This window comes from Rhabdothermincola sp., assembly GCF_036846205.1.
GTDB lineage: Bacteria > Actinomycetota > Acidimicrobiia > Acidimicrobiales > Acidimicrobilacustridaceae > Rhabdothermincola.
In genome coordinates, this window is the sequence record NZ_DAIUCK010000006.1 from 1 (window position 1) to 56,105 (window position 56,105).

Sequence of the window (56,105 nt, forward strand, 5' to 3'; positions counted from 1 at the left end):
CCCTCAACTATTCCGGCATGTCAAACGCGTGCCTGAGCACGCGTTTGACATGCCAGAACGCCCAGACCGGGGGCGATGAGGCCTGGAGTGAGCGGCAGATGAGACTGAAGTCACAGATGGCCGCTCTTGGCAATGAGACAAGATCAGCCTTATTGTCTTACTAGATGGTCGTCTTCAACGGGGGAGATGAGGGGGTGTCGGCGGTGACCAGTCCAGCCGAGCCCCGGTCAGACCGACTTGACGCGCGGATCGTGGCGGGAGCGCTTCGCTGCGTATCGCGCTCGGGTGTGCGGCGCACCACGCTCGACGACATCGCCCAGGAGGCAGGCTGCAGCCGGGCCACGATCTACCGGCTCTTCCCCGGCGGTCGCGACGTGCTGCTCCTGGCGGTGCTGGATGCGGAGGTCCAACGGCTGCTCCAGGTCATGCAGCGCAGGCTGGATCGGGCCGGGACCTTGGAGGAGGCGTTGGTGCTGGCGATCGGGGGCACCGCCGAGGTGCTGCGGGACCACGACGCGCTCCAGTACCTCCTGGCCAACGAGCCGGGGGTCGTGCTGCCCCATCTCAGCTTCGACGGCCTTGATCCGCTCCTCGAGCGAGCGGTCGCCTTCCTCGCCCCACATCTCCGCCGCTTCCTCCCCGAGGACCGCGCCCGCCGGGCCGCCGAGTGGGCGGCCCGCCTGGTGGTGGCGTACGCCGCCGACCCCGAAGCACCCATCGATCTCACCGATGAGGCCGACGTCCGTCGGCTGGTCTCGACCTTCGTCCTTCCCGGGCTCATCCCCGTTCACGAACAGGAGCAGACGCATGTCCAGCACTGAGGAGATCATCGGCCGGTCCGAGGTGAACGACCTCGAGGCGATCCTCGCCATCACCAACACCGACGTCGACGCGCTCGTCCATACGGTCAAGGACAACGCCGATGCCATCTTCACCTGGGACTACGAGAAGGGTGCGCGGCCCGCGCTCAACAAGCTCTACGAGAAGGCGAAGAACGCACAGTGGAACGGTGAGACCGACCTGCCCTGGGACACCGACGTGGACCAGGAGAAGGTGGTGCTCGCCAATGCGGCGGCCAACGGTCAGAGCGAGATGGACCTCAGCGGGACCTGCTTCGAGCACTGGGGCGACAAGGAATGGCTGCAGCTCGGCATCGAGTCACAGAACTGGACGCTCAGCCAGTTCATGCACGGTGAGCAGGGTGCGCTGATCTGCACCGCCAAGATCGTGGAGACCGTGCCCTGGATCGACGCCAAGTACTACGCCTCGACCCAGGTGATGGACGAGGCCCGCCACGTGGAGGTCTTCGCCAAGTACCTCGATGAGAAGCTGTCCGGGCATTACCCGATCAACGCCCACCTGCGGATGCTGCTCGACGACATCATCGAGGACAGCCGCTGGGACATGACCTACCTGGGCATGCAGATCATGGTGGAGGGCTTGGCACTCGCCGCGTTCGGCTTCATGCACAACCTCACCACCGAGCCGCTGCTCAAGCAGCTGCTGCGCTACGTGATGAGCGACGAGGCCCGCCACGTGGCCTTCGGGGTGCTGTCGCTCAAGGAGTTCTACGCCGAGCTGGATGCCAAGGAGATCCGCGAGCGCCAGGAGTTCGCGTTCGAGGCCGCGGTGCGGATGCGGGACCGGTTCCTCCAGCAGGAGGTGTGGGATCGCATGGGCGTGCCGGTCAAGGAAGCCGTGTCGCTGGTGATGGCCACGCCGGAGCAGCAGGTCTTCCAGGCGATGCTGTTCTCGAAGATCGTGCCGAACTGCAAGAAGCTGGGACTCCTCGATGCCGCGGACGGGTGGCTGCGCAAGAAGTTCACCGAGCTGGGCGTGATCATGTTCGAGGACTGGGCCGACACCGGCGAGGAGTACGACCAGTTCGCGCTCGGCCAGGAGGTCCCCGCCGTCTCCTGATCGGGTCGGCACCCCGAGCAGACGGGGGCGCCGTGATCGGGGTAGGGGAGCAGGGACGAGCCACGAGGCGCAATAGGATCCAGGGCTCGTGAGCGAGCCCCGGATCGCGTTCGTGACCGCCCCGGCGCTGCCCCACGAGGACGAGGACCGGCCACTGATCGACTCGGGTCTCGCTGATCGAGCCGTACGCGGTGAGTGGGTGGCATGGGACTCCGCCACCGTCGATTGGCGGGACTACGACCTGGTGGTGATCCGCTCCACGTGGGACTACCACCGCCGGCTCGACCACTTCCTCGAGTGGTGCACACGGGTCGAGTGTGACACCACGCTGTGCAACCCCGGCCCGGCCGTGCGGTGGAACGCCCACAAGCGCTACCTGCTGGATCTCGAGCGCTGCGGCGTGCCGGTGGTGCCGACCGTGCTGGTCGAGTCCGGGGAAGCCGATGGTCTCGGCATGATCCTCGACGCGCGGGGCTGGGACGACGTGGTGATCAAGCCCGCGGTGTCCGCCGGCTCGTTCGGCACCACCCGCCATCGCCTCGACGACCCGGATGGCGAGCGGGCCCTGGCCGCGCTGACCGCGCAGGGCGACGCGCTGGTTCAGCCCTTCCTGGACGGGGTGGAATCGCGGGGAGAGACCTCGCTGGTGATTGTCGCCGGCACGATCACCCACGCGGTGTCGAAGGTCCCCTCACCGGGTGAGTTCCGCGTCCAGCCGCAGTTCGGGGGCGGCGAGCGGCCGGTGGAGGCCACCACGGCGGAGCGCGAGCTCGCGACCCGAGCCCTCGAGGCGGCCAGCTCGATCGTCGGGCCGGTGCTGTACGCCCGGGTCGACTGCGTCACGGTCGACGGTGAGCCGCTGCTCATGGAGCTGGAGCTCATCGAGCCGGCGCTGTACCTGCCCCTGGGCCCACCCGCTGCCGCGGTCCGCTTCGTCGACGCGGTGGTCGAGCTCGCCACCCGGTGAACCGCACCCGCCCCGACGGCTGGGGTGAGGCGCGCTGGTAGGGTGCCGAGGATGCCCGCCGAGTCACCTGCCGACCTGCTCGTGCTGCTCGGGCTGCGGTTGAAGGGCTTCGCCGAGCCCGCCGCGCTGGCCGAGGCCGTGGGGCTCACGGTGGCCACGGTCGAGAAGCACCTCGAGGTGTTCGAGGCCGAGTCGCTGGTACGTCATCGCCAGGGCCGGGTGAGTGGTTGGACCTTGACCGCCGCCGGTCGGGCCGAGGGTGAGCGGCTCCTCGCCGCCGAGCTCGACGAGACCGGCACCCGCGAGCCCGTGGCCAGCGCCTATCGCTCGTTCCTCCGGCACAACCCCGCGCTCCTCGAGCTGTGCACCCGCTGGCAGGTGCGCGAGACCGGCGACGGCGCGGTGGTGAACGACCACACCGATCGCGGCTACGACCAGGCGCTGGTGGACGAGCTGGTGTCGCTCGACGCGGCCATCGGCCCGGTGTGCGATCGCCTGGCCGGCGCGCTCCAGCGCTTCTCCGGGTACCGTCCCCGGTTCACGATCGCGCTCGACCGGGTGCGCCGCGGTGAGCTCGACTGGTTCACCAAGCCGACGGTCGACTCGTACCACACCGTGTGGTTCGAGCTGCACGAGCACCTGCTGGCCACGCTCGGCATCGAGCGGGGCAGCGAGACCAGGGAGTGAGGGCACCAGAGACGATGGCTCGCTTCGGACGTGTGCTGACCGCAATGGTGACGCCGTTCGGCGCCGACGGCCGGGTCGACCTCGACGGCGCGGCTGCGCTGGCCCGATGGCTGGTCGAGCAGGGCAACGACGGGCTGGTGGTCACCGGCACGACCGGTGAGGCCAGCGTGCTCACCGACGATGAGCAGGTCGAGGTGTGGCGAGCGGTGCGGGCCGCGGTGGACGTCCCGCTGGTGGCCGGGAGCGGCACCAACGACACCAGGCACGCGGCGGAGCTGACCGCCAGGGCCGATGCCGCGGGCCTCGACGGCGTGCTGGTGGTGACGCCCTACTACAACCGGCCCTCGCAGGCGGGGATCGAAGCCCACTTCCGCCGGGTCGCGGCCGCCACCCGCCTGCCGGTCCTGCTCTACGACATCCCGGTGCGCACCGGGCGCAAGATCTCCCACGACGTGCTGGTCCGCCTGGCCCGGGAGGTTCCCAACATCGTGGGGGTGAAGGACGCGGCCGGCGACCCCGCCGCCTCGGCGCGCCTGCTGGCCGAGGCACCCGATGGCTTCGAGCTCTACAGCGGTGACGATTCCCTGACCCTGCCCCTGCTGGCCGTCGGGGCGGTCGGCGTCATCGGTGTGTGCACCCACTGGGCGGCGGCGCCGATGGGGGAGATGATCGCGGCATTCGAGCGCGGTGAGCTGGCCGAGGCCCGGCGGATCAACGCCCGGCTCCTCGAGAGCTACGACTTCGAGACCGGAGACGCCGCGCCCAACCCCATCCCTGCCAAGGCCATGCTCCGGGCGCTCGGCCAGCCGGCCGGCCAGTGCCGCCTCCCCATGGGCGACGCGCCGGCGGGCCTGGAGGACCGGGCGCTCGAGGTCTGGAAGAACCTGCATGGCTGAGCCGGTCCGGATCACCTTCCTCGGGGGCCTGGGGGAGATCGGCCGCAACTGCGCCTGTATCGAGGTCGAGGGCTCGATCATGCTGCTCGACTGCGGGCTGATGTTCCCGGATCTCGACATGTTGGGTGTCGACCTGGTCCTGCCCGACTTCACGTACCTGCGCGAGAACGCGGAGCGCATCGTGGGTGCCGTCGCCACGCACGGGCACGAGGACCACGTCGGTGGGTTCTCGTTCCTGCTGCGGGAGCTGTCCTTCCCGATCTACGGCTCCGCGCTCACGTTGGGGTTGGCGGGCAACCGCATCGAGGAGGCGGGGCTGCTCGACCGTACCGAGTTGATCGCGGTGCGCGACGGTGAGCGCCGCACCATCGGGCCCTTCGACGTGGAGTTCATCCCGGTCACGCACTCGGTGCCACACGGCTTCGCCACGGCGTTCCACACCCCACAGGGGGTCATCCTGCACTCGGGCGATTTCAAGCTCGACCTGAACCCGGTCGATGGCCGCCTCACGGACCTGGCTCGCATCGGTGCGATCGCCGACCATGAGGGGATACGCCTGCTGCTGTCCGATTCGACCAACGCGGACGAGCACGGCCACAGCTCGTCGGAGTCGAGCGTGGGCCAGGTGCTCTACGACCTGTTCCACCAGTACGAGGGGCGCCGCATCATCACCACGTGCTTCGCGTCGCACATCCACCGGGTGCAGCAGATCGCGGATGCGGCCCTCGCGTTCGGGCGCACGATCGCCACGATGGGCCTGTCGATGAAGCGCAACGTCAGCCTGGCACGGGCGATGGGGCTGCTGCGCATACCCGACCATGCGTTGCGAGACATCGAGGAGGTCGCCGATCTCGATCCCGCGCAGGTCTGCGTCATCAGCACCGGCTCCCAGGGTGAGCCGATGTCGGCGCTGGCGTTGCTGGCGGCCAGCGAGAACCGCTGGTTGCAACTCGGCCCCGGCGACGTTGTGATCATGAGCTCGCATCCGATCCCCGGCAACGAGGCCAACGTCAGCAAGGTGATCGACGGCCTGGTCCGGCTGGGCGCCGATGTCGTGCACTCGGGCATCGCCGACGTGCACGCCACGGGCCACGCCAAGCAGGAGGAGCTCAAGACCCTGCTGTCGATCACCCGGCCGGAGTGGTTCGTGCCGGTGCACGGCGAGTACCGCCATCTCGTGGCCCACGCCCGGCTCGCGACGGGCATGGGGTTCCGATCGGAGCAGGTCATGGTGTGCGAGGACGGGGACCGCCTGACGCTGCACGACGACGGCCTCGAGGTGCAGCGGGGCGCAGTGCCGGCCGGGTACCTCTACGTCGACGGCATCATCGGTGACGTGAGCGCGGGGGTGCTGCGCGATCGCCGGGTCCTGGCCGAAGAAGGCGTGGTGGTGGTCATCGTGGCGGTGGACGTCACCACCGGGGCGATCGTGACCGGTCCGGAGGTCATCACCCGGGGTTGGGTGCACGCTCCCGAGGCCGAGGACCTGCTCGACCAGTGCGCGCAGCAGGTGCGTGACGCGGTGAAAGACGCCTTCAACAAGGACGCCACCGACATCGAGAGCCTGCAGCGCCACGTGCGGCGGGCCGCGGGCCGTTTCGTGAACGAGCAGACTCGGCGCCGACCCATGATCGTCCCGGTGGTGATGGAGGTCTAGCCGGCGTTACCCTCGGCGGCCATGTCCTCCCGCACGCTCATCGCCGATGCCGAGGCCACACTGCTCGACCGCAAGGAGCAGCTCAGCCTGGAGGAGCTGGCGGCGCTGGCCGCGCTCCCGAGCTCGTCGGTGCCGTCGCTCGCCGCCCTGGCGCACGAGGTGCGCCTCGCCTGGTGCGGCCCCGAGGTCGAGGTCGAGGGCATCCTGTCGGCGAAGACCGGCGGCTGCCCCGAGGACTGCCATTTCTGCAGCCAGTCGGCCCGTTTCGAGACGCAGGTGCTCGCCACCCCGTTCCTCGATACCGACCAGGTGCTGCGGGCCGCCGAGGAGACCGCCCGGCTCGGTGCGTCGGAGTTCTGCATCGTGCTGGCGGTCCGTGGCCCGGACGAGCGCACGATGCAGCGGCTGCTGGAGCTGGTGCCGATGGTGCGCGACCGGGTGGGCATCAACGTGGCCGTGAGCGCCGGCATCCTCACCGACGAGCAGGCCCGCCGCCTGGCCGAGGGCGGGGTGCACCGCTACAACCACAACCTCGAGACCGCCCGGTCCTTCTTCCCGCAGGTGGTCACCACCCACAGCTGGGACGAGCGCTTCGAGACCTGCCGGCTGGTGCGCCGCCACGGTATGGAGCTGTGCTGCGGGGTGCTTCTGGGGATGGGGGAGTCGGTCGAGCAGCGCATCGAGCTGATCGGCCAGCTCCGGGAGGTGGCCCCGGACGAGGTGCCGATCAACTTCTTGAACCCCCGGCCGGGCACCCCGTTCGGGGATCGCCCGCTGGTGGAGCCGTTGGAGGCCATCCGGTGGATCGCGCTGTTCCGCCTGGGCCTGCCCGGTGCCATCCTGCGCTACGCGGGCGGCCGGGAGGTGACCCTGCGCGAACTGCAGGCCCTGGGCATGACCGCCGGCATCAACGCACTGATCGTGGGTAACTACTTGACCACCCTCGGGCGGTCCCCGGAGGAGGACCTGCAGATGCTCGACGACCTGCGCATGCCCATCGGGGTCCTGTCGAAGGTGCTCTAGGGCCGATGGACCCCTGGTGCCGGTGGTGCGGCGCCCGCGCCGGGGCCTGTGACCAGGTGGCCTGCCGGCGGGCGCTCGACCCCCCTCGCTACTGCCCGTCATGCGGTCGACGCCTGCGGGTGGTGGTCATCCCGACCGGCTTCGAGGCCACCTGCCGCGAGCACGGTTCGCTCCCACCCGCCTGAGCCTCACCCGCGAGGGCCCGATGCAGGTGGGCGCTGGGCGTCGCCCATGATCCGCCAGTGGCTGATGTTGCTGCTGTTAGCGTTGAGGCCACTGTGGCCACGAAGCAACGCAGCACGACGTCCTCGTCGCGCCCGAGGTCCACGCCCCCGGCACGCACCGGCCGAGGCGCGAAGGGCTCGACGTCCGGCAAGCCTCGCCAGAGGCGCCAGACGAAGGGCCGGTCCGGATCCGGCAGGTCCCGGTCGGGGAGGGGCGGCCTGGCGGCGGCGATCCGGGAAGCCTTCGCCGGCCACGGCCACGACGTCTGGGGGGTGGTGTGCATCGCCGCCGGCATCGTCGCCGCGCTCGGGGTCTTCGCCGATGCGGCGGGCCCGGTGGGCGAGGCGGTCGCCGGCATGCTCGGCTCCCTGGTCGGCCGCCTGGCGTGGCTGGTCCCGATCGCGCTGGTCGCCCTCGGCGCCACCCTCGTGCGGGGGCCCCGGGAGGGTGAGCGCACCCGGCTGCCGGTCCGGCCGATCATCGGCGCGGTGCTCCTCGCGGTCGCGGGCTCGGGGCTGCTCCATCTCGCCGGGGGCCGCCCGCCGCTCGACGCCCCCACCGCCGAGCTGGCTCGCGCCGGTGGCTACGCGGGCGCGCTCACCGGCGGTCCCCTGGGCGAGTTGCTCGGGGTGTGGGGGTCGGGATTCGTGCTCGGCGCCATCGCGGTGATCGGGCTGGTGCTGCTGACTGGCACACCGGTGCGCGCCGCGTGGGCGCGGGTCGCGGCGGTGTCGGCAGCGGTGGGCCGCGCCGTGCGGGACCGGTCGCGTCCCCTGTTCCACCTCGGCGACGGGGACCACACCATCGATCTGCGCGAGCAACGACCCGAAGGCGAACCGGACGAGGCTCGACCGGAGAACCGGCTCCCGGCAGTGGACGATGCCCCCACCGTGGTGGTGGCCGGGGAGGATCCACTGCCCGAGCCCGACGTCCCCGAGGAGGAGCCGGTGGAGCTCGAGCCCGCCGCCGAGCACCTCGTGCACGTTCCCGGGCCCGACGACGTGCCGGGTGAGGTCGAGCAGCTCGCCATCGACCTCGGTCCCGCTGCTCGGCCGCCGACCTGGAAGCTGCCACCGGCCAAGCTCCTCGACCGCTCCGAGGCCCAGGAAGTCGACCGGGCGTTCGTGGAGGAACAGGGCCGGACCCTCGAGAACGCCTTGGCCGAGCACGGGGTGCAGACCCGCCTGGTGGGCATGGTGGTCGGCCCGACGGTGACCCGCTACGAGCTCGAGCTCGCCCCGGGGGTCAAGGTCGCCAAGGTGACCAGCCTGCACCGTGACATCGCCTATGCCATGGCCTCGCCCGACGTGCGGATCCTCGCCCCCATCCCCGGGCGCCAGGCCATCGGGGTGGAGGTGCCCAACGCCAGGCGGCAGGTGGTGGCGCTGGGCGACATCCTCCAGTCGGAGGAAGCGAAGCGGGCCAAGCACCCCCTGGAGGTGGCGATCGGTCGTGACATCAACGGGCGGGCGATCCTGGCCAACCTGGCGACGATGCCCCACATCCTCATCGCCGGGGCCACCGGGGCGGGCAAGTCGTCGTGCATCAACTCCCTGATCACCTCGGTGCTGATGCGCTCGACACCCGACCAGGTGCGGATGATCCTCGTCGACCCCAAGCGGGTGGAGCTGGGCCAGTACAACCGCCTCCCGCACCTGCTGACGGGCGTGGTGACCAACCCGAAGAAGGCCGCCAACGCGCTGGCGTGGGCGGTGCGGGAGATGGAGCGGCGCTACGACCTGCTCTCGGAGGTCGGCTTCCGCGACATCAACGGGTACAACGCGGCCTACGACCGCGGCGACCTCGTCGACGACGCGCCCGGTGCCCCGCAGTACGAGCGCCTGCCGTACATCCTGGTGGTGGTCGACGAGCTCAACGACCTCATGATGGTGGCGGCCCGCGACGTGGAGGAGTCGATCTGCCGCATCGCCCAGATGGCCCGCGCGGTCGGTATCCACCTGGTCATCGCCACCCAGCGGCCGTCGGTCAACGTCATCACCGGGGTCATCAAGGCCAACATCCCGGCCCGCCTGGCGTTCGCGGTGTCCAGCCTGGCCGACAGTCGGGTGATCCTCGACCAGGGTGGGGCGGAACGGCTGGTCGGCAGGGGCGACATGCTGCTGCTCGGGCCGTCGTCGAGCGTTCCCCAGCGGATCCAGGGCGCGTGGGTGACGGAGAAGGAGGTCCGCAACGTCGTCGCCCACTGGCGGCGGCAGTCTCCCGAGGTGGTCTACGTCGAAGGGGTCGAAGGTCCCGACGACGCGGAGCCCGGCTCCGGTGGCGGGGGCGCCGGTGGTGACGACGACGACGATCTGCTGCTCCAGGCGATGGAGCTCGTGGTCCGCTCCCAGCTCGGGTCGACCTCGATGCTGCAGCGCAAGCTCCGGGTGGGATTCGCGCGTGCCGGACGCCTCATGGATCTGCTCGAGCAGCGTGGCGTCGTCGGCCCCTCGGAGGGCTCGAAGGCCCGTGCGGTGCTCATGACCCCCGAGGAGCTCGACGAGGTCCTGGCCGCCCAGGCCGGCTGACCGTCCGTGCTCCTCGCGGTCGCGTCCGTCCTCGCCGGTCTGGGGCTGCTCACGCAGGCCGCCGACCACTTCGTGCTGGGATCGGCTCGCCTGGCCCGCCTGCTGCAGCTCTCGCCGGTGATCGTGGGCGTGGTGGTGATGGGCTTCGGGACCAGCGCACCGGAGCTGTTCGTGTCGGGCCTGGCGGCTGTCGAGGGCAACGTCGACCTCGGGGTCGGCAACATCCTCGGCTCGAACGTCGCCAACCTCGCGCTCGTGCTCGGGTGCGCGGCACTCGTGCGCCGGGTCGGCGTCACCTCACGGGTCCTGCGCCTCGAGGTCCCGCTCAGCGCGGCCGCCACGGTCGGGTTCGCGGTGATGGTGATGGCCGGTCGCCTCTACCGGATCGAGGGCGCCGTGCTGCTCGTCGGCTTCGCGGGGGCGATGTGGCTGCTGGTTCGGGCCGCGCTGCGCAACCGGGAGGACGAGCGACGCCTCGTCGCCGAGGTGGAGGAGGAGACCGACCACGAGCGCGTCTCGCCCCGCCGGCGGCCGCGGGAGCTGCTGCGGGTGGTGCTGGGGCTCGCCGGCGTCCTGGTGGGGGCACAGCTCCTGGTGAGCGGGGCCACCGACGTGGCGGAGCGGCTCGGTATCTCCCAGGGGATCGTCGGCGTGACCCTGGTGGCGGTGGGAACCTCGTTGCCGGAGCTGGTGACCGCGATCGCCTCGTCACGCCACGGCCACGACGACCTGATCGTGGGGAATGTGCTCGGCTCCAACCTCGTCAACAGCCTCGCCGTGGGAGGTGTGGTGGCGCTGGCCGGCGCCGGCGCGCTCGCCGATCCCGGGGTCGCCCGGCGGGCGGCGGTGGCGTCGATCATCGTGGTCGCCGTGTCGTGGGTGGTGATGGGCCGGCGGCTGCTGGTGGACCGGGTCGAGGGAGGCGTGCTGGTCGGCCTCTACGCCGCCATGGTCCCACTGCTGGTGTTCTGACTCGTGAGCTGAGCGCTCGTGGTGAGCGGCGGCGGTTCCCGCGTGCTAGGAACCGGCCATGAGCGAGCTGGTGGAGTTGGCGTCGGGGCTGAGGTTCCCCGAGGGCCCGGTGGCCATGCCCGACGGCAGCGTGCTGCTGGTCGAGATCGCCCGGGGCACCCTGAGCCGGGTGCGTCCCGGCGGCACGATCGAGGTGGTGGCCGACTGTGGTGGGGGTCCGAACGGCGCGGCCATCGGGCCCGACGGGGCCGTGTACCTCTGCAATAACGGCGGCTTCTTCGACTGGAACGAGGTCGAGGGCATCGGGCTGGTCCCCTCCCCGGGCTCGGCCCACGCGGGCGGTTCGATCCAGCGGGTCGATCCCACCACCGGTGAGGTGCGGGTGGTCTACACCGCCTGCGGCGGCGACCCGCTCATCGCACCCAACGACCTCGTGTTCGACGTGCACGGCGGCTTCTGGTTCACCGACCACGGCGTCACCGGTGACTCGACCCAGGCCGCCGTGCTCTACGCCCACCCCGACGGCTCCCGCATCGAAGGGGTCGTGTACGGGCTCGAGAGCCCCAACGGCATCGGCCTGTCGCCCGACGGGTCGCGCCTGTACGTCGCCGAGACCCACCACGGCCGCCTCTGGGTCTGGGAGGTCACGGGCCCCGGTCGGGTGGCGATGTCGCCCTCGTCGCCGGGCAGGCACGGTGGCGAACTGCTCCACGACGCCCCGGAGGGCCAGCTGTTCGACTCGCTGGCCGTCGACGGCGACGGGTGGGTCTGCGTGGCGACCATCGTCAACGGCGGCATCACCTGCGTGTCGCCCGACGGCTCGACCGTCGAACACGTGCCCGTCCCCGACACGATCGTTACCAACATCTGCTTCGGAGGTGCCGGAGGCCGTACCGCGTTCGTCACCGCGTCGGGCACCGGCAGGCTGTTCGCCTGCGAGTGGCCCCGCCCGGGCCTGCCCCTCGCGTTCTGAACCGGCCGCCCCGATGCGCTGGACGGTCCACGGTAAACGCACCCTGTACCGCAGCGACTGGCTGCGCCTGACGCTGGTCGATGTCGAGGTGCCGGGCATCCGGCGCTTCGAGCACCACGTGGTGCGATCCACCGCACCGGCCGTCGGGGTCATCGTGCACGACCCCGACCGCGGGGTGCTGCTGCTCTGGCGGCACCGCTTCATCACCGACACCTGGGGCTGGGAGATCCCCGCCGGTCGTGTCGACCCCGGTGAGAGCCTGGAGCAGGCCGCGGCCCGCGAGGCGCTGGAGGAGACCGGTTGGCGGCCCGGCCCGCTCGAGCGGCTGGCCAGCTGGTTCCCGACCAACGGGTTGTCCGACCAGTCGTTCACCGCGTACCTGGCGAGCGGCGCGGTGTACGTCGGCGAGCCGACCGACCCCTCGGAGGCCGAGCGGGTGGAATGGGTCCCGGTGGATCGGGTGGTCGAGCTGCTGGCGCAGGGCGCGGTGACCGACGGCCTGTCGCTCACCGGGCTGGCCACCGCGCTCGCCCTCGGCCGGTTGCGCTGACACCGCTCCGGCGGCCGGCAGGTGGCGCTCCGGTACGATCGGGGGATGGCGCGGACCTTCTGGGTGGAGACCCTGGGCTGTCCCAAGAACCAGGTGGACTCCGACAAGCTGGCCGGCACGCTGCTGGCGGAAGGCATGGCCGCCGCGCCGGCACCGGAGGACGCCGACCTGGTGGTGGTCAACACCTGCGCCTTCGTGGAGGATGCCAGGGCCGAGTCGATCGAGACGATCCTCGCGCTGGGCGACGCCCGGCGGCCGGGCGCGCAGCTCGTGGTCACCGGCTGCCTGGCGGAGCGCTATGGCGAGGAGCTGGCGGCGGCGTTGCCGGAGGCCGATGCCGTGGTCGGCTTCGGGGTACCGGTCACCATCGGCGCGAAGCCGACCATCCCGTCGTTCGATCTGCTGAACCTCCCGCGCCCGGCGGTGTCGGCCCCGTGGGCGTACGTGAAGGTCGCCGAGGGCTGCGACCGCAAGTGCGGCTTCTGCGCGATCCCCAGCTTCCGCGGGCGGCAGCGGTCGCGGGCCCTCGACGACGTGCTGGCGGAGATCGACGGGCTCGAGGTCCGTGAGGTCGTGCTGGTCGCCCAGGACCTCGCCAGCTACGGGCGGGACCAGGGCCGGGGCGCCAGGCAGCTCGGGCTGCTGGTGCGTGAGGCGGCCCGGCGGGTCGACTGGGTGCGGTTGCTGTACCTCTATCCCTCCGAGCTGTCCGACGAGCTGATCGACACGATCGTGGCTACCGGTGTGCCCTACTTCGATCTCTCCCTGCAGCACGTGTCGGCGCCGTTGCTGCGGCGCATGCGCCGCTGGGGTGACGCCGGTCGGTTCCTCGAGCGCATCGATCGCATCCGCCGGTCGGAGCCCGGGGCCGTGCTGCGTACCAACTTCATCGTGGGCTATCCGGGGGAGACGGAGGCCGATCACGACGCGCTGCTCGCCTTCGTCGAGCAGGCACAGCTCGACTGGTGCGGGTTCTTCGCCTTCTCCCGCGAGGAGGGCACCTACGCGGCCGGGCTCGACGGCGAGGTCCCGGCGTCGCTGGTGGCCGAGCGGCTGGCCGAGCTGCGCGAGCTGCAGGACGCCATCACCGCGGCCAAGCGCGACGAGCTGCTCGGTAGCCGCGTCGAGGTCCTGGTGGAGGCGCCGGGGCAGGCCCGCAGCTACCGGGAGGCACCCGAGATCGACGGGGTCATCACGGTGCCCTCGCACCTCCCCGTCGGCGACTTCGCCGAGGTCGAGATCACCGGCGCGGCGGGTCCCGATCTGGTGGCGGTGCCGGTCGCCGGGGTGCCCGTCGGGGTCCCGGCAACGGCGCCGACTCCTGCCGGTGTGGCGGCCGGGCGGGCGGGGTCATGAGCGACGTGGAGCCGGGCGAGGGCCGGGCGAGCGCCCCGGCACGCCCAGACGCATCCGTCTACGGTCCCTCGGCGCTGGCCACGCCGGCGAACTTCGTCACCGTCGTGCGGCTGCTCGCCGCACCGGCCTTGTTCGCCATGATCGCCGACACCGTGGCCACCTGGCCCAACTTCGTCTTCTGGACCGTGCTCGCCGCCACCGACTTCGTCGACGGGTTGATGGCCCGCCGCTACGGCACCACCCGCAGCGGCGCCTTCCTCGATCCGCTGGCCGACAAGGTGCTGGTGCTCGGGGCCATGTTCGCCCTGGTCGCCGCGGACGCCTTCCCGCTGGTGCCGGTGGTGGTGATCGCGGCCCGCGAGCTCGGGATCTCGCTGTTCCGGGTGCAACTCGCCCGCCACGGGCTGGCGGTGCCGGCCCGCCCGAGCGCGAAGGCCAAGACCTTCCTCCAGGCGCTGGCCGTCGGCGCGGCCCTGATGCCCTGGCTGGTGCCCTACCGCTGGATCGCCAACTCGCTGCTGTGGGCCGCGGTGTTCTTCGCCCTGGTCAGCGGCGGCCAGTACCTGCTCGACGGTCGACGGGCAGCCACGACCATGTCCCGCGATCCCGGTGGCCATCACGGCCCGGCCGGCGGCTGAGCGGCGAGAGCGTCGAACGATGCGCTGCGAGGTCGTCGCGGTCGGCACGGAGCTGTTGCTCGGCCAGATCGTGGACACGAACTCGGCGTGGATCGGTGAGCAGCTCGCCGTCGCGGGCATCGACTCGCACTTCCAGACCAAGGTGGGCGACAACCGGGAGCGGATCGGACAGGCGTTGCGCATCGCGCTGGATCGCTCCGACGCGGTGATCGTGTGCGGCGGGCTCGGGCCGACCCCCGACGACATCACCCGCGACGTCATCGCGGAGGTGATGGGGGTCGAGTTGCAGCGCGACCCGGAGGTCGAGGAGCGGATCAGGGCGATGTTCGGCGCTCGGGGTCGCGAGATGCCCGCCAGCAACCTCCGCCAGGCACTGGTGCCGGCCGGGGCAGCCGTGATGGCACAGCAACCGGGTACCGCCCCCGGGCTGATCTGCCCGGTCGGCGACAAGGTGATCTACGCCGTCCCCGGCGTGCCCTACGAGATGCAGGAGATGGTGGCGGGCACGGTGATCCCCGACCTGCGGCGACGGGCCGGTGAGCAGGCGGTGATCCGCAGCCGCGTGCTGCGTACCTGGGGCCAGTCCGAGTCGGGTCTGGCGGAGATGCTCGCCGGGCGCATCGAGGAGCTCGATCGGTCAGGTCGGTGCACGCTGGCGTTCCTGGCCAGCGGCATCGAGGGCATCAAGATCCGGGCCACGGCCAAGGCGGCCACCATCGACGAGGCCGACGCCATCCTCGACGCGGAGGTCGAGCTGCTCGAGCAGCTCCTCGGTGATCTGGTCTTCAGCACCCACGACGAGTCCATGGAGGAGGTCGTCGTGGCCATGCTGCGCGACCGGGGACTCACCCTCGCCACCGCCGAGTCGGTCACCGGCGGGCTGGTGTCCGCCCGGGTGACCGCGGTGCCCGGCGCGAGCGAGGTGTTCCGGGGTGGGGTGGTCTCCTACGCCAGCGAGGTGAAGTTCGACGTGCTGGGGGTGCGCCGGGGCCCGGTGGTGAGCGACGAGGCGGCGATCGAGATGGCGGAGGGAGCCTGCCGGTTGCTGGGCGCGGACTGCGCGGTGGCGGTCACCGGGGTGGCCGGACCGGCCGAGCAGGAGGGTGTGCCGGTCGGCACCGTCTTCATGGCGGTGACCGTCGAGGGCGACACCCGTTCGGCCATGGTGCGCCTGCCCGGCGATCGGGAACGGGTCCGCCAGTTCGCCGCCATCTCGGTGCTGGCCATGCTCCGGCGAGCGTTGCGGGGCCGCTAGGTGACCGGGACGTCGGGAGGCTCCGCATGGCCAGGCTGTTCATCGCCGTGCAGCCGCCCGAGGACGTGCTCGACGCGCTGGCCGCGCTCCCTCGACCGGACGAGCCCGGGGTGCGCTGGACCCGCCGCGAGCACTGGCACGTGACCCTGCGGTTCCTGGGGGAGGCCGACCCGGAGGAGGCCATCGAGGCGTTGGCCGGTCTCGATCAGCCCGAGACGGAGGCGTTGCTGGGCCCGGCGGTGAGCCGGGTGGGCCGCTTCGTGGTGGCCGTCCCGGTGCAGGGACTCGACGAGCTGGCGGCGGCGGTGCGGGCGCGCACCGCGGGGATCGGGGAGCCCCCCGATCCCCGGCCCTTCACCGGCCACCTGACCCTGGCCCGACTGGGTCGGCGCGCCGCCTGCGGGCTGGCCGGGGCGCCGTTCTCGGCTCGGTTCCCCGTGCGGGAGGTCGAGCTGGTGCGAAGCACGCTCACCGCCGAGGGTCCGATCCACGAGGTGATCGCCCGCCGGCCGTTGCGGCCCCGCTGAGCGCGCCAGACCCGCCGGGGTGGGGCGTCACGGTCAGGGGGAGCCGGCGCGGTCTGCTCCGGTGGGGTCGGTGTCGCGGTCGAGGCGCAGCGCGCAGGAGTTCATGCAGAAGCGCTGGCCGGTGGGTCGGGGCCCGTCGTCGAACACGTGCCCCAGGTGGGCCCCGCAGGAGGCGCAGACCACCTCGGTGCGCACCATGCCGTGGCTGGTGTCGAGGCGGGTGTCGACGGCCCCCTCGATGGGCTGCCAGAAGCTCGGCCACCCGGTGCCGGAGTCGTACTTGGTGTCGGAGGTGTACAGGGGGGCGTCGCAGACCACGCAGCGGTAGACGCCGTCGTCGTGGCAGTCCCAGTACTCGCCGGTGAAGGCCCGTTCGGTGCCGCCATCCTGGGTGACGTGGTACTGCTCGGGGGTGAGCCGTCGGCGCAGGTCGGTGTCGTCCATGTCGCTCCTCTGGGTCTGGCCGGTTCGGTCGAGGGGGTCGTCGGTGGCGGTCAGGGAAACACCTCCTCCGCCCGGGTCGTTCCCTGGCGGCGGGTCCCGGCGGGGAATGCTTGATCGAACGGCTGTTCGCAATTACGTTGGCGTCATTCCTGTCAGACCCCCCGGGTAGGGTCGCACAAGATCGCTGCGTACGCCGGGCGACCGGGCCGATCCGCAGCCACCCAGCACGCATCGTCAGAGCAGCAAAGGGGAGCACGGTGGAGCGAGAGAAGGCCCTCGAGATGGCCCTGGGCCAGATCGAGAAGCAGTTCGGCAAAGGGTCGGTCATGAAGATGGGCGAGAAGGGCGCCATGGCGGTCGAGACCATCCCGACCGGCGCCTTGGCCCTCGACCTGGCACTCGGCGTCGGGGGGCTCCCCCGGGGCCGGATCGTCGAGATCTACGGCCCGGAATCGTCGGGCAAGTCCACCCTCGCCATGCACGTCGTGGCCGAGGCCCAGCGCAACGGCGGCATCTGCGCCTACATCGACGCCGAGCACGCCATGGACCCGGTCTACGCCCGGGCCATCGGCGTCGACGTCGACGAGCTGCTCATCTCCCAGCCCGACACCGGTGAGCAGGCCTTGGAGATCGCCGACATGCTCATCCGTTCCGGGGCGCTCGACGTGGTGGTCATCGACTCGGTGGCCGCCCTCACCCCTCGGGCCGAGATCGAGGGTGAGATGGGCGACTCCCACGTCGGGTTGCAGGCGCGGCTGATGTCGCAGGCACTGCGCAAGCTCACCGCCAACCTCAACAAGTCGAACACCATCTGCATCTTCATCAACCAGCTCCGGGAGAAGATCGGTGTGATGTTCGGGTCACCCGAGACCACCCCGGGTGGGCGGGCGCTCAAGTTCTATGCGTCGGTCCGGCTCGACATCCGCCGCATCGAATCCATCAAGGACGGCGTCGAGGTGATCGGCAACCGCACCCGGGTCAAGGTGGTGAAGAACAAGGTGGCCCCCCCGTTCCGGCAGTGCGAGTTCGACATCATGTACGGCAAGGGCATCAGCCGTGAGGGGTCCTTGCTTGACGTCGGGGTCGATCAGGGCATCGTCAAGAAGTCGGGGGCCTGGTTCACCTACGAGGGTGAGCAGCTCGGGCAAGGGCGCGAGAACGCCAAGCAGTTCCTGGCGGAGAACCCCGAGATCATGATGGAGATCTCCGACCGGGTGCTCAGCGCGGTGGGCATCGGCGTCACGGACGAGATGACCGACGCCGACGACATCCCCATCACCCTCGACGACTGAGTCCCGCCAGTCGCCAGCGAGCCGTCCCCGGGACGGTCGCCACTGCCTCCCCCTCGGCGAGGTGGCGGCCGTTCCGGTGCGGGCGGCGCCGTCATCGGGATCGGGCCCCGCGGAGGTCGGAGCCGTCTCGCTGGTCGAGGTGGCGCCTCCTAACCTGGACCGGGTGGATCGCCGGTACTTCATCCGCACCTACGGGTGCCAGATGAACGAGCACGACTCGGAGCGCATCGCTGGTCTCCTCGAGGCCGAGGGTCTGGTGGCGGCCAACTCCCCCGACGAAGCCGACGTGGTCGTGCTCAACACCTGCTGCATCCGGGAGAACGCCGACAACAAGCTCTACGGCGCCCTCGGGCACCTCAAGGCGGCCAAGGCCGCCCGGCCCGAGCTCGAGATCGTCGTCGCCGGCTGCCTCGCCCAGAAGGACCGCGAGCTCATCCGCCAGCGAGCCAGCCACGTCGACGTGGTCGTGGGCACCCACAACGTGCACCGCACCGCGGAGCTGCTCGAGCGCGCCCGCCGGGAAGGGCCGGTGGTGGAGATCTGGGACGAGGCCCTCGATGAGGCGGAGGCCTTCCCGTCCGCGCTCCCCGTGAAGCGAGAGGTCGACTACGCGGCGTGGGTCACCATCCAGGTGGGCTGCGACAACCGCTGCGCGTTCTGCATCGTGCCCGCGGTGCGGGGGCGGGAGATCAGCCGCCCCATGGACGAGCTGGTGGCGGAGGTCGAGCGGCTGGCATCCGACGGGGTGGTGGAGGTGACCCTGCTCGGCCAGAACGTCAACTCCTACGGGCGGGACCTCACCAGGCGCCGACCGCTGTTCGCCGAGTTGCTCGGGGCGGTGGCGCAGGTGGAGGGCATCGAGCGGGTCCGCTTCACCAGCCCTCACCCGAAGGACCTCCGGCCCGAGACCATCGAGGCGATGGCCACCCACCCCGCCGTCTGCCCGCACCTGCACCTGCCCCTCCAGTCGGGCAGCGATCGGGTGCTGGCGGCGATGCACCGGGGCTACACCGCCGAGCGGTACCTCAGCCGGCTGGAGGCGGCGCGCGCCGCGGTGGCCGATCTCGCGGTCACGACCGACCTGATCGTCGGGTTCCCGGGGGAGACTGACGAAGACTTCGAGCGCACGCTCGAGGTGGTGGCCGCCGCGGGCTACGACAGCGCGTACACCTTCGTGTTCTCACCCCGTCCAGGCACGGAGGCCGCTGCGCTCACCGATCGGTTCCTGCCCCCGGAGGTGGTGGCCGAACGGTTCGAGCGGCTGCGAGTCGTCGTCGAGCGTTCCGCGCTGGCCCGGCACCGGGCCCGCATCGGCCGCGAGGAACTGGTGCTGGTCGAAGGTCCCAGCAAGAAGGACCCGTCGCTCACCACCGGGCGCACGGGGCAGAACAAGCTGGTCCACTTCCGCAGCGCCGAGCACCTGCGGCCCGGCACCTTCGCTCGGGTGCGGGTCACGGATGCCAGCGCGCACTTCCTGCGGGGCGACCTGTTGGCGGTGACCGCGGCGCCCCGCCATCGCCGGCGCATCCCGGTGGTGGCCGGCTGAGCGGCGCCGCGCCGGCCCGCCACGTGGCGCTGGTCGGTCCCACCGCCTCGGGCAAGTCGGCGGTGGCGCTCGCGCTGGCCCGCCGGTACCCGGAGCTGGAGTTGGTGTCGGTCGACTCGATGCAGGTGTACCGGGGCATGGACATCGGCACCGCCAAGCCGACGCCGGCCGAGCGGGCCGAGGTGCCCCATCACCTCATCGACCTGGTGGATCCCTGGCAGGAGTTCACGGTGGCCGAGTTCCAGCGGGCGTTCCAGGAGACACTGGCGGCCATCGAGGCCCGGGGTCACCGGGCCCTGCTCGTCGGGGGAACCGGTCTGTACCTGCGAGCGGTGGTCGACCGCCTGGCGATCCCCGGCCGGTTCCCGCAGGTGCGCGCGGAGCTGGAGGCCGAGGCCGACACGAGTCGTCTCCATCGCCGCCTGGCGGAGCTCGATCCCCCCGCCGCGGCGCGGATGGAGCCGTCGAACCGCCGGCGGGTGCTGCGGGCCTTGGAGGTCACGATCGGCAGCGATCGCCCGTTCTCCTCCTACGGGCCCGGTCTCGACACCTACCCGCCCTCGCCGTACCGCCTGATCGGGCTGCGGGTCCCTCGGGAGGAACTCGACGAACGCATCGCGACCCGGTACCGCCAGCAGCTCGACGCCGGGTTCCTGGAGGAGGTTCGCGGCCTCGCCACCGACCCGCGGGGGATGTCGCGCACCGCCCGTCAGGCGCTCGGGTACAAGGAGCTGCTCGAGCACCTCGAGGGCCACGGCACCCTCGAGGAGGCGCTGGAGAGGGCCATCACCCGCACCCGACGCTTCGCCCGCCGTCAGCTCCGTTGGTTCCGCCGCGACCCCCGCCTCGTATGGATCGACGCCTCCTCCGGGCACAATCCGGTGGGCGAGCTCGCCCGCCTGCTGGGAGACTGAGCCGCCTGCCCACCCACCGATCGAGGAGACCCGTGCAGCTCACCAAGCACCACGGACTGGCCAACGACTTCCTCGTCGTTCTCGACGAGGCGAACGGCGGCACGGTCGAAGTCGACGGCGAGCTGGCCCGCCGGCTCTGCCACCGGCGCACCGGCATCGGTGCCGACGGGCTGATCCGCGGTGGGGTCCCGACCGACGAGGAGCGCGAGGCGGGCATCGACCTCGTCATGCACCTGTACAACGCGGACGGCAGCCGGGCCGAGATGAGCGGCAACGGCATCCGATGCCTGGCTCAGGCCTTCACCCGCCTGCGGGGATGCGACCAGGCGACGGTGGTGGTGCGCACCGACGGTGGCGTCCGTGAGGTGGCGGTGCGAGCCGGCACCGCCACCGAGTCGGTGGCCACGGTGGGGATGGGTCGGGCACAGGACGGCCCGCCGGTGCCCGCCCCGCTGGCCGAGGAGCTCGACGGGCGGTATCGCACGCTCGATCTCGGCAACCCGCACCTGGTGGTCGAGGTGTCCGACCCGGCCGGCGTCGACCTGGCGACCGAGGGGGCGTGGCTGGAGCAGCAGTTCCCCGGCGGGGTCAACGTCGAGTTCATCGCCCCCGGCCCCGGTGACGATCAGGTGACGATGGTGGTGTGGGAACGGGGCGTGGGGATCACCGAGGCGTGCGGCACCGGGGCCTGCGCGGCCGCCGTGACCGCACACGGATGGGGTCTGGTCGGCACCCCGGTACAGGTCCGGATGCCCGGCGGCACGGCGGAGGTCGACATCGGTGACGAGATCCGACTCACGGGCCCGGCGGTGTTCGTGGCGGTCATCGAGGTCGACGGTGGCTGATCGGTCGCGCCGCGCGCGGCCGGCCGAGGGCGGCGTGCACGACCGGGACGGCAGCCACCGCGGTGCGTTCGGCGAGTACGGCGGCGAGTCGACCGGTCTCATCGAGCGGGCCTTCCGGGAACGCATCGTGCTGGTGGGCGTGACCCTCCCACCCCACACCGACGAGGACACCGAGCGCTCCCTCGACGAGCTGGCGCTGCTGGTCGACACCGCGGGAGCCGACGCGGTCGACCGGGTGATCCAGCAGCGCGGCGCGCCCGATCCGGCCACCTACATCGGCAAGGGCAAGTTGGCGGAGCTGCGGGAGCGCTGCGAGGAGCTCGACGCGGACACGGTGGTGTTCGACGACGAGCTCACCCCGGCACAGCAGCGGAACCTGGAGAAGGAGCTGGGCCGCACCGCGCTCGACCGCACCGCGGTGATCCTCGACATCTTCGCCCAGAACGCGCACAGCCAGGAGGGCAAGGCCCAGGTCGAGCTGGCCCAGCTCCGATACCGGCTGCCGCGCCTGCGCGGGAAGGGCCGGGCGCTCAGCCAGCAGGCGGCGGGCATCGGCACCCGGGGTCCCGGCGAGACCCAGCTCGAAGTCGACCGCCGGCGCCTGGAGCGGCGGATGCACAAGCTCGAGGCCGACCTGCGCCGCATCGACCGGACCCGCCGTACCCAGGCCAAGGCCCGCCAGCGGTCGAGCCTGCACCTGGTGGCCATCGTCGGCTACACGAACGCCGGCAAGTCCACGTTGCTCAACCGCCTCACCGACGCCGGGGTGCTGGTCGAGGACCGGCTCTTCGCCACCCTCGACGCCACCACCCGCCGGCTGCACCTGCCCGGCGGCGAGACCGTCCTGCTGACCGACACCGTGGGGTTCATCACCAAGCTGCCCCACCAGCTGGTGCAGGCCTTCCGGTCCACCCTCGACGTGGTGGTGGACGCCGACCTGCTGGTCCATGTGGTCGACGCCTCGGCCCCGGACCCCGAGGCCAACATCCTCGCCGTGCAGCAGGTGCTGGCCGAGATCGGCGCGGGTTCGATCCCGCAGCTGATGGCCTGCAACAAGGCTGACGTCGCGCCGGGCGCGGCCAGCGCACTGGTGGCGGCCCACCCCGGTGCGGTGGCGATCTCCGCTCGCACCGGCGAGGGCATCGACGCGCTGCTCCGGGCGATCGGTGACCGCCTCCGGGCCTTGACCACCATCCACGAGCTGGTCGTGCCCTACGACCGGGGTGACGTGCTGGCGTCGCTGCACCGGGAGGGAGAGGTGCTGGTGGAGACCGCAGGCGAGGGTGGGGTGCGGGTCCGGGCCCGCCTCGACGAGGCCTCCGCCACCCGCTGGCACGAGTTCGTAGTGGAATAGGGCCCATGGGCTTCACCCCGCCCCCGTATCCCTACGATCGGCTGGTCGAGCTGCGCCGGTCGGCCGATGCCCACGACGGGGGCTGCGTCGATCTGTCCGTCGGCACGCCCACGGACCCGCCGGCGGCCGTGGTGGTCCGCGCTCTGGCCGAGTCGGGTGCCGAGCGCGGCTACCCGCCGTCGGCCGGCACCCCCGCCTACCGCGACGCAGCCGCCGGCTGGCTCCGCCGCCGGCTGGGGGTGGACCTCGACCCCGCTCACCTCGCGGCGTGCGTGGGCACCAAGGAGCTGGTGGCGGGGGTGCCGCACTGGCTGCGCCTGCGCTCACCCGGTCGGGACACGGTGCTGTACCCGGAGGTGAGCTACCCGACCTACGAGATGGGGGCCCTGCTCGCCGGGGCCCGGGCGGTGCCCGTCCGGGTCGACGAGCGGTTCCGCCTCGACCTGTCCTCCGTCGACCCCGCGGACGCGGCCCGGGCGCTGTGCCTGTGGGTCAACACGCCGGGCAACCCGGCCGGCGGGCTGGACGACCTCGGCGCGGTCGCCGCCTGGGGACGGGCACACGGAGTGCCGGTGTTCAGCGACGAGTGCTACGTCGAGTTCACCTGGGACGGCCCGCCCCGCACCATCCTGGAGCACGGTCTCGACGGGGTGGTCGCGGTGCACTCCCTGTCGAAGCGGTCGAATCTGGCCGGGGCCCGAGCGGGCTTCTATGCCGGTGACCCCGAGCTGGTGGGGTACCTGGCCGAGCTGCGCAAGCACGCGGGATTCATGGTGCCGGGGCCGGTGCAGGCCGCGGCGGTCGCCGCCTGGGACGACGACCGCCACGTGGACGAGCAGCGGGACCGCTACCGGCGCCGCCTCGAGCTGTTCGCCGGGATCCTGGCGGCGGTCGGTATCGACGTGCCCCTGCCGGCGGGAGGGTTCTATCTCTGGGCCCCTGCCCCCGGCGGTGATGCCTGGGGCCTCGCCCGGCGCCTGGCCACGGAGGGCGGGGCGCTGGTCAGCCCGGGGGACTTCTACGGGGCGGCCGGCGCGGGCCACGTGCGGGTGGCGGTGGTGCAGCCGGAGGAACGGCTCCGGCTGGTGGGCCGGCGGCTCGGCTGCGGGTGAGCGGGAAGACCGACCATGGACCCGTTTCCGCCGCAGCCGCCACCCCTGGAAGGTGCCGGTCCGCCGGGGCCGCGCAAGGTGTCGCCGGCGGGCTACTGGATCGGTGGGGCGGTCATCGCGGTGGGGGTGGCCATCGCCGTGGTGTGGTTCGTGGTCACGCTCGTGGGCCTGCTGAACGCTCCCGACGACGTCCACCGGGTCGAGGTGGCCTCGAGAACCAGCGTGGCCCTCGATGAAGGGAGCTGGGTGATCTACGTCGAGAGCGACTCGCCGTACGTGGTGGCGAAGCCTGAGGTCGTGATCCGTGACCCGGCTGGCCGGGTGGTGCCGCTCGAGTTCCCGTCGACCAGCCAGACCTACTCCGCGGGCGGCCGGCACGGTCGGTCGATCGCCGAGTTCCGGGCCCGGGTGGCCGGCCGCTACACCGTCGAGACCTACGGCGAGCCGGGAGCCAGCAGCCGGGCCGGAGGCTACCGGGTGGCCATCGGCCGCCCCATCGTGGACGTCGGATCCTTCGCGGGGATCCTGGGGGCGATGGGCGTGGGGCTGGTGTCCACCGTGGTCGGGGTGGTCGTGATCGTGGTGACCGCGGTGCGCCGGTCGCCGGCCAGGCGGGCTGCTGCCCCGGCGCTCGCGCCCTACCAGCCGTACGGCCCGCCTGGGCCCTCCGAGTGGTACCCGCCCACACCACTCGCCGGTGATCCGTCGGCAGGGTCCCGGACACTCATGCCTCCGCCACCTGGGCCGCCATCGGGCTGGCCCCCGCCCGCACCAGGACCCGGGTGGCCGCCTCCCGGCCCGATGCCGCCGGTACCGCCTCCCGGCCCGGTGCCGCCTCCCGAGGTGATCCCGCCACCGCCACCTCCCTGGGAGCCTCCGGTCCCGCCGCGGGACGACGAGCCCGGCCCGTCGCCATGGGCGCCACCGGGTGACGATGGCGAGGCATCGCCTCGAAGCGGGTAGTGACCAGCCGTGATCCCGATCGTGTTGGCGCCACCGCTCCCCGCGGCCCGGGCCCGGCGACCGTCGTCGATCTCGTTGGCGGGCGCGCTCGGCGCCACCCTGATCATGGTCGGGGTGGTGGCGGTGGTGGTGTGGGCTGCGGCCGTGTCCCCCTACGGGTTCGCTCGGTTCACGCTCGCGGACGCGGACCGGACCATCAGTGTCCGCCAGGGCGGCACCTACCTCGTGTTCGAGGAGTTCACCGGCGCGTCGGGCGACGAGCCCCCGCTGCCGTTGCAGGTGTCGGTGATCGACCAGCGCGGGCGGCCCGTGGAGGTGACCTACCTGATCGATCCCACCGACCCGGGCGCGGCGGACAGCTACCGGGTTCCCTTCCACGAGGGGCGGGCCGTGGCCCGCTTCCAGGTCCCCGAGGGCGGGCGCTACCTCGTCCAGGTCGATGTTCGCCCGCCGGGGACGTACCCCGCCGGGCTGTACCGGGCCGACCCGGCAGCCACGGTGGCCATCGGTCGACCGGCGAGCCTCACCTGGATGGGGTCGGTGGCGGCGCCGCTCGTGGTCGGGGTGGCGCCGGTGGTGGTGGGCGTCGGCCTGCTCGCTCGGGCCTGTCGGTCGCGAGCGGGGACGCAGCGTCGTGCACCGCCCCCGGCGCCTGGCGGTCACGGCGGCCAGCGGGCGGTCCGGTAGCCTCGCCGCCCATGGCCGATCTGCGCGCACGTATCGAAGACCTCTGGGAACACCGGGCCGAGTTGGCGGCCGACGACGTGGAGGCCAACCAGGCGGTGTTCGAGGCCATCGCCCTGCTCGACCGCGGCGAGGCTCGGGTGGCCGAGATCGACGGCGGCGGGCGGGTCGTGGTCCACGAGTGGCTCAAGAAGGCGATCCTGCTCTACTTCAAGCAGTCGGCGATGGCCACCATCGAGCTCGGCCCGTTCGAGTACGCGGACAAGATCCCGCTGAAGAGCGGTTTCGAGGCGGCAGGGGTGCGGGTGGTGCCCGGAGCATCGGCCCGGTTCGGGGCGTTCCTCGATCGGGGCGTGGTGCTCATGCCGAGCTACGTGAACATCGGCGCCCGGGTCGGGACCAACACCATGGTCGACACCTGGGCGACAGTGGGATCGTGCGCCCAGATCGGGGCCAACGTGCACCTCTCCGGCGGGGTGGGCATCGGTGGGGTGCTCGAACCTCCCAACGCGGTACCGGTCATCGTCGGCGACGACTGCCTGATCGGCAGCCGCTGCATCGTGGCGGAAGGGGCTCGGGTCGGCGACGGGGTGGTGCTCGGGGCCGGGTGCATCCTCACCGGGTCGATCCCGGTGATCGACGCGGAGACCGGCGAGGAGCTCGGCCGGGGAGTGGTCCCGCCGTGGTGCGTGGCGGTGGCGGCCACCCGGCCGCGATCGTTCCCCGGCGGGGAGTTCGGCCTGCCCTGCGTGCTGGTGGTCAAGCGTCTCGAACCGGGCGAGCGCCACGACAAGGCCGCGCTCAACGAGGTGCTCCGAACGCACGGCGCTGCGACCTGACCCATGGGCTCGGACCTGCTGGCCTTGGCAGCGTCACTGGTGGAGATCCCCTCGGTGAGTTGGCAGGAGGCGGCCATCACCGACCATCTCGAGGCCCGGCTCCGGTCGGTGGCGGGCCTGGAGGTCACCCGGGTGGGCGACAACCTGGTGGCCCGCACCCAGCTCGGCAGGCCCTACCGGGTGATCCTGGCTGGTCACACCGACACCGTGCCCGCCGACGGCAACGAGACGGCGGTGATCGAAGGCGACCGGTTGCGCGGGCTTGGTGCCGCGGACATGAAGGGTGGCCTGGCTGTCATGGTGGATCTGGCCGAGACCGTCACCGAGCCCGCGGTCGATGTCACCTACGTCTTCTACGCCCGCGAGGAAGTGGCGGCCGAGCACAGTGGTCTGGCCGAGGTGTGGTCAGCGCGCCCGGACCTGCTGGCGGGCGACCTGGCTCTGTTGGGTGAGCCGACGCTGGCAGCGGTCGAAGCGGGGTGCCAGGGGACGATGCGCCTGCGGATCGTGCTGCGCGGAGAACGGGCGCACACGGCGCGACCGTGGATGGGTCGCAACGCGATCCACCGGTTGGGCGGGTTGCTCACCGCCTTGGCGGGCTACGAGGAGCGCCGGCCGGTGCTGCAGGGTTGCCGGTACCGGGAGGCGCTGCAAGCGGTGGCTGTCGAGGGTGGGGTCGCGGGCAACGTCGTGCCGGACCGGGTCGTGCTCGAGGTGAACCACCGGTACGCGCCGGACCGCACCCCCCAGCAGGCGCTCGCGCACGTGCAGGAGGTGATCGCTCCCTGGCTGGAGGAGGGTGACGACCTCACGGTGGTCGATCAGGCGCCGCCAGCCGCGCCAGCGCTCGATCACCCGCTGCTCGGCGCGCTGATCGAGCGCAACGGGTTGCCGGTACGGGCCAAGCTCGGCTGGACCGACGTCGCCTTCTTCGCTGCTCGCGGGGTGCCGGCCGCGAACTTCGGGCCAGGTGATGCGGCGGTCGCACACACCCGCGGCGAGTACGTCGAGCGGGCCGACCTCGAGCGGGTGCACGGGGCGCTCACCGACCTGCTCCGCCGCGGGGCCTGAGGCCGGGCTGGTCAGAGCTTGCGCAGCACGGTGACGACCCTCCCGTAGATGGTGACGTCGGCAGGATCGAGCTCCATCGGTGAGAGCCGCTCGTTGGCCGGCACGAGCACCACCTTGCCGCCCTTGCGGTTGAAGGTCTTGACCGTGGCTTCCTCGCCGGGGATGCCGGCCACCACGATGTCGCCCTTCTCGGCGTCGGGCTGCGCCCGAGCGACGACGAAATCGCCGTCGAGGATGCCGGCGTCGATCATCGAGTCGCCCCGGACCCGGAGCATGAACAGGTCGCCCTCGCCGCAGAAGTCGGCCGGCAGGGGGAGGACCTCCTCGACGTTCTCCTGGGCCAGCACGTCGGTGCCGGCGGCGACGTCGCCTACGAGGGGGACGTGGCGGACCGGGCGGCGGTCGATATCGGGCGCGCCGGAGCTCGGGTCGTAGCGGACCTCGATCGCCCGGGGTTTGGTGGGATCGCGCTTGAGGAAGCCGAGCCGCTGGAGGGTGGCCAGGTGGCTGTGCACCGTGGACGGGGAGGTGAGGCCGACCGCCTCCCCGATCTCGCGCACCGACGGAGGGTAGCCCCGGTCACGCATCTGTTGCTCGATGAAGTCGAGGATGTCCTGCTGGCGCCGGGTCAGCTGGGTCGGACTCGGTGACATCGGCGGTCTCCCTTCCTCGCCGCGTCGTTTGCGGTCGGATGGTCTGTGGACACGCCCACTCGTGGTCGGGCCACTCGTGGTCGGGCCGTTGGTGGTCGTGCCGTTGGTGGTCGTGCGGCAGCGGTGCTGCGAACAGATGTTCGTAGCGTAGCAACAGCCAGGCCGAGGTGCAAACACCTGTTCGGCATCACCCTTGACCCGAACGCATGTTCGTGTCACCCTCAGGCAATGGATCGAACGCACGTTCCCGGAACATCTGTTCCCGCGGCCCTCGCTGGGCGGGTGGTGCCGTGCCTGCGTGCGTCGACCCGGCGCAAGTGTCACACCCCCTGAGGAGACTCGTCCCATGGCCGCCGTCATCGTCCCGAACCGCCCGGTCGCCCCTCGACCTGTTCCCACGCCTGGCCCCCCGCCCGCTCGCCGGCCCGATCTGCGGGTCATCCCCGGTGGCCGCAGCGCGGCCAGGCGGGCACCCGCGGCCGTCTACCGTCGCCGCCGGCTCGCGGCCGCGGCGCTGCTCGTGCTGGTCGCCGGCGTGATGTACCTGGCGGCCATCGGCGCCGCAGCGTTGCTCCGTGGACATCAGGTCGCCGGGCCGGCCCGCGACGCCGGCGCCCCGTCCGTCCCGGCGCCGGCCGGTGCAGCGCCGAGCCGGGCAGAGGTGTACGTCGTGCAACCGGGCGACACCCTGTGGTCGATCGCGCGGCGGCTCCAACCCGAGGGCGACCTGCGCCCCCTGGTGGACCGGCTGGCCGACCGCAACGGCGGAGCGAGCCTCCAGGTGGGCCAACGGCTGTGGCTCGATGGGGCCGGCGGCTGAGCGGCACGCCTCGGCCCACCGCCCGGTGCGGGCCCGCCCGAGCGGGCTCGTCCCCGCCACGCCTGGGGCCTGCGCTGCGGAGATCGCCGGGGGTAGCGTCGAGGGCGTGCGCTGCCCGGCCTGCACCAGTGTCGAGGACAAGGTCGTCGACTCGCGCATGGCCGATGACGGGTCCACGATCCGGCGCCGGCGGGAGTGCCTCGAGTGCGGTCATCGGTTCACGACCTTCGAGCGCCATGAGGAGCAGCCCATCGTCGTGGTGAAGCGCTCGGGCGACCGGGTGCCCTTCGATCGCTCGAAGATCGAGATGGGTGTGGTCGCGGCGGCGAAGGGGAGGCCGGTGACCCTCGAGCAGATCGGTGAGCTCGCGGCCGATCTCGAGGACCGGTTCCGGCTCGGCGGCGGGGAGGTCACGAGCGAGCAGATCGGGCTCGCGGTGCTGGACGCTCTACGCGAGCTCGATCAGGTGGCCTACGTGCGCTTCGCGAGTGTCTACAAGGGGTTCGAGGACCCGGCCGACTTCCAGCGCGAGGTGCGGCTGCTCACCAAGTCGACCGCCCCCAAGCGTCACTGAGCCAGCTCAGGGCGTAGATAGCGCAGGAAGAGCGTCCCATCCTCCTCGAGCACCCGTGAGAGCGCGAGACCTTCCGGCTGCGGCGGCTCGGCCCCGTGCGCGCAGCGGGGGGACGGCCCGGCGACGAGCAGGGGAGCGATCGTCAGGCAGAGCTCGTCGATGACCCCCGCGTTGACCAGCTCGCCGTTGAGGGCCGGTCCGCCTTCGCAGAGGACCACCCCCGCTCCCGTCTCCCGCAGGATCGCCAGCGCGGCCAGGGGGTCGAAGGTCGTGTCCCCGGCGTTGATGACGTCGGCCACGGCCGCCAGCCGGGCTCGGCGCTCGGCATCGGCCTTCTGGACGGTGAGCACCAGCGGCCGCCGGGCCGGGTCGGAGAACAGCCGGGCTTGCGGGTCGAGGTCGAGCCGGCCCGACACCACGGCGATGCGGGGGTGCGGTTCCTGGCCTCGCTCCAGCCGGAGGCGTTGGTCCCGGGCCGAGGTCTGCGGTGGGCCGTAGTGCTCGGCTCGCACGGTGCCTGCCCCCACGAGGATCACGTCCGCGATGGAGCGCAGGGCGGTGAAGATCGCCCGGTCGGCGGGCCCGCCGAGACCACCCGAGCGGCCCTCCAGCGCCGTGGCACCGTCCGCGCTCTGCACCATGTTCACGGCCAGCCACGGCCGGCGCTCGACCGGCGCCCGCCGGTCGGCGCGGTACAGCTCGGGTCCGTCGACGTCGCCAGCGGGCTCGGGGAGCAGTTGCCGCATGGCGCCGACCCTAGTGGTGGCCGGCGGGAGCACTCGGCTCCGCCCGCGACCGCCAGCGAACCCCACGGGGCCGGATCGGCGGTGGATGCCCCGCCGGCGGGTACCACGCCGGCCGGCCAGGGCAGGTCAGGAGGGCCGGGCGACCGGTTCGGCCGTGTTGCAATGTCGTTGCGGAGGCTCCAGGGTCCGCGGTCAGGTGCCGATGGTCGGATAGAACCCGCTGCAGAACGCCGTTCCAATCTGTTCGGGCTGCGTGAGCGGTCGGGGCCGGCGGTCTACCCGGCCCAGCTGAGCGGGGCGCGTGGTGAGTGGTGAGGAGGACGATGGGGGCTCTGCAGCGTGCGGTCGAACCGGTCGGCGCGGTGCTCCACGCGGCGCGCCGGCCGGCGTCCTACGCCGGGCAACTGCGCGAGGCCCTCTCCACGGTCATCACCGCGGGGATGTGGCCGCTCGGGTTCACCAGCTCGGACCTGGCTGATGTCGGCCGCCTGGAGGCGCTCCCGAGCACCGTCGAGACGCCCGTACTGCTGGTTCACGGGTACGGAGCGAACAAGTCGAACTGGCTGTTCCTGCGCCGCTACCTGGAGCAGGCCGGCTTCGCCCGGGTGCACGCGTTCGACTACAACCCGCTCGCCGCCGACATCCCGCAGCTCGCGCAACGCTGCGCCGAGCGCGCCGAGCAGCTCAGGGGCCGGTTGGGGGTGGAGCGCATCCACATCGTCGGCCACTCCCTCGGTGGGGTCATCGCTCGCTATGCGGTGCAGGTGCTCGGCCTGAAGGGGGTCGCTGTGTGCATCACCATCGCCTCACCGCATGGTGGGGTGCGGCTGGCTCGCTACGGCTCGCCGCTCGCGGCCCTGAGCCCACTGGCGAGTGGGCTGCAGCTGCGCCCGGACTCGGAGGTCATGACGCTGCTGCGCTACAGCGCCCGTCCTCTCCCCACCCGGTTCGTGGCGTACTACTCGAACCTCGACATGATCGTCCCGGCCCGCCGGGCGATGATCCTCGAGCCGGAGCTGCGGGCGACCAACATCCTGGTCAAGGACCACGGGCACCTGTCGATCGTGCTGTCCCGTCGCCTCGCGCAGTCGGTGGTGGATCAGCTCGGTGCGGCCGAGGGCCTGCCCGGCTACGGCTCACCCGTCGTGGGCCTGCCCGAGCCCGCCCAGGGTTGTCACCCGGTCGCGGGGTCAGCGGTGTCAAGGTCGACCCGCGCCACCGGCTAGCCGGCGGGCGGGCCGGCCGCGGCCTCGCAGCGGGGGGCGTCCCCAAGCCTGTGGACGTGGTTACCGAGAATCCACCGCGAATTCACAGGGTTGTACCTCTTTTGTCCCACAGGCCGTTCTTCGTAGGTTGATCCGCGCAACGACGGCTGCGGCGCGGACGGCGGATGGTGGTAAGGCGTCTGCGTTCTCGCTGGCAGGACGACTCCTTGGGGGACCGCGTGAGGGGAGTGGGAGCTCGACGAGCGACCTCGAGTCCGCGCGGACACCTCCTGACCTGCTCGTTCGCGCCGCAGCACGCGTCGGTCTGCGGGCGTTGTGCCCCGACGGCTCCCGACTCGCGGATCAACCGTTGACAACCTCGTAATTACGGTGATGTAATCACCGAACATCTTGTGGCCAGGGGGGCACGCGGGGCTGGTTGACCACAACATCTTGTGGTGGTCGTCGCGGCGTGGCGCACGACGCGCCGGCGGCTCCCGGCTCGTCCGCCGGTAACCTGGAGAGCCCCCAGCGTTCCCCGAGCCACATCGACAGGCCCAGACACGGAACCGATCCGGGGAGGAAGCAGCCCATGGCCATGGCGCCGGAGCAAGCGGGCATCGGCATCCGCCGACACTTCACCACTGCGGGGGTCCACCCCTACGACATGGTGGCGTGGGAGCGCCGCGATGCCCGCATCACCAACTACCGCGACGGCTCGGTGGCTTTTGAGCAGACCGACGTCGAGTTCCCCGTGGGCTGGTCCCAGAACGCGACCAACATCGTTGCCCAGAAGTACTTCCGGGGCACCCTCGGCACCCCCGAGCGGGAGCACTCGCTCAAGCAGGTCGTCGATCGGGTGGTCGACACGATCACCGAGTGGGGGCGCCGCGACGGCTACTTCGTCGACGACGACGAGGCCCAGACCTTCAGCGACGAGCTGAAGTACCTGCTCATCACGCAGCGGGCGGCGTTCAACTCACCGGTGTGGTTCAACATCGGCGTGGAGGGCGTGCCCCAACAGGCGTCCGCGTGCTTCATCCTCTCCGTCGAGGACACGATGGACTCGATCCTCAACTGGTATGTCGAGGAGGGCACGATCTTCAAGGGAGGCTCCGGCGCGGGCATCAACCTGTCCCGCATCCGCTCGAGCCACGAGCTGCTGAAGGGCGGTGGCACCGCCTCCGGGCCGGTGAGCTTCATGCGTGGCGCGGACGCCTCGGCCGGCACGATCAAGTCGGGTGGCAAGACCCGGCGGGCAGCGAAGATGGTGATCCTCAACGTCGACCACCCCGACATCGAGGAGTTCATCTGGTGCAAGGCCCGGGAAGAGCGCAAGGCCCGGGCTCTCGAGGCCGCCGGGTTCGACATGAGCCTCGACGGTGTCGACATCACCTCCATCCAGTACCAGAACGCCAACAACTCGGTTCGGGTCACCGACGAGTTCATGCAGGCGGTGCTCGACGATGCCGACTGGCACCTGCGAGCCGTCACCACTGGCGAGATCATCAAGACCGTCCGGGCCCGCGACCTGCTGCGCCAGATCTCCCAGGCGGCGTGGGAGTGCGCGGATCCCGGCATGCAGTTCGACACCACCATCAACCACTGGCACACCGCCTGCAACACCGGCCGCATCAACGCCAGCAATCCGTGCAGCGAGTACATGCACCTCGACAACTCGGCCTGCAACCTGGCCAGCCTGAACCTGCTCACCTTCCTCGACGAGGACGGCACCTTCGATGTCGAGGGCTTCAAGCGGGCGGTCGAGGTCGTGTTCACCGGTCAGGAGATCCTGGTCGGCAACGCCGACTACCCGACCGAGGCCATCGGTGAGACCTCACGCCGGTTCCGCCAGCTCGGGCTCGGCTACGCCAACCTCGGGGCGATGCTCATGGCCCTCGGCCTGCCGTACGACTCCGACGCCGGCCGGGCGTGGGCCGCGGCGATCACCGCCCTGATGACCGGTCATGCCTATGCCACCTCGGCTCGCACCGCGGTGCGCATGGGGCCGTTCGCCGGCTACACGGAGAACGAGGAGCACATGCTGCGGGTCCTCGGCCAGCATCGCGCCGCAGCGGCGGAGATCGACGAGGAGCTCGTCCCTCACGAGCTGCTCTCCGCCGCCCAGCGCAGCTGGGACGAGGCCTGTGAGATCGCGTCCGAGTACGGGGTGCGCAACTCGCAGGCCAGCGTCCTCGCTCCGACCGGCACGATCGGGCTCATGATGGATTGCGACACCACCGGCGTCGAGCCGGATCTGGGCCTCGTGAAGATGAAGAAGCTGGTGGGCGGCGGGACCATGTCGATCGTCAACCAGACCGTGCCCCGGGCACTGCGCACCCTCGGCTACAGCGTCGACGAGATCGACCGGATCGTGGCCTACATCGACGAGCACAAGAGCATCGTCGGAGCGCCCGACCTGCGGGCGGAGCACCTGCCCGTGTTCGCCTGCTCGATGGGGGACAACACCATCCACTACCTCGGCCACGTGAAGATGATGGCGGCGGTGCAGCCGTTCATCTCGGGTGCCATCTCCAAGACCGTCAACCTGCCCGAGGAGGTCAGCGTCGAGGACGTGGAGCAGCTCCACATCGACGCCTGGCGCATGGGCCTCAAGGCCATCGCGATCTACCGCGACAACTGCAAGGTGGCCCAGCCGCTCGCCACCGCGAAGAAGGAGGGAGCCTCCGACGCCCCGGCCGCCGCGACCCAGGTGGTGGAGAAGATCGTCGAGCGGATCGTGCAGGAGCCGGTGCGCCAGAAGCTGCCCCGCTCGCGCACCTCGCGCACCTTCGAGTTCCGGGTGGCGGACTGCAAGGGCTTCGTGACGGTCGGGGAGTACGACGACGGCCGCCCGGGCGAGATCTTCGTACGGGTCTCCAAGCAGGGCTCGACACTGGCGGGCATCATGGACGCCTTCGCCATCTCGGTGAGCCACGGCCTGCAGTACGGCGTGCCGCTGCGCAGCTTCGTGGAGGCCTTCACGGGCATGCGCTTCGAGCCCGCGGGTATGACCGACGATCCGGACATCCGCATCGCCAGCTCGCTGATGGACTACCTGTTCCGCAAGCTGGCGGTGATGTACCTCTCGCCCGAGGAGCGGGCCGAGCTGAACATCCTCACCACCGCGGAGCGCACCCAGCCGACGTTGCCCGGGGTGGAGGAGACCGTCGTCGAAACCCGCCAGGGTGAGCTGCCCGCCGACCCGCCGTCCATCGAGTCGGCGTCCACGCTCGTGGGACGGGTCGAGCCCGGTGCGGGTGCCCGCCAGCCGGAGGTGCGCCACAGCGACGCGCCGATGTGCATGCAGTGCGGGGTGCAGATGGTGCGGGCCGGGAGCTGCCACGCCTGCCCGAGCTGCGGCACCACCAGCGGCTGCAGCTGAGCTCGACACGGCTGAGTGACCGAGGTGACCGGGTCCGGTCAGCGATGCCGGACCCGGTCACGACTCGTGGGGCTCGGTTGGAGGTGAGTGGCCCTCCGATCGCTGGGTAGAGACCGGTCATGCTGGTGGGTGAGGCCCGGACGGTGAACGAGCGCACGACCGTCGCCGCCGGTGTGACCGAGGTACGTCTCGCCCGGCTGCGTCGCTGGAACGTCGGGCTGGCGGTGCTCCACGCCGCGCAGGCGGTCGTGATCCTGCTCCTCGCCGGGGATTTCGCGGTCACCATCACGTCGACGTTCCCGACCGGGCCACCCGGCACGGCGCCGCCGGCACCGGAACGCCTCGTCGACGTGCGGGTCGGGCCGGCCATCGCCGTGTTCCTGGCTCTGGCGGCCGTCGATCATCTGGCGACCGCCACGGTGGGTCGGGGCCTCTAACGAACACGACCTGCGCCGGGGCATCAACCGCTCCCGCTGGGTGGAGTACTCCCTCAGCGCCACGGTCATGGTGTTGCTCATCGCGCTCTACAGCGGGATCTCCGACGTCACCGCGCTCATCGCCATCGCGGGGGCGAACGTGGGGATGATCCTCTTCGGGTGGGTGCAGGAACGCACGAACCCGCCCGGGCGGCCCAGGACCTCGATGGTCCCGTTCTGGTTCGGGACACTGGTCGGGCTGGCGCCGTGGATCGCTATCGCCACCAACGTCGCCGGCGCGGCGACGGTACCGGGCTTCGTGTACGGCATCGTCGTGGCCCAGTTCGCGTTCTTCTTCAGCTTCGGGGCGAACCGGTGGCTGCAGTATCGGGAGGTGGGGCCATGGTCGGACTACGCGTTCGGCGAGGCCGGGTACCTGGTGCTCAGCCTGGTGGCGAAATCGGTGCTCGCCTGGCAGATCTACGCGGGGTTCCTCGCCGGGTAGCGCGGACCACGATCCTCGAGAGGTCGCGACCTGCGCCGGGCGGGGATCACGGGTGACCGCCCGGCGATCGACGTCAGTCGTCGTCGAGGATGGTGAGCATCCCGTGCCCCGTCGATCGGATCGACGCCCCGGCGGGCTCGCCGAGGACCAGCCGCAGCGTGCGGTCGCCGTCGGGCACCACGTTCGGTCGCAGGATGATCCAGACCGTCTTGTGCACCTGCCCGGGGCGGAAGGTGATCGTCTTGGGCTTCAGGCGGTTGTAGTCCACCCCGGCGGTGGCCGACTGGTCCTCGGCGGTGAGGGCCACCGTCACGGGGGCGGCGGCCGGCGCCGAGAGGGTGACCCGAGCGGCCACCTTCACGGTGCCGTCGTGGCCCTCGACCACCGCCATCGAGGACACCCCGACCCGGGCTCCGCCCGGCACGCCGCCGTCGTCGTCGAGGATCGTGCCGACGCCGAAGGTGCGACCGAGTCGCACACCGGTCCCCTCCAGCAACTCCAGCCCGAAGGTCTCGTCACCTTCCACCTCGGTGTCCGCGAAGACCCTGACCGGCACCATCTTCGACACCGGGGTCAGCCCGTCGGCCCGGGGCTTGATGGTGATGGTGCGCTCGGCCCCCCGACCGTCATCGAAGTCCACCCGCCCTCCTGATGCCGTCAGTCCGACCAGCCGGTACCGGAGCGTGAAGGGCTGGTTCGTGGGCCGGTCGAAGGTGAGCGGGATCAGCATCGTGCGGACGCCGGAGTCTCCCTCCCACAGTGAGGCATCTCCGACGCTCGCCACCGGGAGGACCGGTTCGGGCGCGTCGTCGTTCACGATGGTGCCGGTGGCCCGGCTCGTGCCCAGTACCGCGCCACTCGGCTCGGCGAGGACGACCTCGAAGCTCTCGTCGTCCTCGATCTCGGTGTCGCCCACGATCGGTACGGAGACGGTGGTCATCGTGGCCTCCGGCTCGATCACCGCCAGGCCGGACAAGGCCAGGTAGTCCTCCGGCGCGGTCGCCGTACCGTCGACGGTGGACCACGCCACACTGACCGGGTCGGGGCTCGGCGCGTCGAGCGTGATGGTGAACGTGAGCGCGCCGAGCCCCTGGTCGCCTTCGAGCACGGCCGAGTCGGCGATCGACACGGTGGGCAGCGCGTCGGTGGTGACCGTGGCCGCGGTGGCGGTGTAGCGCACCCGGAAGACGTTGGTGCCGCCGGGTGACCCGACGAGCGAGGCGAAGGTGCCGTTGCGGGAGGCGGCGGTGACCACGGTGTGCTGGTCGTGGACGCCTGGGGTGTAGCCGACGTTCAGCCGCAGGGTGCCGCCGAGGGTCGCGGTGCCCGTCACCGCCAGGCGGCCGTACCCGGTTCCCGCCGTGGTGCCAGCGAGGTCGACCTCCAGCGTTCCCGTCCCGGTCTGCTCGAGCCCCCCGGCGATGGTGAGGGTCCCCGGGCCGGCGACCCCGGGCCGGATCGTTCCGGCGTTGATCACCGAGGCGGCCTGCAGCGTGCCCGTGCCGGTGATCAGGCCGGCGTTGGTGAGGGTCCCGGTCACGGGGAGGATCTGGCCGTCACGAACGTCGATCACCCCGGAGGCCGTGTTGGCCGTGAGTGCCCCCAGGGCGTTGGCGCCGGAGCCGTTGGTGATGGCCGCGGCTGGCCCGTCGAGGCGGATGGCGGCGGCGTTGGTGGAGATGCCGGCGCTGGCGGAGTCGAGGCGCAGGGTGCCGCCGGCGCCGACGTGGTAGGCGCCCCCGCTCAGGGTGCCGGCGCTGAGGTTGGTGAAGGGGCCCTGGATCCGCAGCGACTGGCCTGGCGCGATGCGGAGCGTGCCGTGGTTGGTGGTGGCGACCCCCAGGGTGACCTCACCCCCGGAGGCTTTCGTGATCGTCCCCGTCGGGGTGTTGGCCATCGAGGCCCCGGGCCCCCCGCATGCCGTGACCGAGGCGGCGGTGCCGCTGATCGTGAGCACGCCCTCGTTGCTGAGCTTGGAGCCGTCGCACAGCCCGATGGCGCCACCCACCCACGAGACCGTGCCCAGGTTGCGCAGGGTGTGGCCACCGGAGAGGTTGTGGGAGCCAGCCTGGCTGATCGTGGCCGTCGCGCCGGCGGCGACGGTCGTGGTGCCGGGCCCCTGCAGGGAACCGGCGCGCCAGTCGAGCGCGGCGGTGACGGTCGCGTTGCCGACGACCGAGCCGCCGGCGATCTGGAGACGGGCCAGGGAGGTGACGGGGCCGAGGTTCACGGTGCCGCTCGAGACCGCCACCTGCCCGTCGCCTGCGACCGACGACCCGGCGCCGAAGGTCCGGTTGCCCGCCAGCTGCAGGGTTCCTGCGTTCAGCAGGTAGGAACCGGAATCGGTGGACCCCGCCGGCTGGCCTCGCACCGACAGGGTGTCGCCGTCGACGACGACCGATCCGGCATTGACGAAGGGCAGATCGAAGGGCAGGTCGTAGCCGGTGTCGAGTTTGCGGACGGTGCCGGTGGCGGTGTTGAGGAACCGGTTGGTGCCCACCCCGCAGTCGAGCACCCCGGACCCGTCCGTGTTGGCGGTGATCAGCCCGGCGTTCTCGAACGTGGAGCTCTCGCACACCCAGACGTCGCCGAACAGCCAGTCGATCCGGCCCTCGTTGCGGAAGGTGTGGCGGCCTTCGATCGACAGCTCGTCGTCGAGGAACAGCTCCGCCCCGGGCGCGAGGGTCGTGGTCCCGTAGCGGGCGTAGGTCGCGCTGTCGGGCGAGCCGAGCACGCCGCCCGAGTAGACGGTCAGCGAACCAGTGATCGTGAGCGGGGCGCGCCCGCCGCGGCGATCGGCCAGCCTCAGGTCCCCGACGTAGGAGGGTTCGAATCCCGACGCCGAGCTGAGTCCGATGCGTAGCTCGCCGTAGTCGATGGTCAGGCTCCCCTTGATGTCCAGGCCCTTGACCGTGCGGACCAGGTCGTCGTCGAAGTAGATGTCGGCCGACTCGTCCGCACAGGCGTAGTCGTTCTGCCCGGGCCGCCCGCTGGGCTGCCAGTTCGCGGGGGTGGACCAGTAGTCGTCCTCGGCCCCGGTCCAGATCTTCGTGCAGGTGGGAGCGGCTGCGGCGGGGTGACGGTCCCCGAAGGCGACCAGCAGGACGAGCGCCGAGGTGGCCGCGATCGCGGCGGTGGCCGCGAGGGCGACGGTGCAGCGCCGGGGGAGGTGGATGGCGGGCAGGTGGGGCATCGTCTTCTCGCTCGACGGCCGCGGTTCGGGCGGGAGTTCCCGACCAGACGAGATCACGGGGGCGCGTGCCGGGTTAGCACGCACGGGGTCCCGCGCCCAGGGCCCGTTGAGGCAATTCAACGGCGGGCGGCACGATCCCGGCGGGGTTCACCGGTTCCCCCGGCCACCCGATGGCAACTGGTAGCGTCCCGCCGTCGTTTCACACCGGGAGGAGCTCGTGATCACCATTCGCCGACGTCGCTTGACGATCGCTGCCGGCGTCGCCGCCGCCGTCCTGGTCCTCGCCGCCTGCGGGAAGGACAAGCAGGAGTCGTCTGCGTCCACCACCACGGCCGCGGCCAGCGGCACCACGGTCGTGCCCAGCAACGCGGCGACCGTGCGCTACGACGAGCAGATCCAGCAGTGGCTGACCGAGGTCGGCTGCAACCCCGGTGGGGTGGACGGTGTCATCGGCCCGCACACGGAGGCCGCCATCGTCGAGTTCCAGCAGGCGGAGGGCCTGGCGGCGAACGGTGAGATGGACGCGGCCACCACGAAGGCGCTCGAAGCGGCTGCTCAGGCGGGGAAGAAGGTGTGCAGCACCACCGGGACCACCGCCTCCACGACCACCACCACGACCGGTGGGCAGGCCCCCTGCACCCCGACCGCGCTGGTGGCGGCCATCCCGCAGGGCGATGTGATCACCGGCTACGTCTGCGCCGATGGCTACGCCGGGGTGACCGGCACGGTGGGCAGCGGGGCCACGTCCACCTTCCACGTGGTGCTGAAGTCCGAGAACGGGGCCTGGACCAACCTCGGTGACGAGCCCTGTGGGGCAGCCAGCGCCGGCATCGCGCCCGCGGTGCTGGAGATGGGCTGCCCGCCCGAGCAGGGCTGACCGCCACCCCATGACCGGGCGGGCCGAGCTGCGCACCGAGCGGCTCGTCCTGCGGCGCTGGCGCCCGGAGGACCGCGAGCCGTTCGCAGCGCTCAATGCGGATCCGGAGGTGATGCGCTGGTTCCCGAAGCTGTTGAATCGGGAGGAGTCCGATGCGCTCGTCGACCGCATCGAGGCCGCCTTCGAGCGCGACGGCTTCGGGTTCTGGGCGGTCGAGGTCCCGGGCGGGGAGCCCTTCATCGGGTTCGTCGGCCTGGGACCGGTACCGTTCGAGGCGCACTTCACACCCGCCGTGGAGATCGGCTGGCGTCTGGTCCGCAGCGCGTGGGGTCGGGGGTACGCCACCGAGGCAGCCCGCCGGGTGCTCGACGCCTCGTTCCATTCGTTCGACCTTGACGAGGTGGTGTCGTACACCGTGGCCGGTAACCGCCGTTCGCGGCGGGTCATGGAGCGGCTGGGCATGACCCGCGACCCCCGCGACGACTTCGAGCACCCGCTGGTCGAGGCCGGCACGGCCCTCACCTGGCACGTGCTCTACCGCCTCTCGCGAACCGGGTTCGCGGCCGGTGCGCCCGGTGCAGCGTCCCCCCGCGGCTGATCCCGGCCAGCGTGCGCGAGGAGTGGTGTGGGACCGCCTAGGCTCCTGTGCCGTCCCGACGAGACGCGCCGTGGCCAACCGAGAGCCGGCCGAGGGCCGGCGGGCCGGTGCGGCGCTGCCTGCAAGGAGTTGATGCATGGACGCCGTCCCCTACGTGAGCGCACTCGCGGCCCTCGCCGGCCTGGTGCTCGCCGCGTTCTTCTTCGGTGTGGTGAAGAAGGCCGACCCCGGCAACGACCGCATGGTGGAGTTGATGAACGCGATCCAGCAGGGGGCCCGTGCATTCCTGCGTCGCGAGTACACCTGGGTGGCCGGTTTCGTGGTGATCATGGCCGTGCTCATCGCGGTGCTTCTCGACTACGGGCGGCCGTGGGGCGCGATCGCCTACGTGGCCGGCGCCTGCTTTTCCGGGCTGGCGGGCTTCGTCGGCATGACCGTCGCCACCATGGCGAATGCTCGCACCACCCAGGCGGCGCGCACCGGGCCGCAGGCCGCGCTGCCGCTGGCCTTCAAGGGCGGCGCGGTGATGGGGTTCACCGTCGCCGGGCTGGCCCTGTTCGGCCTGTCGGTGGCCTACATCGTGTTCGTGAAGGTGCTGAAGGTCGACCAGGCGTTCGAGGTGGTGACTGCCTTCGGGCTGGGTGCCAGCTCGATCGCGCTGTTCAGCCGGGTCGGGGGCGGCATCTACACCAAGGCCGCCGACGTGGGCGCGGACCTGGTGGGCAAGGTCGAGGCCGGCATCCCCGAAGACGATCCCCGCAACCCCGCCACCATCGCGGACAACGTGGGCGACAACGTCGGTGACGTGGCCGGGATGGGCGCCGACCTGTTCGAGAGCTACGCGGGATCGCTGATCGCGCCGATCGCCCTGGCCGCCTTCGCGTTCGCGGGCAACCAGGCGTTCCAGGAGCGGGCGCTGCTGTTCCCGCTGGCCATCGGGGCGTTCGGCATGGTGGCCTCGATCATCGGCGCGTTCACCGTGCGGGCGAAGGCCGATGCCACGAGCAAGGACCTGGCTCGCTCGCTCCACATGGGCACCAACGTGGCCGCTGTGCTGACCGTGGTGCTGGCGTTCGTGTTCGGCTACCTCTTCTTCAACGACGTGGAAGGGGTCGAGAACTGGTGGGGCATGCCCCTGGCGGTGGTGCTCGGCCTGGGGGTGGGGATGGGCATCGGCTTCGTCTCGGAGTTCTTCACCTCTGACCACTACAGCCCGGTGCGCAAGATCGCCCGCCAGAGCGAGACGGGCCCGGCCACCACGGTCCTGAGCGGCGTCTCGGCGGGTCTGCTCTCGGTGGCCCCCGCGGTGCTGCTGATCCTCGTGGCCGTGGGCGGTGCCTACTGGGCGGCCGACCACGCGTTGCCCGGCAACGACCTGTCGGGCATCTACGGCATCGCCATCGCGGCCATCGGCATGCTGGCCACCACCGGCGTGGTGGTCAGTGTCGACGCCTACGGGCCGATCGCGGACAACGCCGGCGGCATCGCGGAGATGGCGCACCTGCCGTCGGAGGTCCGGGACGTGACCGATTCGCTCGACGCGCTGGGCAATACCACCGCCGCCGTGGCGAAGGGCTTCGCGGTCGGCTCCGCGGCGGTCACCGCGTTGGCCTTGTTCAAGGCCTTCCAGCAGGCGGTGGAGAGCGGCGGCCAGACACTCGACCTCAACCTGGGTGACGTCTGGGTCTTCGCCGGCGTGTTCCTCGGGGCCATGCTGCCGTTCCTGTTCGCGGCCCTCACCATCGACGCGGTCGGTCGGGCCGCGAACCGCATGATCGAGGAGGTCCGCCGCCAGTTCCGCGAGATCCCCGGCCTACGCGAGGGGAAGGAGGGCGTGGTGCCCGACTACGCCAGCTGCGTGACCATCTCGACGGACGCCGCGCTGAAGGAGATGCTGCTGCCCGGCGCGCTCGCGATCGTGATCCCGCTGGTGCTCGGCTTCGTGAGCATCGACGCCCTCGGGGGCTTCCTCGCCGGGGCGCTGGTGTCAGGTTTCGCGCTGGCCATCTTCATGGCGAACGCCGGCGGCGCGTGGGACAACGCGAAGAAGCACATCGAAGCCGGTAGCCACGGCGGCAAGGGTTCCGACTCGCACAAGGCGGCCGTGGTGGGCGACACCGTGGGCGACCCGTTCAAGGACACCTCGGGCCCGTCCATGAACATCCTCATCAAGGTCATGACCATCGTGGCGCTGGTCTTCGTGCCCGCCTTCCTCTGAGCCGGCAACCGTCGCTCCACACTCCAGGAGGTCCTGATGCCAGACGTGAGCCTGACCGACGACGAGGTGGCGCTGCTCGCCGAGCTGCTCGACCAGACGCTGGCCGACATGCGCTACGAGATCGCGGACACCGACAACTCCCGCTTCCGCGACGAGATGCGCGAGCGCTACTCGCGGATCGAAGCCATCGCCGCGAAGCTCGGGCGGCCGGCGGGAGGATGAGCCCGGCCTAGCTGCGCTGATGGAGCCCGAGCTGCTCGCGCTGTACGGCACCCTCATGAGTGGTGAGGGTGGTCAGGAGCGGCTCGGGCTCCGGGGTCGGCTGCAGTCGCTCGGGCGGTGCGTGCTGGCGGGCACCCTCGTCGAGCTCGGCTGGTACCCGGGGTTGGTGCTCCAGCCCGCCGGCCGGGTCATCGGCGAGCTCGTCCGGGTCGCCGACGCGGGGGTGCTCGAGGTCCTCGACCGCTACGAGGGATTCGATCCCGCGTCCCCCGAGGGGTCGCTGTTCGTCCGCACCCGGCTCGTCACGCTCGAGCCGGGCGTCGAGGCGTGGGCCTATGTCTTCACCGGCGAGGTCCCGGCCGGCAGGGTCATCGCGTCGGGTGACTGGCGTGCCCACCGGGCCGCTGGCCCCGCCGACCCGGCTGGCCCCGCCGACCCGGCTGGCTCCGGCGGCACGTGAGCGGCTGGTGGCGCCGGGTGATCGGCGCCGATCGCTGGGACGGGACCACCGGGCGCGGCCCCGCTCCGCCAACGGAGCGTCGTCGTTCCACCTCGCCTGGCAGGTGCCTCCCGGCGAGTGGGTGGCGGCGGAGGCGACACTCGAGGTCACCGTGGCCCCCTCGGTGGACGCCCTCTACTTCTGGGCGTTGCAGGTGTCCTTCACCGAGGCCGGGCGCCACGGGGGTGCCGCGCATCTCGGCCTGCAGTGGCACCCCGGCCACCCCGGGCGCACCGCCATCAACTGGGGCGGCTACGGGGCCGGGGGAGTGGAGCTGGCTGGCAGCACGTCCCTGCTGCCGTCGGCGACCGGCAACCCCAACACCCGGGACTTCGCCTGGCACCCGGCCCGGCCCTACCGGTTGCGGATCCGGCGATCGGGCGGGCTGGCGCCGGGCGCACCGCCGGGGGCCACGAGCTGGCGGGGCGAGGTGGTGGACCTGGCAGGTGGTGGCCCGGTCACGGTGGTGCGGGAGCTGTTCGCGCCGGGACGGCACCTCGCTGACGCGCTGGTGTGGTCCGAGGTGTTCGCCGACTGCGACGCGCCACCCACCGAGGTCCGCTGGCGCGAGCTGGCGCTCATCGACGAGCGCGGGCGCAGCGTGCCGGTGCCGGCGGTGCGGGTGAACTACCAGGCCGCCCCCGACGGTGGATGCTCGCAGACCGACAGCTCGGTGGAGGCCCGGGCGTTCGTCCAGCGGACCTCGACCCCGCGAGCCACCCCTCAGGGGGCGTTGCTGTCGGTGTCGCGCTCGTAGCGCCAGCCGCTTTCGAGCATCCACAGGCGATGGCGAGGGCCGTGGACCGCCGCGTCGGCGGTCTCGTAGCCGGCGTCGCCGTGGTAGAGGGCCACCGCACCACCCTCGACCATCGCGAAGCGGGTGGCGAAGTGCTCGGCGGGGCGCGCCGCCAGCGCGTCGAGGGCCTCGGTCACGGTGCGGTAGGGCCGGAGCTGCTCCAGGGTGATCCAGGTCGGCGGCGCCAGCTCGATCTCGAGGGCGTTGCGCCGGGCCATCGCCTCGGCGGGGGTGGTCCAGCAGTGCTCCTCGATCTCCCCGCCGTCGACCACCACCTCGGTGTCGGGGGCCCGGGTGGCGAAGAACCAGGTGGCGTACCGGCGCATCCGCACCGGGGGCGGGGTCCAGTGCGAGAACCACACCAGGCGCTGCTCCTCGAGCACCAGGCCCGCTTCCTCCCGGGCTTCGCGCACCGCGGCCCGCCGTGCCGCGGCTTCGAGGTCGCCGGGGTGGCCGGCCACCCGGTCGGCCTCGTCGACCCGCCCGCCGGGCCACACCCACATCCCGCCCGCGAACGCCAGTGCCGAGTTGCGGCGCAGCATCAACGTCTCCAGCCCGTCCGACCCGTCGCGCAACGGGACGACGGTCGCCGCGGGGATGGTGGGGACGTCGGGGTCGGGCTCGGGAAGGGACACGGGCTCGCTCACCGCTCGCCGCGGGAGCCGTAGCGCGCCAGCTCGCGATCGAGGTCCAGGGACATCACCGGTGCCCGGCCCTCGTACGCGTCCCAGTCACTGCGGGGGACGAGGTACATGATCTCGAACTCGTTGCCATCCGGATCGACACCGTAGAGCGACTTGCTGGTGCCGTGGTCGGATGCGCCCGCCAGCGCGCCCAGCTCCCGCAGCGTCGCCGCCGCGCCGGCGAGGTCCTCGATGGTGTCGACCTGCCAGGCGAGGTGGTAGAGACCCACCGACCCGGGAGGGGGCGATGGCGCAGTGGGCCCCACCGCGAACAGGCCGAGGTCGTGGTGGTTGCCCGAGCCTGCGGCCCGCAGGAACGCAGCCCGGCCGGGGACCTGCTCCACCACCTCGAAGCCGAACGCCTCGCGGTAGAAGGCCACGCTGCGGTCGACGTCCCGCACGTAGAGCACCGCGTGGTTGAGACGCCTGACGGGGATCATGCCTCCATCCAACCGCGGGAGGGCCTTGTTCCATCCTGCTCGGGCTGTCATGATTCCGGAGAATGCCATTCTCCCATCACGAGATCTCTGCTATCCCTGCCTGGCAGGCCCGGGCGCTCGACCGCTCGCTGTCAGAGGCGAGGGCTCGTTCGGTCGAGCGGCTCTCGCGCTTCGTCGCTGCCGCCCGTTCGCTCGCCACCGAGTCGGCCAGCGCGGCATTCACCGTTCAGCAGGTCGTCGAACGCTCCGGGCAGTCGCTCAAGAGCTTCTACCGGCTCTTCGACGGCAAGGACGACCTCCTGCTCGCGCTGCTGGAGGAGGACTGCGCGGTCGGCGCCCTCTTCCTCGCCGAGATGGTCGAGGCCCACGACGACCCGGTCGAGCGGGTTCGGGCGTGGGTCACCGGCCTGTTCGAGCTGATGGCCGCCGGCGACGAGGGCTACGTCGGGGTGCTGGTACGAGAGTACGGCCGGCTCTCGGAGGAGCGGCCCGACCAGATGGAGCAGGCGGTGGCGCCGTTCCTCGACCTGCTGGTGGACCTGCTCGAGCGGGCGCAGGACAGCGGGGCGGCCCGAGCGCAGGACACCCGGCGGGACGCGACGCTGGTCTTCACGCTGGTGCTGCGCTGCATCCACGAGCTGGCCCTGGGCCGGGATCCCCGCCCGCCGAGCGAGGTCGCCGAGCACGTGTGGTCCTTCTGCTGGCACGGCATGTCGGAACCCGACGGCACGGCGAGACGGAACCGGCGATGACCCTGCGCATCATCTCCGTGGACGACCACGTGATCGAGCCCGCCCACCTCTTCGAGGGCCGCCTGCCCGCCGCCCTCCAGCCGGACGCCCCGCGGATCGTCACCGCGGCGGACGGCACCGAGGCCTGGGAGTACGACGGGCAGCGCTACCCCCAGATCGGGCTCAACGCGGTGGTCGGTCGCCCCAAGGACCAGTGGAGCATGGACCCGGCCCGGTTCGACGAGATGCGCCGAGGCTGCTGGGACCCGGTGGCCCGGGTCGCCGACATGGACCTCGACGGCGTCGACGTCCAGCTCTGCTACCCCTCGCTGATCGCCGGGTTCGCGGGCACGGTCTTCCTCCGCAGCCGCGACCCGCGCCTCGGCCTGGCCTGCGTGCGGGCCTGGAACGACTGGCAGCTCGAGGAGTGGGTCGGGTCGAACCCCGAACGGTTCATCCCCCTCCAGCTGCCGTGGCTCGCCGATCCCGTGCTCGCGGCGGAGGAGGTGCGGGCCAACGCGGCCCGAGGCTTCAAGGCGGTGAGTTTCCTCGAGAACCCGGTCGATGTGGGCCTGCCCTCGCTGCACACCGACCACTGGGACCCGTTCCTCGCTGCCTGCGAGGAGACCGGCACGGTGGTGTGCCTCCATTGCGCCTCGTCCGGCTGGTCGGCATCGCGCTCGCCGGGAGCGCCCCTCGAGTTGCTCACCAGCCTGTTCCCGGTGAACGCGCTGGTCGCCGCGGCTGACTGGCTGTGGTCCGGGGTGCCCGTGCGCTTCCCGCACCTGAAGATCTGCCTGGCCGAGAGCGGCATCGACTGGGTGCCGATGCTGATCCACCGTCTCGACTACGTGATGGACCACTCCGCCACCGGTGGCGGTGCCTGGGCTGACCGTGAGCACCGCCCCAGCGAGGTGCTCCGGCGCAACTTCTGGTTCTCCGTGATCGACCTCAACGCCAGCCTGGTGCTCCGCCACGAGATCGGCGTGGAGCACATCGTGCTGGAGAGCGACTACCCCCACGCCGACTCCACCTGGCCGCAGACCCGCACCCGGGCCGAGCAGGCCCTCGCGCCGCTCCCGGTGGAGGAGGCGGAGATGATCGCGTGGCGCAACGCCAGCCGGCTGTTCCGCCACGAGCTCCCGACCTCGACCCGGAAGGCGGCCTGATGCTCGACCTGCTGATCCGTGGCGGCACGGTGGTGGACGGAACCGGGGCACCCGGCCGGGTGGCGGACGTGGCGGTTCGCGGCGGGCGCGTGGTGGGGATCGGCGCGCCCGGTGCCATCGGCGAACCGGCCCGCCGCACCATCGACGCCACCGGCCTGGTGGTGGCGCCCGGATTCGTCGACCTGCACACCCACTACGACGCCCAGCTGCTGTGGGACCCCACCGCCAGCCCGTCCCCCTTGCACGGGGTCACCACGGTCTTCGGCGGCAACTGCGGCTTCGCGCTCGCACCCGCCGGCGGCGACCACGCGGGCTACCTGGCCCGGATGATGTCGCGGGTCGAGGGCATCCCCCTCGCCGCCCTCGAAGCCGGGCTGGACTGGGAGTGGACCTCGTTCGGGGACTGGCTCGGCCGGCTGCCCGGCTCGATCGCGGTGAACGCGGGCTTCCTCGCCGCCCACTCGCCGATCCGGCGCGCGGTCATGGGCGACGACGCGGTGGGTCATCCGGCGAGCGCCGAGCAGATCGAGGCCATGGCCTCCCTGCTGCGGGAGGCGCTCGCCGCGGGCGCGTTGGGCTTGTCGACCTCGCGGGCGCCGACCCACCACGACGGCGAGGGCAACCCGGTGCCGTCGCGGGCGGCGACCGACGAGGAGGTGTTCCGGCTCTGCGACGTGGTGGGCGAGTTCCCCGGCACCCAGCTCGAGGCCATCGTGCCCGGCTGCATCAACGGCTTCAGCCCCGACGAGGTGACGTTCCTGTCCACCATGTCGGCCCGCGCCGACCGCCCCCTCAACTGGAACGTGCTCGGTGTGGGGCACAACGACAGCTGGCGGGAGCAGCTCGCGCTGTCGGACCGGGCGGCGGAGGCCGGCGGTCGGGTGGTGGCGCTCACCCTGCCGCAGGGGATGAAGCTGCGGCTGACGTTCCTGTCCGGCATGATCCTCGACGCTCTTCCCGGGTGGGCGGACCTGTTCGGGTTGCCGGTGGACGAGCGGCTGGCCGCGCTGCGCGACCCGGCGACCCGCCGCCGCCTCGACGAGGGGGCGCGGTCGCCCGACGCGGGGGCCATCGGCGCGCTGGCCCGCTGGAAGCACCTGCGGGTGGTGGAGACCTTCTCGCCGGAGACCGCACCGTACGAGGGCCTCACGGTGGGGGAGATCGCCGAGCGGACCGGGGCGGAGCCCTTCGACGCGCTCTGCGACGTGGTGATCGCCGACGGGCTGCGCACCGGGTTGTCGCCGGGCATGCTCCCCGAGAGCGACGAGCTGTGGCGCACCCGGGCCGAGGTGTGGCGCGACCCGCGCACCGTGGTCGGCGCCTCCGATGCCGGCGCCCACCTGGACATGATGTGTGGGGCGACCTACAGCTCGTTCCTGGTCGGCGAAGCCGTGCGCGACCGCGAGCTGCTGACCATGGAGGAGGCGGTCCACCAGCTCACCGCGGTGCCTGCCCGCCTGTACGGCCTCGTGGACCGGGGGGTCCTGGTCGAGGGCGTGCACGCGGACATCACCATCTTCGACCCCGCCACCGTGGGGCCGCGCCCGGAGCGCACCCTCGACGACCTGCCCGGCGGGGCCAGCCGGCTGGTCGCCGAGGCGGACGGCATCGAGCACGTGCTGGTCAACGGCGTCGAGATCGTGCGCGCCGGCGCCTTCACCGGTGCCACACCCGGCACCGTGCTGCGCTCCGGCGAGGCCACCACCACCGTGACCGCCCGCCCGGCGGAGCCGTCCCGATGAACCCCGCTCGTCGCCCGGCGCGCCACCAGCCGTGCCGTACCGCAAGCCCGGAGGACTCCACGTGACCTACACACCTCCAGCCGTCAACCCCGACTCGCGGGAAGCGAACCCGTACCGGCCCGACGTGGCGGCCGACCCGCTGGCGTTCTACGACCAGCTCCGCACCCAGTGCCCGATCGCCAACATGGAAGGGGTGCCCTCCGGCACCCACATCATCAGCTGCTACGAGGACGTGAAGTTCGCGCTCCGGCACCCGGAGATCTTCTCGTCGGACGTGGTGGCGGTGGACATCGGCCAGGACCGGCCGCTGATCCCGCTGCAGATCGACCCGCCGGGCCATGCCAAGTACCGCCGCCTCATGGACCCCCAGCTCGGCCCCAAGGAGATCGCCTACCTCGAGTCCGACACCCGGGCGCTGGTGAACGACATCGTCGACCGGTTCATCGGTCGCGGCAGCTGCGACTTCCACGCCGAGTTCTCGGTGCCGTTCCCCGGCACGGTGTTCCTCCAGCTCACCGGCCTGCCGCTCGACGACCTCGAGCGGTTCCTGACCTGGAAGGACAACATCATCCGCCCCGACGTGCCCCTCGGCGACACGCAGGCCGCTCAGGAGGTGCGCTACGCGACCGGCCGGGCGATGTACGAGTACTTCGAGGGGGTCATCGAGGACCGGCTCACCAACCCCGGCGAGGACGTGATCTCGCGCTTCGTGCACGGCGACCTCGAGGGCCGGACCCTCAGCCGGGACGAGATCGCCGATGTGCTGTACCTGTTCATCCTGGGCGGGCTCGACACCGTCACCTCGACCCTCGACTGCAGCATCGCCTACCTGGCGCAGCACCCGGCGCATCGCCAGACCCTGGTCGAGGACCCCTCGCTCGTGCCGGCCGCGGTGGAGGAGCTGCTGCGGTTGCACACCCCGGTCATGCAGGTGATGCGGGTGGTCAAGCAGGAGCACGAGATGCACGGGGTCAGGATGCTGCCCGGTGACCACGTGATCGTCATGCTCGGCGCGGCCGACACCGACCCAGCGGAGTTCGGACAGACGGCCGGTGAGCTGCACGTCGGGCGTGACGCCAACCGTCATTTCGCCTTCGGGGGAGGCCCGCACCGCTGCCTCGGCTCGCACCTCGCCCGCCTCGAGCTGCGGGTCGCGCTCGAGGAGCTGCACCGGCGGATCCCGGACTACGCCGTGGCCGAGGGGGCCGAGCTGTACTACTCGCCGGGCATCCGCGAGATCGCCTCGCTGCCCCTCGTGTTCGAGCCCGGCCCCACGCTGGGAGGAGCCGCATCGTGAAGATCCGCTTCGAGGCGTCCGCCTGCGTCGGTCACGGCCGCTGCTACGCCCTGGCCCCGGAGGTCTACGACGCCGACGACCAGGGGCACTGCATCGTCAGGTACGAGGTGGTGCCACCCGAACTGGAGGAGCAGGCCCGGGCCGGCGCGGCCAACTGCCCCGAGGCCGCGCTCGCGGTGGAGGACTGACTCAGCGGCCGCGCCTGGGCCCGGCCCGGTGGGCCTTCCGGGTGGCCGCGCCTTGGCGCCGCCGCTCCTGCCGGGCCAGCGCCTCGCGGCGCGCTTCGGCTTCCTGCGCCTCCCGGCGGAGCACGGCATAGCGGGCCAGGCGGGCCGGGTCCAGGGTCCCCGCTTCCGCGGCGGCTCGCACCGCGCAGCCCGGTTCACGTTGGTGCCCGCAGTCGCGGAAGCGGCATCCCGCGGCGAGCTCCTCGATGTCGGAGAAGGCGAGCGCCAGGCCCTCTTCGGCCTCCCACAGCCCGAGTCCCCGCAGCCCCGGGGTGTCGATGAGCACGCCGCCGGTGGGTACGAGGAGCAGGTCGCGGGTGACGGTGGTGTGCCGGCCCTTCGCGTCACCGGCCCGCACCCCTCGGGTGGCCTGTACCTCCTCGCCCACCAGGCGGTTGGCAAGGGTGGACTTGCCCGCCCCCGACTCCCCGAGCATCACCGCGGTGCGGTTCGGGCGGAGCAGCTCCCGGATGGGCTCGAGCCCGGTGCCCCGGCGCGCGCTGACCGCCAGGACCTCCACGCCCGGCGCCAGCGCCGCCAGCGCCTCGAGGGTCGGCGTCGGGTCGTCCACCAGGTCGGTCTTCGTCGCCACCACGGTCGGTTGCGCGCCGCCCTCCCAGGCGAGCACGAGGGTGCGTTCCAGTCGGCCGCCGCGCACCGGCCGATCGAGGCCGTGCACCACCAGCACCGAGTCGACGTTCGCCGCCAGCACCTGCTCGCGGTGGCCGAGCGCGTCGACGCGGGTGATGGCCGAGAAGCGGGGGAGGACTCCGGCGATGGTGCCGTGGCCACCGGCGTCCGCAGCCGCAACCGCCACCCAGTCGCCGGTGGTGGGTATGCGCTCGGCGCCGTCGCTCCAGGCGGCGGCGCTGGCGGGGGCCGTGAACGTGCCCGACGCGGCTTGCAGGAGGACCCGCCCCCGGTCGGCCCGCACCACCCGCGCCGCGATGGTCCCCCGGGGCGCGCCGGCCCACCAGCGCTCCACGCGCTCGTCCCATCCCCAGGCGTGGAGAGGGTGGCGCTCCCCGGCGCGAATGCCGGTCATCGAGCTAGTTTGCTCCAACCCTTACCGGAGCGGACATCCAAGCGGACACCCAGTGGACGAGCCACCTGACATGCGAGGCAAGGTCGTGCTCATCACGGGCGGCAACTCCGGCATCGGTCGGGCCGCGGCGGTGGAGCTCGCCCGGCTGGGCGCGACGGTGCTCATCACAGCCCGGGACGAGGCGAAGGGCGCCGACGCGCTGGCCGAGCTGCGCCGCCGGTCCGGTCGCGACGACGCCGCGGTCCTGCCGCTCGACCTCGGCGACCTGCGCTCGGTACGCGCCCTGGCGGAGCGGGTGCTCGGTGAGTACGACCGCCTCGACGTTCTGGTCAACAACGCCGGTGGGGTGCTCTCGGAGCGCAGGCTCACCGCTGACGGCTTCGAGGCCACGTTCGGGGTCAACCACCTCGGCCACTTCCTGCTCACCGAGCTGCTGGTCGACCGCCTGAGGCGATCGGCGCCGGCGCGGATCGTGAACGTGTCGTCGGTGGCCCACCGCTTCGTCGTTGGCGGGTTCTCCTTCGCCGATCCGCAGTTCGAGCGCCGGCGGTACCGGGGCGTGGCGGCCTACAACCAGTCCAAGCTGGCCAACATCCTCTTCACCATGGAGCTGGCGCGGCGCCTGGCCGGCACGGGGGTCACCGCCAACGCGATGCACCCCGGCGCGGTGGCCACCGGCTTCGGGTCCGCGGACGACACCAGGGGCATCGAGCGGGCGGCCATGGTGCTTGGCCGGCCGTTCCTGATCAGCCCGGAGCGGGGAGCCCGCACGCTCGTCTACCTGGCATCGTCGTCCGCGGTCGCCGGGGTGACCGGTGGCTACTTCGTGCGCTGCCGCATGCACACCCCGAGCCGGGCGGCGCGCGATCCTCGGGCGGCGCGCCGGCTGTGGGAGCTGAGCGAGGAGTTGCTCGAGCAGGCCGCTGCCGGACGCTGAGCTGGCCGGACAACCCCGGGCGGTTCCGGCGACCGGGGCGTGATCACGCCAGTCCCGCGAGCCGCAGCATGGATGGGGGCACGCCGTCGTCGCCCGCAGCCAGCATGGCGGCCCGCTCGACGTTGACCGCGTCGAGATGGCGATCGGCCCATCGGTCCCACGGCCCCGGCGGCACCCGCGAGGGGTCGCCGCCCGCTTCGACGCAGGAGTAGAGGTAGGCCTGTAGGGCCAAGAGGTCGTCCGCGCCGCCCACCGGGCCGATGCCGGGCACGATGGTGGTGGCGAGGCCTGCCAGCTCGCTGAGCGCGTCGGCCCAGGCCTCCGGGTCACCGTCGAACGCGTTGGGGGTGACCCCGAAGCTGCACATCGCTCCGGCGAAGAGGACGTCGGCTGCTGGCAGCAGGGCGACGAGGTTCTCATGTTGTTGGCCGGCGGTGGGCAGCGCGCACACCGTCGGTGAGAGCCACGCCGCGGTATCGACGGTGTGGGATACCGGCCGGGTGGCGAAGTCGTCGTCGAAGGCCTGCGCGTGGTCGGGGTAGAGGGCCCGGTAGACCGCGGGGTTCGCCGGCTGGTCGAGCAGGGCGCTGGTCTGGCGGCGGCCGTAGCGGGCGGCCATCCAGAACACCGAGGACCCACCGGTGAATTCCACGTGGCTGCTCGTGTACACCACGCGCCGGACGGGCAGCTGGCTGGCGGCGATCTCCTCCGCCAGTGGCGCGGCGAGCGCCGGTGCCAGCAGGCAGTCGATGAGGGTCACCCCGTCGTCATCGACGATCACCCCGGCATTGGTCTGGCCGTGGCCGGCCGGTTCGCTCAGCCACGTGTGCACTCCTGGCGCGAGCTGCTGTAGGTGACCCCCCACGGTGGGCACGCTACCCGCCAGTACCACCCACCGAACTGTTCATGAGAGCGCGGTTGGGGGCCGCGGATCGGTGAACAGTTCGGGGAGAGTCGGGGAGAAGGGGCCGCCGGTAAGCTGCCGGCCCGTGGCCAACCGGAAGAAGACCCAGAAGAAGCGCAAGCCGAGCCGGCCGCTCCCGAAGGTGGGATCGCCGAAGGACGACGCCTACCGGCTCGAGCACAGTCGCCAGGATCTGGTCGACTTCGGTCTGGCCGATCCCAAGCGAGGGCCGGTCAACTGGATCATCGTCGGAGTGATCGTGGCTCTCCTGGGCCTGGGCTGCCTGGCGCTCATCATGTTCACCTGACCGCTCACGCGGTGGTGGCGATGCCCCCGTCGACCGGGATCACGGCCCCCGTCAGGTAGGAGCCCGCCCTCGAGCTGAGGAAGATCGCGGTGCCGGCCATGTCGTCGGGCTCGCCGATGCGCCCGAGCGGGCATTGGGCCCGGATCACGTCGCCGAAGGCGTCGAGGGTGGCGGCCATCATCTTGCTCTCGAAGGGCCCGGGGGCGATGGCGTTGACCGTGATGTGGTCCCGGGCCAGCCGCTTGGCCAGCACCCGGGTGAGGTGGTGCACCGCGGCCTTGCTGGCCGAGTACGAGTACGTCTCGAACTCGGGTACCCGGAGGCCGTCGATGGAGCCGATGTTGATCACCCGGGCGGGATCGGCGGGTGAGCCGGCCGCGGCGAGGCTCGGCACGAGCGCCTGCGTCAGGTGGAACACGCCTTTCACGTTCAGGTCGAGCACCCGGTCCCAGGCGGAGTCGGGGAACTCGGCGAGCGGCGCGCCCCAGTTGGCGCCGGCGTTGTTGACCAGGATGTCGAGCGCACCGTCGAAGTGGTTGCTCACCTCGGCGGCGAGCCGGCGGCACTCGTCCGCGGTCGACAGGTCGGCCGGCATCGCCACGCACTCACCGATCCGGCCGAGTTCCTCGGCCACCTGGTCGCACACGTCCGCCTTACGCGAGGAGATGACCACCCGGGCTCCCGCCTCGACGAACCCGCGGGCGATCATCAGGCCGATGCCTCGGCTGCCCCCGGTGACGAGCGCGGTCTTGCCTTGGATCGAGAACAGGTCGGCAGCAGGCATGTTCACTCCCGTGGGAGGTCGATGAGCAGGTGGTCGTGGACGTCGCCGTAGAACTGCGGGAGCAGCATCCGCTCGGTGAACCGCCACTCGCCCGGCCCTGGCCCCGCCGGGCCGGAGCCTCCCCCGCGACGCTCGAAGCGGTCCCGGTAGCGGCCGGCGGCGATCGGCTGGAGGGCCACGGCCGGGGTTTGCTGCAGCACAGTGAAGTAGGAGCGAGCGTGAGCGGTCGCCGCACCGGCGTCGAGCTCGACGATGACGTTGGTGGTGACGTGGAGGGTGCGGGGCGTGCCGTCGTCGTGCAGGCGGGTGGTGGTGCGGTAGAGGGCGGTCACCGCATCGGCTCCTTCGGCCAGCACGGTGCCGTCCTCGAGCACGATCCGCCCCCACGCGAACAGTTCACCAAGGCCCTTGAAGTCGCCCTTGTCGATGAGCTGCGCATAGCGATGGATCAGGGCCTCGATCTGGCGATGGTCGCCGGGAGATGCTGGGCGGTCAGGCACGGGCCCGCAGGCTACGGGACCTGTCGGGAGCGAACCAGCAGCACCCTACGATGGCTGGACGGGTGCCGACGGGACCACTGCGTCCAAGCAGATGCAGGCGTATGCTGACGGGCGCATCAGCGGCGCCGGTGGCGGGCCGGGACCACGGGTGGGGGAGACGAGGCGGAACCGCGCCCACCGCTTCGACGAGGAAGAGCGTGAACGGGAGTCCGATGGCTGAGGATCCGCCCCGGCGGGGACCTGTGGCGCCGCAGCACCAGCGCGCGGGCTCGAACCTCACGCTGGCTCGCCACATCAGCCGCGTTGCGGCCATCTTCGACGCGGTGCCGGTCGGTGTGGGGGTCTGGTCGGTCGACGGGGAGCTCCTACACGCCAACCCGGTGTTCTGCGACCTGTTGCAGGTCCGTCGTGACGAGCTGGTGGGCCAGCCCTTCGAAGCATTCATCGAGCCGAGACGGGCGCCGGACGTGCGCCAGTTCGTCGAGGACCTCTGGCGAGGGGAGCGGAACCACTTCGCCTGCGACCTGCGCTGCCGCGGGGTCGACGGTTCCGACCGGTGGATGCGGGCCGTCCTCACCGCCGTGTACGGGCCCGCGGCACGGCCCGCCTACCTGCTGTCGCAGATCTTCGACTTCGCGGACAGCCGGATCCACACGTCTGCGGGCGAGCGGATGGCCAGCGAGGCGCCGGTGATGCTCTGGCTCACCGACGAAACCGGTGTCCCTCGGGTCGGGAACCGCAAGACCTACGAGTTCCTCGGCGAGCCGGTTCTCGGCGGTGAGCTGCGGCGGAGCGTTTTCGAGCGCACCCACCCCGGCGACTATGCGCGGCTCGCCGAGCAGATCCGCGAGCGGGTGCGCTCGTTGAGGCCGCTCGACGTCGTGGCCCGCTCCCGCCGGGCCGACGGCACCTGGCGGGCCCTCCACCACCGGGCCGAGCCGGTGTTCGCGCCCGACGGTCGGTTCACCGGCTATGCCGGGGTGAGCCTCGACGTGACCGAGCAGGAGCGGCTGCGGGCGGAGCTGGCCGAGACCCGTCGCCTGTTCCGCTCCATCACCGAAGCCGGGCCGGTCGCCGTGGCCCGCCTCGACCGGCACGGTCGCATCACCTACGCCAACTCCCGCTGGGGGGAGGTTCTCGACGACCCCGATGTGCAGTTGCTCGGTCTGAGCTGGCAGAGCCTGCTCGCGCCCGAGCAGCTCCGCGAGCTGATCGAGCTGGGTCGGTCCGCAGCCGAGACCGGCACGCCGTTCGAGCGCCGGGTCTCCAGGCTCGACACGGGGGTGTTCGTGCTCGACCCCGGGAGCGACCTGTCGGGGGCCCGATCGTGGGCGGTGCTGCGAGTGGTGCCGGTGTTCGACGACGCGGGCCGGCGGGACGGGTGGATCGCCACC

General features: G+C 71.8%; 56 protein-coding genes (1 of these 56 running past the window's edge). 46 read left to right on the top strand and 10 right to left on the bottom strand.

What is annotated here, in order from left to right:
* Nucleotides 1-164 precede the first annotated feature (164 nt).
* The 16 genes from V7004_RS01735 to thpR all read left to right on the top strand — a co-directional run bounded on the left by V7004_RS01735 (nt 165) and on the right by thpR (nt 16,174).
* On the top strand, nt 165-821 hold the full coding sequence (locus tag V7004_RS01735) for a TetR/AcrR family transcriptional regulator (protein WP_334141482.1): 657 nt from the start codon (nt 165-167) through the stop codon (nt 819-821).
* A complete protein-coding gene (locus V7004_RS01740; protein WP_334141484.1) occupies nt 808-1,920 on the top strand; it encodes a ferritin-like domain-containing protein in 1,113 nt (370 codons plus the stop codon). The genes V7004_RS01735 and V7004_RS01740 overlap by 14 nt, the downstream gene beginning before the upstream one ends.
* 88 nt (nt 1,921-2,008) lie before the next feature.
* On the top strand, nt 2,009-2,887 hold the full coding sequence (locus tag V7004_RS01745) for an ATP-grasp domain-containing protein (protein WP_334141485.1): 879 nt from the start codon (nt 2,009-2,011) through the stop codon (nt 2,885-2,887).
* Nucleotides 2,888-2,938: 51 nt separating this feature from the next.
* Entirely contained in the window at nt 2,939-3,574 is a 636-nt protein-coding gene (locus tag V7004_RS01750) for a hypothetical protein (RefSeq protein ID WP_334141487.1), read from the top strand.
* 14 nt (nt 3,575-3,588) lie between these two features.
* Nucleotides 3,589-4,470 (top strand): 4-hydroxy-tetrahydrodipicolinate synthase, encoded by an 882-nt coding sequence (gene dapA, locus V7004_RS01755; protein ID WP_442967990.1) that lies wholly within the window; start codon nt 3,589-3,591, stop codon nt 4,468-4,470.
* Complete coding sequence (locus V7004_RS01760; protein ID WP_334141490.1) at nt 4,463-6,127, top strand: ribonuclease J; 1,665 nt, start codon at nt 4,463-4,465, stop codon at nt 6,125-6,127. The genes dapA and V7004_RS01760 overlap by 8 nt, the downstream gene beginning before the upstream one ends.
* Nucleotides 6,128-6,148: 21 nt before the next feature.
* Nucleotides 6,149-7,150 (top strand): biotin synthase BioB, encoded by a 1,002-nt coding sequence (gene bioB, locus V7004_RS01765; RefSeq protein WP_334141492.1) that lies wholly within the window; start codon nt 6,149-6,151, stop codon nt 7,148-7,150.
* A 5-nt stretch (nt 7,151-7,155) separates the two neighbouring features.
* Nucleotides 7,156-7,335 (top strand): biotin synthase auxiliary protein BsaP, encoded by a 180-nt coding sequence (gene bsaP / locus V7004_RS01770; protein WP_334141493.1) that lies wholly within the window; start codon nt 7,156-7,158, stop codon nt 7,333-7,335.
* Between the two features lie 93 nt (nt 7,336-7,428).
* Nucleotides 7,429-9,903, top strand: coding sequence for an FtsK/SpoIIIE family DNA translocase (locus V7004_RS01775; RefSeq protein ID WP_334141494.1), 2,475 nt, complete (start codon nt 7,429-7,431; stop codon nt 9,901-9,903).
* Between the two features lie 6 nt (nt 9,904-9,909).
* Nucleotides 9,910-10,875 (top strand): calcium/sodium antiporter, encoded by a 966-nt coding sequence (locus V7004_RS01780; RefSeq protein ID WP_334141495.1) that lies wholly within the window; start codon nt 9,910-9,912, stop codon nt 10,873-10,875.
* Nucleotides 10,876-10,933: 58 nt separating this feature from the next.
* Nucleotides 10,934-11,848, top strand: coding sequence for an SMP-30/gluconolactonase/LRE family protein (locus tag V7004_RS01785; protein ID WP_334141497.1), 915 nt, complete (start codon nt 10,934-10,936; stop codon nt 11,846-11,848).
* A gap of 13 nt (nt 11,849-11,861) precedes the next feature.
* Complete coding sequence (locus tag V7004_RS01790) at nt 11,862-12,398, top strand: NUDIX hydrolase (RefSeq protein WP_334141499.1); 537 nt, start codon at nt 11,862-11,864, stop codon at nt 12,396-12,398.
* A 45-nt stretch (nt 12,399-12,443) separates the two neighbouring features.
* Nucleotides 12,444-13,754, top strand: coding sequence for a 30S ribosomal protein S12 methylthiotransferase RimO (gene rimO, locus V7004_RS01795; protein ID WP_334141500.1), 1,311 nt, complete (start codon nt 12,444-12,446; stop codon nt 13,752-13,754).
* Nucleotides 13,751-14,392 carry a CDP-diacylglycerol--glycerol-3-phosphate 3-phosphatidyltransferase gene (pgsA, locus tag V7004_RS01800; RefSeq protein WP_334141501.1) on the top strand — a complete coding sequence of 214 codons (642 nt, stop codon included), beginning with the start codon at nt 13,751-13,753 and terminating at the stop codon, nt 14,390-14,392. Before rimO ends, pgsA begins: the two co-directional genes overlap by 4 nt.
* Before the next feature lie 19 nt (nt 14,393-14,411).
* On the top strand, nt 14,412-15,647 hold the full coding sequence (locus tag V7004_RS01805) for a competence/damage-inducible protein A (RefSeq protein ID WP_334141502.1): 1,236 nt from the start codon (nt 14,412-14,414) through the stop codon (nt 15,645-15,647).
* A gap of 26 nt (nt 15,648-15,673) precedes the next feature.
* Nucleotides 15,674-16,174, top strand: coding sequence for an RNA 2',3'-cyclic phosphodiesterase (gene thpR / locus V7004_RS01810; protein WP_334141503.1), 501 nt, complete (start codon nt 15,674-15,676; stop codon nt 16,172-16,174).
* Between the two features lie 33 nt (nt 16,175-16,207).
* Here the strand turns inward: thpR and msrB are convergent, their stop codons facing one another.
* The gene (msrB, locus tag V7004_RS01815) at nt 16,208-16,618 is read right to left on the bottom strand and encodes a peptide-methionine (R)-S-oxide reductase MsrB (RefSeq protein WP_334141504.1); all 411 of its coding nucleotides are present in this window, start codon (nt 16,616-16,618) and stop codon (nt 16,208-16,210) included.
* Nucleotides 16,619-16,899: 281 nt separating this feature from the next.
* Here msrB and recA point away from each other — a divergent pair, with 281 nt between their 5' ends.
* The 10 genes from recA to dapE all read left to right on the top strand — a co-directional run bounded on the left by recA (nt 16,900) and on the right by dapE (nt 27,238).
* A complete protein-coding gene (gene recA, locus V7004_RS01820) occupies nt 16,900-17,910 on the top strand; it encodes a recombinase RecA (protein ID WP_442967991.1) in 1,011 nt (336 codons plus the stop codon).
* A gap of 61 nt (nt 17,911-17,971) precedes the next feature.
* Nucleotides 17,972-19,456: a tRNA (N6-isopentenyl adenosine(37)-C2)-methylthiotransferase MiaB gene (miaB, locus tag V7004_RS01825; RefSeq protein WP_334141507.1), complete on the top strand. Its 1,485-nt coding sequence runs from the start codon at nt 17,972-17,974 to the stop codon at nt 19,454-19,456.
* Nucleotides 19,457-19,479: 23 nt separating this feature from the next.
* Nucleotides 19,480-20,370, top strand: coding sequence for a tRNA (adenosine(37)-N6)-dimethylallyltransferase MiaA (gene miaA / locus V7004_RS01830; RefSeq protein WP_334141509.1), 891 nt, complete (start codon nt 19,480-19,482; stop codon nt 20,368-20,370).
* Between the two features lie 32 nt (nt 20,371-20,402).
* Nucleotides 20,403-21,215 carry a diaminopimelate epimerase gene (gene dapF, locus V7004_RS01835; RefSeq protein WP_334141511.1) on the top strand — a complete coding sequence of 271 codons (813 nt, stop codon included), beginning with the start codon at nt 20,403-20,405 and terminating at the stop codon, nt 21,213-21,215.
* Between the two features lie 34 nt (nt 21,216-21,249).
* The gene (gene hflX / locus V7004_RS01840) at nt 21,250-22,569 is read left to right on the top strand and encodes a GTPase HflX (RefSeq protein WP_334141513.1); all 1,320 of its coding nucleotides are present in this window, start codon (nt 21,250-21,252) and stop codon (nt 22,567-22,569) included.
* Between the two features lie 5 nt (nt 22,570-22,574).
* Nucleotides 22,575-23,681, top strand: a complete 1,107-nt coding sequence (locus V7004_RS01845; protein WP_334141515.1) for an aminotransferase class I/II-fold pyridoxal phosphate-dependent enzyme — start codon at nt 22,575-22,577, stop codon at nt 23,679-23,681.
* Between the two features lie 15 nt (nt 23,682-23,696).
* Complete coding sequence (locus tag V7004_RS01850) at nt 23,697-24,644, top strand: hypothetical protein (protein ID WP_334141518.1); 948 nt, start codon at nt 23,697-23,699, stop codon at nt 24,642-24,644.
* A 9-nt stretch (nt 24,645-24,653) separates the two neighbouring features.
* Entirely contained in the window at nt 24,654-25,331 is a 678-nt protein-coding gene (locus V7004_RS01855) for a hypothetical protein (RefSeq protein WP_334141521.1), read from the top strand.
* An 11-nt stretch (nt 25,332-25,342) separates the two neighbouring features.
* Nucleotides 25,343-26,167 (top strand): 2,3,4,5-tetrahydropyridine-2,6-dicarboxylate N-succinyltransferase, encoded by an 825-nt coding sequence (locus V7004_RS01860; protein WP_334141525.1) that lies wholly within the window; start codon nt 25,343-25,345, stop codon nt 26,165-26,167.
* Between the two features lie 3 nt (nt 26,168-26,170).
* Nucleotides 26,171-27,238, top strand: coding sequence for a succinyl-diaminopimelate desuccinylase (gene dapE, locus V7004_RS01865; protein ID WP_334141527.1), 1,068 nt, complete (start codon nt 26,171-26,173; stop codon nt 27,236-27,238).
* A gap of 11 nt (nt 27,239-27,249) precedes the next feature.
* Here the strand turns inward: dapE and lexA are convergent, their stop codons facing one another.
* Entirely contained in the window at nt 27,250-27,891 is a 642-nt protein-coding gene (gene lexA, locus V7004_RS01870; protein ID WP_334141530.1) for a transcriptional repressor LexA, read from the bottom strand.
* Nucleotides 27,892-28,237: 346 nt separating this feature from the next.
* Here lexA and V7004_RS01875 point away from each other — a divergent pair, with 346 nt between their 5' ends.
* Entirely contained in the window at nt 28,238-28,711 is a 474-nt protein-coding gene (locus V7004_RS01875; protein ID WP_334141533.1) for a LysM peptidoglycan-binding domain-containing protein, read from the top strand.
* Between the two features lie 106 nt (nt 28,712-28,817).
* Nucleotides 28,818-29,285: a transcriptional regulator NrdR gene (nrdR, locus tag V7004_RS01880; protein ID WP_334141534.1), complete on the top strand. Its 468-nt coding sequence runs from the start codon at nt 28,818-28,820 to the stop codon at nt 29,283-29,285.
* Here nrdR and V7004_RS01885 read toward each other — a convergent pair.
* Nucleotides 29,279-30,031 (bottom strand): pyrimidine reductase family protein, encoded by a 753-nt coding sequence (locus tag V7004_RS01885; protein ID WP_334141537.1) that lies wholly within the window; start codon nt 30,029-30,031, stop codon nt 29,279-29,281. The two genes, nrdR and V7004_RS01885, sit on opposite strands and share 7 nt — an antisense overlap.
* Nucleotides 30,032-30,354: 323 nt before the next feature.
* Between V7004_RS01885 and V7004_RS01890 the strand changes: the two genes are divergently transcribed.
* The 4 genes from V7004_RS01890 (at nt 30,355) to heR (ending at nt 35,542) form a co-directional block, all read left to right on the top strand.
* Complete coding sequence (locus V7004_RS01890; protein ID WP_334141540.1) at nt 30,355-31,257, top strand: esterase/lipase family protein; 903 nt, start codon at nt 30,355-30,357, stop codon at nt 31,255-31,257.
* Nucleotides 31,258-31,828: 571 nt separating this feature from the next.
* Nucleotides 31,829-34,621 (top strand): vitamin B12-dependent ribonucleotide reductase, encoded by a 2,793-nt coding sequence (locus tag V7004_RS01895; RefSeq protein ID WP_334141542.1) that lies wholly within the window; start codon nt 31,829-31,831, stop codon nt 34,619-34,621.
* 119 nt (nt 34,622-34,740) lie between these two features.
* A complete protein-coding gene (locus V7004_RS01900; RefSeq protein WP_334141545.1) occupies nt 34,741-35,058 on the top strand; it encodes a hypothetical protein in 318 nt (105 codons plus the stop codon).
* A gap of 40 nt (nt 35,059-35,098) precedes the next feature.
* On the top strand, nt 35,099-35,542 hold the full coding sequence (gene heR, locus V7004_RS01905; protein WP_334141548.1) for a heliorhodopsin HeR: 444 nt from the start codon (nt 35,099-35,101) through the stop codon (nt 35,540-35,542).
* Between the two features lie 73 nt (nt 35,543-35,615).
* Here heR and V7004_RS01910 read toward each other — a convergent pair whose 3' ends face one another.
* A complete protein-coding gene (locus tag V7004_RS01910) occupies nt 35,616-38,735 on the bottom strand; it encodes a Calx-beta domain-containing protein (protein WP_334141551.1) in 3,120 nt (1,039 codons plus the stop codon).
* Between the two features lie 241 nt (nt 38,736-38,976).
* Between V7004_RS01910 and V7004_RS01915 the strand changes: the two genes are divergently transcribed.
* From V7004_RS01915 to V7004_RS01940, 6 genes are all read left to right on the top strand, one after another.
* A complete protein-coding gene (locus tag V7004_RS01915) occupies nt 38,977-39,612 on the top strand; it encodes a peptidoglycan-binding domain-containing protein (protein ID WP_334141553.1) in 636 nt (211 codons plus the stop codon).
* Between the two features lie 10 nt (nt 39,613-39,622).
* Complete coding sequence (locus V7004_RS01920; RefSeq protein WP_334141556.1) at nt 39,623-40,210, top strand: GNAT family N-acetyltransferase; 588 nt, start codon at nt 39,623-39,625, stop codon at nt 40,208-40,210.
* Nucleotides 40,211-40,346: 136 nt separating this feature from the next.
* Entirely contained in the window at nt 40,347-42,428 is a 2,082-nt protein-coding gene (locus V7004_RS01925) for a sodium-translocating pyrophosphatase (protein WP_334141558.1), read from the top strand.
* 36 nt (nt 42,429-42,464) lie between these two features.
* Nucleotides 42,465-42,650 carry a hypothetical protein gene (locus V7004_RS01930; RefSeq protein WP_334141560.1) on the top strand — a complete coding sequence of 62 codons (186 nt, stop codon included), beginning with the start codon at nt 42,465-42,467 and terminating at the stop codon, nt 42,648-42,650.
* A gap of 19 nt (nt 42,651-42,669) precedes the next feature.
* Nucleotides 42,670-43,110 carry a gamma-glutamylcyclotransferase family protein gene (locus V7004_RS01935; protein WP_334141563.1) on the top strand — a complete coding sequence of 147 codons (441 nt, stop codon included), beginning with the start codon at nt 42,670-42,672 and terminating at the stop codon, nt 43,108-43,110.
* On the top strand, nt 43,040-43,906 hold the full coding sequence (locus V7004_RS01940; protein WP_334141566.1) for a hypothetical protein: 867 nt from the start codon (nt 43,040-43,042) through the stop codon (nt 43,904-43,906). Before V7004_RS01935 ends, V7004_RS01940 begins: the two co-directional genes overlap by 71 nt.
* On the opposite strand, the gene V7004_RS01945 is transcribed toward V7004_RS01940, so the two are convergent.
* Nucleotides 43,873-44,592, bottom strand: coding sequence for an NUDIX hydrolase (locus V7004_RS01945; protein WP_334141568.1), 720 nt, complete (start codon nt 44,590-44,592; stop codon nt 43,873-43,875). The genes V7004_RS01940 and V7004_RS01945 overlap by 34 nt on opposite strands.
* A complete protein-coding gene (locus V7004_RS01950) occupies nt 44,589-45,068 on the bottom strand; it encodes a VOC family protein (RefSeq protein ID WP_334141570.1) in 480 nt (159 codons plus the stop codon). Before V7004_RS01950 ends, V7004_RS01945 begins: the two co-directional genes overlap by 4 nt.
* 62 nt (nt 45,069-45,130) lie before the next feature.
* Between V7004_RS01950 and V7004_RS01955 the strand changes: the two genes are divergently transcribed.
* The 5 genes from V7004_RS01955 to V7004_RS01975 all read left to right on the top strand — a co-directional run bounded on the left by V7004_RS01955 (nt 45,131) and on the right by V7004_RS01975 (nt 50,195).
* A complete protein-coding gene (locus V7004_RS01955; protein ID WP_334141572.1) occupies nt 45,131-45,820 on the top strand; it encodes a TetR/AcrR family transcriptional regulator in 690 nt (229 codons plus the stop codon).
* Nucleotides 45,817-46,968: an amidohydrolase family protein gene (locus V7004_RS01960; protein WP_334141574.1), complete on the top strand. Its 1,152-nt coding sequence runs from the start codon at nt 45,817-45,819 to the stop codon at nt 46,966-46,968. Before V7004_RS01955 ends, V7004_RS01960 begins: the two co-directional genes overlap by 4 nt.
* The gene (locus V7004_RS01965) at nt 46,968-48,710 is read left to right on the top strand and encodes an N-acyl-D-amino-acid deacylase family protein (RefSeq protein ID WP_334141577.1); all 1,743 of its coding nucleotides are present in this window, start codon (nt 46,968-46,970) and stop codon (nt 48,708-48,710) included. The genes V7004_RS01960 and V7004_RS01965 overlap by 1 nt, the downstream gene beginning before the upstream one ends.
* 61 nt (nt 48,711-48,771) lie before the next feature.
* Nucleotides 48,772-50,007 (top strand): cytochrome P450, encoded by a 1,236-nt coding sequence (locus V7004_RS01970; RefSeq protein WP_334141579.1) that lies wholly within the window; start codon nt 48,772-48,774, stop codon nt 50,005-50,007.
* Complete coding sequence (locus V7004_RS01975) at nt 50,004-50,195, top strand: ferredoxin (RefSeq protein WP_334141581.1); 192 nt, start codon at nt 50,004-50,006, stop codon at nt 50,193-50,195. Before V7004_RS01970 ends, V7004_RS01975 begins: the two co-directional genes overlap by 4 nt.
* A 1-nt stretch (nt 50,196) precedes the next feature.
* On the opposite strand, the gene rsgA is transcribed toward V7004_RS01975, so the two are convergent.
* Entirely contained in the window at nt 50,197-51,279 is a 1,083-nt protein-coding gene (gene rsgA, locus V7004_RS01980; protein WP_334141584.1) for a ribosome small subunit-dependent GTPase A, read from the bottom strand.
* 70 nt (nt 51,280-51,349) lie between these two features.
* Here rsgA and V7004_RS01985 point away from each other — a divergent pair, with 70 nt between their 5' ends.
* Nucleotides 51,350-52,216: an SDR family oxidoreductase gene (locus V7004_RS01985; RefSeq protein ID WP_334141587.1), complete on the top strand. Its 867-nt coding sequence runs from the start codon at nt 51,350-51,352 to the stop codon at nt 52,214-52,216.
* A gap of 43 nt (nt 52,217-52,259) precedes the next feature.
* Here V7004_RS01985 and V7004_RS01990 read toward each other — a convergent pair whose 3' ends face one another.
* On the bottom strand, nt 52,260-53,081 hold the full coding sequence (locus V7004_RS01990; RefSeq protein WP_334141589.1) for an MBL fold metallo-hydrolase: 822 nt from the start codon (nt 53,079-53,081) through the stop codon (nt 52,260-52,262).
* A gap of 124 nt (nt 53,082-53,205) precedes the next feature.
* On the opposite strand from V7004_RS01990, the gene V7004_RS01995 reads away from it, so the two are divergent.
* Nucleotides 53,206-53,427, top strand: a complete 222-nt coding sequence (locus V7004_RS01995; RefSeq protein ID WP_334141592.1) for a hypothetical protein — start codon at nt 53,206-53,208, stop codon at nt 53,425-53,427.
* Between the two features lie 4 nt (nt 53,428-53,431).
* Here the strand turns inward: V7004_RS01995 and V7004_RS02000 are convergent, their stop codons facing one another.
* Entirely contained in the window at nt 53,432-54,211 is a 780-nt protein-coding gene (locus V7004_RS02000) for an SDR family oxidoreductase (protein ID WP_334141595.1), read from the bottom strand.
* 2 nt (nt 54,212-54,213) lie between these two features.
* Nucleotides 54,214-54,711 carry a nuclear transport factor 2 family protein gene (locus V7004_RS02005; protein WP_334141598.1) on the bottom strand — a complete coding sequence of 166 codons (498 nt, stop codon included), beginning with the start codon at nt 54,709-54,711 and terminating at the stop codon, nt 54,214-54,216.
* Nucleotides 54,712-54,923: 212 nt separating this feature from the next.
* Between V7004_RS02005 and V7004_RS02010 the strand changes: the two genes are divergently transcribed.
* On the top strand, nt 54,924-56,105 hold the 5' portion of the coding sequence (locus tag V7004_RS02010) for a sensor domain-containing protein (RefSeq protein WP_334141602.1). It continues 939 nt past the right edge of the window; the window shows 1,182 of its 2,121 coding nt (coding positions 1-1,182); the start codon lies at nt 54,924-54,926; its stop codon lies off the right edge, out of view.

Coding starts and splice junctions, on each gene's coding strand:
- lexA (WP_334141530.1), bottom strand. CDS start 27,891: ATGTCACCGAGTCCGACCCAGCTGACCCGGCGCCAGCAGGACATCCTC.
- V7004_RS01965 (WP_334141577.1), top strand. CDS start 46,968: ATGCTCGACCTGCTGATCCGTGGCGGCACGGTGGTGGACGGAACCGGG.
- bsaP (WP_334141493.1), top strand. CDS start 7,156: ATGGACCCCTGGTGCCGGTGGTGCGGCGCCCGCGCCGGGGCCTGTGAC.
- V7004_RS01750 (WP_334141487.1), top strand. CDS start 2,939: ATGCCCGCCGAGTCACCTGCCGACCTGCTCGTGCTGCTCGGGCTGCGG.
- V7004_RS01985 (WP_334141587.1), top strand. CDS start 51,350: ATGCGAGGCAAGGTCGTGCTCATCACGGGCGGCAACTCCGGCATCGGT.
- V7004_RS01900 (WP_334141545.1), top strand. CDS start 34,741: ATGCTGGTGGGTGAGGCCCGGACGGTGAACGAGCGCACGACCGTCGCC.
- V7004_RS01875 (WP_334141533.1), top strand. CDS start 28,238: ATGGCCGCCGTCATCGTCCCGAACCGCCCGGTCGCCCCTCGACCTGTT.
- rimO (WP_334141500.1), top strand. CDS start 12,444: ATGGCGCGGACCTTCTGGGTGGAGACCCTGGGCTGTCCCAAGAACCAG.
- V7004_RS01885 (WP_334141537.1), bottom strand. CDS start 30,031: ATGCGGCAACTGCTCCCCGAGCCCGCTGGCGACGTCGACGGACCCGAG.
- msrB (WP_334141504.1), bottom strand. CDS start 16,618: ATGGACGACACCGACCTGCGCCGACGGCTCACCCCCGAGCAGTACCAC.
- V7004_RS01895 (WP_334141542.1), top strand. CDS start 31,829: ATGGCCATGGCGCCGGAGCAAGCGGGCATCGGCATCCGCCGACACTTC.
- V7004_RS01740 (WP_334141484.1), top strand. CDS start 808: ATGTCCAGCACTGAGGAGATCATCGGCCGGTCCGAGGTGAACGACCTC.
- recA (WP_442967991.1), top strand. CDS start 16,900: ATGGCCCTGGGCCAGATCGAGAAGCAGTTCGGCAAAGGGTCGGTCATG.
- V7004_RS01910 (WP_334141551.1), bottom strand. CDS start 38,735: ATGCCCCACCTGCCCGCCATCCACCTCCCCCGGCGCTGCACCGTCGCC.
- rsgA (WP_334141584.1), bottom strand. CDS start 51,279: ATGACCGGCATTCGCGCCGGGGAGCGCCACCCTCTCCACGCCTGGGGA.
- V7004_RS01920 (WP_334141556.1), top strand. CDS start 39,623: ATGACCGGGCGGGCCGAGCTGCGCACCGAGCGGCTCGTCCTGCGGCGC.
- V7004_RS01790 (WP_334141499.1), top strand. CDS start 11,862: ATGCGCTGGACGGTCCACGGTAAACGCACCCTGTACCGCAGCGACTGG.
- V7004_RS01950 (WP_334141570.1), bottom strand. CDS start 45,068: ATGATCCCCGTCAGGCGTCTCAACCACGCGGTGCTCTACGTGCGGGAC.
- V7004_RS01760 (WP_334141490.1), top strand. CDS start 4,463: ATGGCTGAGCCGGTCCGGATCACCTTCCTCGGGGGCCTGGGGGAGATC.
- V7004_RS01845 (WP_334141515.1), top strand. CDS start 22,575: ATGGGCTTCACCCCGCCCCCGTATCCCTACGATCGGCTGGTCGAGCTG.
- V7004_RS01925 (WP_334141558.1), top strand. CDS start 40,347: ATGGACGCCGTCCCCTACGTGAGCGCACTCGCGGCCCTCGCCGGCCTG.
- V7004_RS01955 (WP_334141572.1), top strand. CDS start 45,131: ATGCCATTCTCCCATCACGAGATCTCTGCTATCCCTGCCTGGCAGGCC.
- V7004_RS01960 (WP_334141574.1), top strand. CDS start 45,817: ATGACCCTGCGCATCATCTCCGTGGACGACCACGTGATCGAGCCCGCC.
- V7004_RS01735 (WP_334141482.1), top strand. CDS start 165: ATGGTCGTCTTCAACGGGGGAGATGAGGGGGTGTCGGCGGTGACCAGT.
- V7004_RS02000 (WP_334141595.1), bottom strand. CDS start 54,211: ATGCCTGCTGCCGACCTGTTCTCGATCCAAGGCAAGACCGCGCTCGTC.
- V7004_RS01935 (WP_334141563.1), top strand. CDS start 42,670: ATGGAGCCCGAGCTGCTCGCGCTGTACGGCACCCTCATGAGTGGTGAG.
- dapE (WP_334141527.1), top strand. CDS start 26,171: ATGGGCTCGGACCTGCTGGCCTTGGCAGCGTCACTGGTGGAGATCCCC.
- V7004_RS01890 (WP_334141540.1), top strand. CDS start 30,355: ATGGGGGCTCTGCAGCGTGCGGTCGAACCGGTCGGCGCGGTGCTCCAC.
- bioB (WP_334141492.1), top strand. CDS start 6,149: ATGTCCTCCCGCACGCTCATCGCCGATGCCGAGGCCACACTGCTCGAC.
- V7004_RS01850 (WP_334141518.1), top strand. CDS start 23,697: ATGGACCCGTTTCCGCCGCAGCCGCCACCCCTGGAAGGTGCCGGTCCG.
- V7004_RS01930 (WP_334141560.1), top strand. CDS start 42,465: ATGCCAGACGTGAGCCTGACCGACGACGAGGTGGCGCTGCTCGCCGAG.
- thpR (WP_334141503.1), top strand. CDS start 15,674: ATGGCCAGGCTGTTCATCGCCGTGCAGCCGCCCGAGGACGTGCTCGAC.
- pgsA (WP_334141501.1), top strand. CDS start 13,751: ATGAGCGACGTGGAGCCGGGCGAGGGCCGGGCGAGCGCCCCGGCACGC.
- dapA (WP_442967990.1), top strand. CDS start 3,589: ATGGCTCGCTTCGGACGTGTGCTGACCGCAATGGTGACGCCGTTCGGC.
- V7004_RS01805 (WP_334141502.1), top strand. CDS start 14,412: ATGCGCTGCGAGGTCGTCGCGGTCGGCACGGAGCTGTTGCTCGGCCAG.
- V7004_RS01860 (WP_334141525.1), top strand. CDS start 25,343: ATGGCCGATCTGCGCGCACGTATCGAAGACCTCTGGGAACACCGGGCC.
- V7004_RS01785 (WP_334141497.1), top strand. CDS start 10,934: ATGAGCGAGCTGGTGGAGTTGGCGTCGGGGCTGAGGTTCCCCGAGGGC.